The 55,677-nt window shown below is 59.1% G+C and carries 57 protein-coding genes (2 of these 57 only partly in view); 31 read left to right on the forward strand and 26 right to left on the reverse strand.

Features of this window, described 5'->3' with window-relative positions:
* From ACOYXH_RS16490 to ppnP, 3 genes are all read left to right on the forward strand, one after another.
* Positions 1-1,642, forward strand: partial view of an acetyl/propionyl/methylcrotonyl-CoA carboxylase subunit alpha gene (locus tag ACOYXH_RS16490; protein WP_460409816.1) — the 3' portion only. The gene continues 320 nt to the left of window position 1, outside the view; the window shows 1,642 of its 1,962 coding nt (coding positions 321-1,962); its start codon lies off the left edge, out of view; the stop codon is at positions 1,640-1,642.
* A gap of 70 nt (positions 1,643-1,712) precedes the next feature.
* Positions 1,713-2,255: a 3'-5' exonuclease gene (locus ACOYXH_RS16495; RefSeq protein ID WP_095048433.1), complete on the forward strand. Its 543-nt coding sequence runs from the start codon at positions 1,713-1,715 to the stop codon at positions 2,253-2,255.
* A gap of 105 nt (positions 2,256-2,360) precedes the next feature.
* Positions 2,361-2,645, forward strand: a complete 285-nt coding sequence (ppnP, locus tag ACOYXH_RS16500; protein ID WP_003226701.1) for a pyrimidine/purine nucleoside phosphorylase — start codon at positions 2,361-2,363, stop codon at positions 2,643-2,645.
* A 70-nt stretch (positions 2,646-2,715) separates the two neighbouring features.
* On the opposite strand, the gene ACOYXH_RS16505 is transcribed toward ppnP, so the two are convergent.
* Positions 2,716-3,522: an MOSC domain-containing protein gene (locus ACOYXH_RS16505; protein ID WP_460409817.1), complete on the reverse strand. Its 807-nt coding sequence runs from the start codon at positions 3,520-3,522 to the stop codon at positions 2,716-2,718.
* 167 nt (positions 3,523-3,689) lie between these two features.
* Positions 3,690-4,625 carry a chemotaxis protein CheV gene (locus ACOYXH_RS16510; RefSeq protein WP_064391361.1) on the reverse strand — a complete coding sequence of 312 codons (936 nt, stop codon included), beginning with the start codon at positions 4,623-4,625 and terminating at the stop codon, positions 3,690-3,692.
* 454 nt (positions 4,626-5,079) lie between these two features.
* Between ACOYXH_RS16510 and ACOYXH_RS16515 the strand changes: the two genes are divergently transcribed.
* From ACOYXH_RS16515 to ACOYXH_RS16525, 3 genes are all read left to right on the forward strand, one after another.
* Positions 5,080-5,547: a hypothetical protein gene (locus ACOYXH_RS16515; RefSeq protein ID WP_095048435.1), complete on the forward strand. Its 468-nt coding sequence runs from the start codon at positions 5,080-5,082 to the stop codon at positions 5,545-5,547.
* 485 nt (positions 5,548-6,032) lie between these two features.
* On the forward strand, positions 6,033-6,926 hold the full coding sequence (locus tag ACOYXH_RS16520; protein WP_093435091.1) for a sensor histidine kinase: 894 nt from the start codon (positions 6,033-6,035) through the stop codon (positions 6,924-6,926).
* Positions 6,923-7,582 (forward strand): response regulator, encoded by a 660-nt coding sequence (locus ACOYXH_RS16525; RefSeq protein WP_093435094.1) that lies wholly within the window; start codon positions 6,923-6,925, stop codon positions 7,580-7,582. The genes ACOYXH_RS16520 and ACOYXH_RS16525 overlap by 4 nt, the downstream gene beginning before the upstream one ends.
* On the opposite strand, the gene yegS is transcribed toward ACOYXH_RS16525, so the two are convergent.
* A complete protein-coding gene (yegS, locus tag ACOYXH_RS16530; RefSeq protein WP_093435097.1) occupies positions 7,566-8,483 on the reverse strand; it encodes a lipid kinase YegS in 918 nt (305 codons plus the stop codon). The two genes, ACOYXH_RS16525 and yegS, sit on opposite strands and share 17 nt — an antisense overlap.
* Before the next feature lie 312 nt (positions 8,484-8,795).
* Here yegS and ACOYXH_RS16535 point away from each other — a divergent pair, with 312 nt between their 5' ends.
* Positions 8,796-9,104 (forward strand): hypothetical protein, encoded by a 309-nt coding sequence (locus ACOYXH_RS16535; RefSeq protein ID WP_175559630.1) that lies wholly within the window; start codon positions 8,796-8,798, stop codon positions 9,102-9,104.
* 61 nt (positions 9,105-9,165) lie between these two features.
* On the opposite strand, the gene ACOYXH_RS16540 is transcribed toward ACOYXH_RS16535, so the two are convergent.
* Together ACOYXH_RS16540 and moaB are read right to left on the reverse strand one after the other, a co-directional pair.
* Positions 9,166-10,392, reverse strand: a complete 1,227-nt coding sequence (locus tag ACOYXH_RS16540; RefSeq protein ID WP_460409818.1) for a molybdopterin molybdotransferase MoeA — start codon at positions 10,390-10,392, stop codon at positions 9,166-9,168.
* Positions 10,376-10,915 carry a molybdenum cofactor biosynthesis protein B gene (moaB, locus tag ACOYXH_RS16545; protein WP_095048438.1) on the reverse strand — a complete coding sequence of 180 codons (540 nt, stop codon included), beginning with the start codon at positions 10,913-10,915 and terminating at the stop codon, positions 10,376-10,378. The genes ACOYXH_RS16540 and moaB overlap by 17 nt, the downstream gene beginning before the upstream one ends.
* An 81-nt stretch (positions 10,916-10,996) precedes the next feature.
* Here moaB and mobA point away from each other — a divergent pair, with 81 nt between their 5' ends.
* On the forward strand, positions 10,997-11,599 hold the full coding sequence (gene mobA / locus ACOYXH_RS16550; RefSeq protein ID WP_460065471.1) for a molybdenum cofactor guanylyltransferase MobA: 603 nt from the start codon (positions 10,997-10,999) through the stop codon (positions 11,597-11,599).
* A 78-nt stretch (positions 11,600-11,677) separates the two neighbouring features.
* On the forward strand, positions 11,678-11,899 hold the full coding sequence (locus ACOYXH_RS16555; RefSeq protein ID WP_007908660.1) for a YgdI/YgdR family lipoprotein: 222 nt from the start codon (positions 11,678-11,680) through the stop codon (positions 11,897-11,899).
* A gap of 81 nt (positions 11,900-11,980) precedes the next feature.
* Here the strand turns inward: ACOYXH_RS16555 and ACOYXH_RS16560 are convergent, their stop codons facing one another.
* From ACOYXH_RS16560 to ACOYXH_RS16570, 3 genes are all read right to left on the reverse strand, one after another.
* The gene (locus tag ACOYXH_RS16560) at positions 11,981-12,871 is read right to left on the reverse strand and encodes a pseudouridine synthase (protein WP_095125130.1); all 891 of its coding nucleotides are present in this window, start codon (positions 12,869-12,871) and stop codon (positions 11,981-11,983) included.
* A 70-nt stretch (positions 12,872-12,941) separates the two neighbouring features.
* Complete coding sequence (locus ACOYXH_RS16565) at positions 12,942-13,259, reverse strand: transcriptional regulator (protein ID WP_093435111.1); 318 nt, start codon at positions 13,257-13,259, stop codon at positions 12,942-12,944.
* Positions 13,260-13,371: 112 nt separating this feature from the next.
* Positions 13,372-13,608 (reverse strand): glutaredoxin family protein, encoded by a 237-nt coding sequence (locus tag ACOYXH_RS16570; protein ID WP_099756840.1) that lies wholly within the window; start codon positions 13,606-13,608, stop codon positions 13,372-13,374.
* Between the two features lie 207 nt (positions 13,609-13,815).
* Here ACOYXH_RS16570 and ACOYXH_RS16575 point away from each other — a divergent pair, with 207 nt between their 5' ends.
* The gene (locus ACOYXH_RS16575; RefSeq protein ID WP_095048441.1) at positions 13,816-15,528 is read left to right on the forward strand and encodes a cation:proton antiporter; all 1,713 of its coding nucleotides are present in this window, start codon (positions 13,816-13,818) and stop codon (positions 15,526-15,528) included.
* On the opposite strand, the gene ACOYXH_RS16580 is transcribed toward ACOYXH_RS16575, so the two are convergent.
* A complete protein-coding gene (locus ACOYXH_RS16580) occupies positions 15,525-16,733 on the reverse strand; it encodes an ammonium transporter (RefSeq protein ID WP_460409819.1) in 1,209 nt (402 codons plus the stop codon). The two genes, ACOYXH_RS16575 and ACOYXH_RS16580, sit on opposite strands and share 4 nt — an antisense overlap.
* A 305-nt stretch (positions 16,734-17,038) precedes the next feature.
* On the opposite strand from ACOYXH_RS16580, the gene ACOYXH_RS16585 reads away from it, so the two are divergent.
* From ACOYXH_RS16585 to ACOYXH_RS16620, 8 genes are all read left to right on the forward strand, one after another.
* Entirely contained in the window at positions 17,039-17,353 is a 315-nt protein-coding gene (locus ACOYXH_RS16585) for an ElaB/YgaM/YqjD family protein (RefSeq protein WP_007908653.1), read from the forward strand.
* Between the two features lie 2 nt (positions 17,354-17,355).
* The gene (locus tag ACOYXH_RS16590; RefSeq protein ID WP_007908652.1) at positions 17,356-17,742 is read left to right on the forward strand and encodes a phage holin family protein; all 387 of its coding nucleotides are present in this window, start codon (positions 17,356-17,358) and stop codon (positions 17,740-17,742) included.
* Positions 17,739-18,077: a hypothetical protein gene (locus ACOYXH_RS16595; protein ID WP_093435122.1), complete on the forward strand. Its 339-nt coding sequence runs from the start codon at positions 17,739-17,741 to the stop codon at positions 18,075-18,077. The genes ACOYXH_RS16590 and ACOYXH_RS16595 overlap by 4 nt, the downstream gene beginning before the upstream one ends.
* 123 nt (positions 18,078-18,200) lie before the next feature.
* On the forward strand, positions 18,201-19,364 hold the full coding sequence (locus ACOYXH_RS16600) for an EAL domain-containing protein (protein WP_099756841.1): 1,164 nt from the start codon (positions 18,201-18,203) through the stop codon (positions 19,362-19,364).
* Positions 19,365-19,440: 76 nt separating this feature from the next.
* Positions 19,441-20,769, forward strand: coding sequence for a deoxyguanosinetriphosphate triphosphohydrolase (locus ACOYXH_RS16605; RefSeq protein ID WP_258708611.1), 1,329 nt, complete (start codon positions 19,441-19,443; stop codon positions 20,767-20,769).
* A 367-nt stretch (positions 20,770-21,136) separates the two neighbouring features.
* Entirely contained in the window at positions 21,137-21,763 is a 627-nt protein-coding gene (locus ACOYXH_RS16610) for a response regulator transcription factor (RefSeq protein WP_007908640.1), read from the forward strand.
* A gap of 8 nt (positions 21,764-21,771) precedes the next feature.
* Positions 21,772-25,416, forward strand: coding sequence for a transporter substrate-binding domain-containing protein (locus tag ACOYXH_RS16615; RefSeq protein WP_095125131.1), 3,645 nt, complete (start codon positions 21,772-21,774; stop codon positions 25,414-25,416).
* Between the two features lie 47 nt (positions 25,417-25,463).
* The gene (locus ACOYXH_RS16620) at positions 25,464-28,409 is read left to right on the forward strand and encodes an HD domain-containing phosphohydrolase (protein WP_095125132.1); all 2,946 of its coding nucleotides are present in this window, start codon (positions 25,464-25,466) and stop codon (positions 28,407-28,409) included.
* Here ACOYXH_RS16620 and ACOYXH_RS16625 read toward each other — a convergent pair whose 3' ends face one another.
* A complete protein-coding gene (locus ACOYXH_RS16625; RefSeq protein WP_095048447.1) occupies positions 28,410-28,892 on the reverse strand; it encodes a GAF domain-containing protein in 483 nt (160 codons plus the stop codon).
* Positions 28,889-29,779: an ATP-binding protein gene (locus ACOYXH_RS16630; protein ID WP_095048448.1), complete on the reverse strand. Its 891-nt coding sequence runs from the start codon at positions 29,777-29,779 to the stop codon at positions 28,889-28,891. Before ACOYXH_RS16630 ends, ACOYXH_RS16625 begins: the two co-directional genes overlap by 4 nt.
* 167 nt (positions 29,780-29,946) lie before the next feature.
* On the opposite strand from ACOYXH_RS16630, the gene ACOYXH_RS16635 reads away from it, so the two are divergent.
* On the forward strand, positions 29,947-32,268 hold the full coding sequence (locus tag ACOYXH_RS16635; RefSeq protein WP_095048449.1) for a hybrid sensor histidine kinase/response regulator: 2,322 nt from the start codon (positions 29,947-29,949) through the stop codon (positions 32,266-32,268).
* Here ACOYXH_RS16635 and ACOYXH_RS16640 read toward each other — a convergent pair.
* The 3 genes from ACOYXH_RS16640 to msrB all read right to left on the reverse strand — a co-directional run bounded on the left by ACOYXH_RS16640 (position 32,252) and on the right by msrB (position 33,700).
* A complete protein-coding gene (locus tag ACOYXH_RS16640) occupies positions 32,252-32,713 on the reverse strand; it encodes a MarR family winged helix-turn-helix transcriptional regulator (protein WP_095048450.1) in 462 nt (153 codons plus the stop codon). The genes ACOYXH_RS16635 and ACOYXH_RS16640 overlap by 17 nt on opposite strands.
* A complete protein-coding gene (locus tag ACOYXH_RS16645) occupies positions 32,710-33,195 on the reverse strand; it encodes a glutathione peroxidase (protein ID WP_016985485.1) in 486 nt (161 codons plus the stop codon). The genes ACOYXH_RS16640 and ACOYXH_RS16645 overlap by 4 nt, the downstream gene beginning before the upstream one ends.
* Before the next feature lie 109 nt (positions 33,196-33,304).
* Positions 33,305-33,700 (reverse strand): peptide-methionine (R)-S-oxide reductase MsrB, encoded by a 396-nt coding sequence (gene msrB / locus ACOYXH_RS16650; protein ID WP_095048451.1) that lies wholly within the window; start codon positions 33,698-33,700, stop codon positions 33,305-33,307.
* 224 nt (positions 33,701-33,924) lie between these two features.
* Between msrB and ACOYXH_RS16655 the strand changes: the two genes are divergently transcribed.
* The gene (locus tag ACOYXH_RS16655) at positions 33,925-35,136 is read left to right on the forward strand and encodes a pyridoxal phosphate-dependent aminotransferase (protein WP_007908620.1); all 1,212 of its coding nucleotides are present in this window, start codon (positions 33,925-33,927) and stop codon (positions 35,134-35,136) included.
* Between the two features lie 303 nt (positions 35,137-35,439).
* Positions 35,440-36,327 carry a protease HtpX gene (htpX, locus tag ACOYXH_RS16660; protein WP_007908619.1) on the forward strand — a complete coding sequence of 296 codons (888 nt, stop codon included), beginning with the start codon at positions 35,440-35,442 and terminating at the stop codon, positions 36,325-36,327.
* Between the two features lie 115 nt (positions 36,328-36,442).
* On the opposite strand, the gene ACOYXH_RS16665 is transcribed toward htpX, so the two are convergent.
* Positions 36,443-37,090: a thiopurine S-methyltransferase gene (locus tag ACOYXH_RS16665; RefSeq protein ID WP_258708612.1), complete on the reverse strand. Its 648-nt coding sequence runs from the start codon at positions 37,088-37,090 to the stop codon at positions 36,443-36,445.
* A gap of 103 nt (positions 37,091-37,193) precedes the next feature.
* Between ACOYXH_RS16665 and ACOYXH_RS16670 the strand changes: the two genes are divergently transcribed.
* Positions 37,194-37,961 carry a DODA-type extradiol aromatic ring-opening family dioxygenase gene (locus ACOYXH_RS16670; RefSeq protein ID WP_220556652.1) on the forward strand — a complete coding sequence of 256 codons (768 nt, stop codon included), beginning with the start codon at positions 37,194-37,196 and terminating at the stop codon, positions 37,959-37,961.
* Between the two features lie 105 nt (positions 37,962-38,066).
* Here ACOYXH_RS16670 and ACOYXH_RS16675 read toward each other — a convergent pair whose 3' ends face one another.
* On the reverse strand, positions 38,067-39,740 hold the full coding sequence (locus tag ACOYXH_RS16675) for a DEAD/DEAH box helicase (RefSeq protein ID WP_008088238.1): 1,674 nt from the start codon (positions 39,738-39,740) through the stop codon (positions 38,067-38,069).
* 422 nt (positions 39,741-40,162) lie between these two features.
* On the opposite strand from ACOYXH_RS16675, the gene ACOYXH_RS16680 reads away from it, so the two are divergent.
* A complete protein-coding gene (locus tag ACOYXH_RS16680; protein ID WP_460409820.1) occupies positions 40,163-40,954 on the forward strand; it encodes a crotonase/enoyl-CoA hydratase family protein in 792 nt (263 codons plus the stop codon).
* A gap of 132 nt (positions 40,955-41,086) precedes the next feature.
* Here the strand turns inward: ACOYXH_RS16680 and ACOYXH_RS16685 are convergent, their stop codons facing one another.
* Positions 41,087-41,842, reverse strand: coding sequence for a spermidine synthase (locus ACOYXH_RS16685; protein ID WP_095125136.1), 756 nt, complete (start codon positions 41,840-41,842; stop codon positions 41,087-41,089).
* 153 nt (positions 41,843-41,995) lie between these two features.
* Between ACOYXH_RS16685 and ACOYXH_RS16690 the strand changes: the two genes are divergently transcribed.
* Positions 41,996-43,342 (forward strand): class II 3-deoxy-7-phosphoheptulonate synthase, encoded by a 1,347-nt coding sequence (locus tag ACOYXH_RS16690; protein ID WP_077573929.1) that lies wholly within the window; start codon positions 41,996-41,998, stop codon positions 43,340-43,342.
* A 132-nt stretch (positions 43,343-43,474) separates the two neighbouring features.
* On the opposite strand, the gene ACOYXH_RS16695 is transcribed toward ACOYXH_RS16690, so the two are convergent.
* The gene (locus ACOYXH_RS16695; protein ID WP_460409821.1) at positions 43,475-44,701 is read right to left on the reverse strand and encodes a winged helix-turn-helix domain-containing protein; all 1,227 of its coding nucleotides are present in this window, start codon (positions 44,699-44,701) and stop codon (positions 43,475-43,477) included.
* Positions 44,702-44,781: 80 nt separating this feature from the next.
* Complete coding sequence (locus ACOYXH_RS16700) at positions 44,782-45,003, reverse strand: DUF1127 domain-containing protein (protein ID WP_095048457.1); 222 nt, start codon at positions 45,001-45,003, stop codon at positions 44,782-44,784.
* Positions 45,004-45,099: 96 nt separating this feature from the next.
* Between ACOYXH_RS16700 and ACOYXH_RS16705 the strand changes: the two genes are divergently transcribed.
* The gene (locus tag ACOYXH_RS16705) at positions 45,100-45,954 is read left to right on the forward strand and encodes a LysR substrate-binding domain-containing protein (protein ID WP_007908606.1); all 855 of its coding nucleotides are present in this window, start codon (positions 45,100-45,102) and stop codon (positions 45,952-45,954) included.
* On the opposite strand, the gene ACOYXH_RS16710 is transcribed toward ACOYXH_RS16705, so the two are convergent.
* Complete coding sequence (locus tag ACOYXH_RS16710; RefSeq protein WP_220556655.1) at positions 45,944-46,693, reverse strand: sulfite exporter TauE/SafE family protein; 750 nt, start codon at positions 46,691-46,693, stop codon at positions 45,944-45,946. The genes ACOYXH_RS16705 and ACOYXH_RS16710 overlap by 11 nt on opposite strands.
* A 109-nt stretch (positions 46,694-46,802) precedes the next feature.
* Here ACOYXH_RS16710 and ACOYXH_RS16715 point away from each other — a divergent pair, with 109 nt between their 5' ends.
* The 4 genes from ACOYXH_RS16715 to ACOYXH_RS16730 all read left to right on the forward strand — a co-directional run bounded on the left by ACOYXH_RS16715 (position 46,803) and on the right by ACOYXH_RS16730 (position 50,064).
* Complete coding sequence (locus ACOYXH_RS16715) at positions 46,803-47,759, forward strand: LysR family transcriptional regulator (RefSeq protein ID WP_220556656.1); 957 nt, start codon at positions 46,803-46,805, stop codon at positions 47,757-47,759.
* 72 nt (positions 47,760-47,831) lie between these two features.
* Positions 47,832-48,287 carry a MarR family winged helix-turn-helix transcriptional regulator gene (locus ACOYXH_RS16720; RefSeq protein WP_176471266.1) on the forward strand — a complete coding sequence of 152 codons (456 nt, stop codon included), beginning with the start codon at positions 47,832-47,834 and terminating at the stop codon, positions 48,285-48,287.
* Positions 48,288-48,599: 312 nt separating this feature from the next.
* On the forward strand, positions 48,600-49,019 hold the full coding sequence (locus tag ACOYXH_RS16725; protein WP_007908600.1) for an organic hydroperoxide resistance protein: 420 nt from the start codon (positions 48,600-48,602) through the stop codon (positions 49,017-49,019).
* A 34-nt stretch (positions 49,020-49,053) separates the two neighbouring features.
* The gene (locus ACOYXH_RS16730; protein ID WP_460409822.1) at positions 49,054-50,064 is read left to right on the forward strand and encodes an alpha/beta hydrolase; all 1,011 of its coding nucleotides are present in this window, start codon (positions 49,054-49,056) and stop codon (positions 50,062-50,064) included.
* A 122-nt stretch (positions 50,065-50,186) separates the two neighbouring features.
* Here the strand turns inward: ACOYXH_RS16730 and ACOYXH_RS16735 are convergent, their stop codons facing one another.
* Positions 50,187-50,756 carry an elongation factor P gene (locus tag ACOYXH_RS16735; protein WP_007908599.1) on the reverse strand — a complete coding sequence of 190 codons (570 nt, stop codon included), beginning with the start codon at positions 50,754-50,756 and terminating at the stop codon, positions 50,187-50,189.
* Positions 50,757-50,804: 48 nt separating this feature from the next.
* Positions 50,805-51,947, reverse strand: a complete 1,143-nt coding sequence (gene earP / locus ACOYXH_RS16740) for an elongation factor P maturation arginine rhamnosyltransferase EarP (RefSeq protein ID WP_320413326.1) — start codon at positions 51,945-51,947, stop codon at positions 50,805-50,807.
* Positions 51,948-52,071: 124 nt separating this feature from the next.
* Between earP and ACOYXH_RS16745 the strand changes: the two genes are divergently transcribed.
* Together ACOYXH_RS16745 and ACOYXH_RS16750 are read left to right on the forward strand one after the other, a co-directional pair.
* Positions 52,072-52,479, forward strand: a complete 408-nt coding sequence (locus ACOYXH_RS16745) for a hypothetical protein (protein ID WP_460409823.1) — start codon at positions 52,072-52,074, stop codon at positions 52,477-52,479.
* Between the two features lie 2 nt (positions 52,480-52,481).
* On the forward strand, positions 52,482-52,964 hold the full coding sequence (locus ACOYXH_RS16750) for a GreA/GreB family elongation factor (protein ID WP_095048463.1): 483 nt from the start codon (positions 52,482-52,484) through the stop codon (positions 52,962-52,964).
* 9 nt (positions 52,965-52,973) lie between these two features.
* On the opposite strand, the gene cysB is transcribed toward ACOYXH_RS16750, so the two are convergent.
* From cysB to ACOYXH_RS16770, 4 genes are all read right to left on the reverse strand, one after another.
* The gene (cysB, locus tag ACOYXH_RS16755; RefSeq protein WP_003183769.1) at positions 52,974-53,948 is read right to left on the reverse strand and encodes an HTH-type transcriptional regulator CysB; all 975 of its coding nucleotides are present in this window, start codon (positions 53,946-53,948) and stop codon (positions 52,974-52,976) included.
* A gap of 113 nt (positions 53,949-54,061) precedes the next feature.
* Positions 54,062-54,565: a universal stress protein gene (locus ACOYXH_RS16760; RefSeq protein ID WP_095048464.1), complete on the reverse strand. Its 504-nt coding sequence runs from the start codon at positions 54,563-54,565 to the stop codon at positions 54,062-54,064.
* Between the two features lie 97 nt (positions 54,566-54,662).
* Complete coding sequence (locus tag ACOYXH_RS16765; RefSeq protein WP_034155247.1) at positions 54,663-55,568, reverse strand: 5'-nucleotidase; 906 nt, start codon at positions 55,566-55,568, stop codon at positions 54,663-54,665.
* 22 nt (positions 55,569-55,590) lie between these two features.
* Positions 55,591-55,677 carry the 3' end of a putative 2-dehydropantoate 2-reductase gene (locus ACOYXH_RS16770; RefSeq protein ID WP_095048465.1) on the reverse strand. The gene runs 870 nt beyond the window's last position, so 87 of the gene's 957 nt are visible here — the last part of the coding sequence; the start codon falls outside the window, past its right edge — the gene reads right to left on this strand; its stop codon occupies positions 55,591-55,593.

A 55,677-nucleotide genomic window follows, 5' to 3' on the forward strand; every position in this document is an offset into this window, starting at 1 on the left:
CAGCGTCGAAGCCATCGAATTGATGGGCAGCAAACGCCAGTCAAAAATCGCCATGCTCGAAGCGGGTGTGCCGTGCATCGCCGGTTATCAAGGTACCGAACAGGACGACGCCACTCTGCTGCGCGAAGCCGAGCGAATCGGCTACCCACTGATGATCAAGGCCAGTGCCGGCGGTGGTGGGCGCGGCATGCGTCTGCTGCAAAATGTGGCTGATCTGCCGGCGCAACTGCGCACCGCGCGCTCCGAAGCATTGAACGCGTTCGGCAGCGACGAATTGATCCTTGAACAGGCGCTGATCGAACCGCGGCATGTCGAAGTGCAGTTGTTCGGCGATCAGCACGGCAATCTGATCTACCTGGGCGAACGTGACTGCTCAATCCAGCGCCGCCACCAGAAAGTCATCGAAGAAGCGCCCTGCCCGGTGATGACCGCCGAGTTGCGTCAGGCCATGGGTGAAGCGGCATTGAAAGCCGGGCGCGCAGTGAACTATGTTGGCGCTGGCACCGTTGAGTTTCTGCTCGACACACGCGGCCAGTTCTACTTTCTGGAAATGAATACGCGTCTGCAAGTCGAGCACCCGGTAACTGAACTGATTACCGGGCTGGATCTGGTCGCATGGCAATTGCTCGTTGCCGAAGGGCAGCCGTTGCCGCTGACCCAGGATCAGGTTCAGCTCAACGGACATGCCATGGAGGTGCGGCTTTACGCCGAAGATCCCGCGCAAGACTTCCTGCCACAAACCGGCCGAGTGCAAGCCTGGGAACCGGCGCTGCAGCACGGTACGCGAATCGACCATGGTTTGCTTGAAGGGCAATCGGTTAGCCCGTTCTACGACCCGATGCTCGGTAAGCTGATCGCCTGGGGTGCCACTCGCGAGGAAGCCCGACGCAAACTGTTGCGCGCGGTACAGGACACGGTGCTATTGGGTGTACAGAGTAATCAGCGCCTGCTCGCCAGTCTGTTGCAACACCCGCAGTTCATCAGCGGCGACTTCAGTACTGCCTTCATCGCCCGGCACTTCAGTGATCACCCTTGCCTGCACCGCTACATTCCGGATGCCGAGCAGTTGGCGATCGCAACGGTACTTTTCTATCAAACCAGCGCCCGCAGCCACCGCGCACCACTTAACGGCTGGCGCAATAACGCGAATGTGCCGCTGCATTATCGCCTCGGCCTCGACGATCAGACCTGGACCGTGCAACTGCTTGCTGAGGCACAAGGCGTGTTCAAAGTGCAGATAGCCGAACGCACACTTGAATTGAAACTTATCGACCACGATGCCCAGTCGGTCACGCTGGAAGTTGACGGCCTTCGTCAGCGCCACACCTACCGCCAGAATGACGAGCAACTCTGGTTGTTCTGCCATCCCGGCAGTCTGCGCCTTGAGGATCGAACTCACGCCGTGATCGACAGTCAGACCAGCGTCAGCTCCGGCACCCTGAAAGCCCCCATGGACGGTGCCATCGTCGACGTACTGGTCAGCGAAGGCAGTCCGGTCAGCAAAGGTCAATTGCTGGTGGTGCTGGAGGCAATGAAAATGGAGCACCCGCTCAAGGCCGGCATCGACGGCGTGCTCAAGCGGGTGCAGGTCAAGGTCGGCGATCAGGTAAAAAATCGTCAGGTTCTGTTACAGGTCGAGTAGTCGCCCACACGCCCGTGCGGGTTTTGACTACGCTCTGAGTTATCAGAACGCGGAAATCAGGAACCCTGCGATGCCTCACTGGCTGGTCATAGATCTGGAAGCCACCACCGATGAGGGTGGCTGGCCAGTCACCGAAATGGAAATTATCGAGATCGGCGCCACCCTGGTCGATCGCGCCGGGCGCGAGCAGGATCACTTCCAGCGTTTCGTCAAACCGACGCGACGGCCGTTGCTTACGCCTTTCTGTCGTGAACTGACACACATCACCCAAGCCAATATCGACTCGGCACAGCCGTTGACTGAGGTCTGGCCGGCGTTCGAACGCTGGCTCGCGCAACATCAGACACGCCTTGAAGGCTGGGCCAGTTGGGGCGATTACGACCGCAAGCAGTTGTTGCAGGAATGGCAGCGTCTGCAAATCGACAGTGGCTTGAGCAAGGTGCCGCACATGAACCTCAAACAACGCTTTGCCAAGGCCCGGCGCCTGGAACGGCCACTGGGGCTCAACGGTGCACTGCAACTGGCTGGCATGCAGTTCAGCGGTCAGCAGCACCGGGCACTGGAGGATGCGCGCAACACTGCGCGGCTGTTGCCACTGGTCTTGCCACTCTAGGGTCAATTCGAGAACTCAGCGGACAGACGCCGGGCAGGTGACGGCGCCAAACGCCTTGTGCATACTGGCCGCCTCCAATTTCTAACCCTTTTCGAGGAATCGCCCATGTTTAAAGTCAACGAGTACTTCGACGGCACCGTCAAGTCGATCGCCTTTGGCACCGCTGAAGGTCCGGCGACCATCGGCGTAATGGCCCCGGGCGAATACGAATTCGGCACCGCTCAGCGTGAAATCATGCATGTGGTTTCCGGCGCACTGACCGTCAAACTGCCCGACAGCAGCGACTGGGAAACCTTCGCCGCCGGCAGCCAGTTCAACGTCCCGGCCAACAGCAAGTTCCAGCTGAAGGTTGCGGTCGACACCGCTTACCTGTGCGAGTACCGCGGCTAAACCCACGGCTTTCACTGCGATAAAAAATGCCCGTGTCCAAGGACACGGGCATTTTCGTTTCAGAGACGGATTACTCGAGAATCTCCACCGGCATGCCGACTTCGAGTCGGCCATTGTTGTCGTTGACCAGATTCTGGCCGAACATCGCACCATCGGCTTCGGCGCGGTACTTCTGCAAGGTTGCCAGCGGCTCGCGATCGGCACTGCGCTCACCGGTTTGCGGGTCGATGGTGGTGAGAATGCAGCGCGAGCACGACTTGACCACGCGGAACTCGACATCGCCAATGCGAATGCGCTTCCAGCCATCTTCGGAATACGCCTCACTGCCTTCGATCACCAGATTCGGCCGAAAGCGCAGCATTTCCAGCGGACGACCGACTCTGTCCGAGAGATCCTGCAGGGACGCCTCGCCGATCAACAACAGTGGAAATCCGTCAGCGAACGCAACCTGATCGTCATCCTTGCCGAAGCCTGCCTGGGTGGTCCGGGCGCGATCCAGCGGCACCTGCACCAGCCGGGTCGGCTTGCCGATGAAATCGCTGACCCAGCGCGCCGCCTCATCACCGGCATCCGGCACGCGCAAGGTGTCACGCCAGATCGTCACGCCGCGCAGTTCGGCATCGTTGCCCGGCAAGGCGATTTCGATGGGAGGCTGTTGCGGCGCACTAAGGGTCAGACCGCCCTGCGCATTCCATAGCGCCGACAACTGACTCATCTTCGCTTCAGCGCGCTGGGTCAGAAAGCGGCCGCTGGCCTCGTCCACGAGCATCCAGCGTCGATCGCCATCAAGCCCCAGCTTGTCGAGATCAACACTTTGCAGCACATCGACTTTGCCGGATTTCAACGGGTAACGATAAAGCGCGCTCAGACGCAGCATGGCCAGCTCCCTGAAGGGTAAAAACGCCACCCTATACGAGCTTGATCAGGAATCAAAGAGCAATAACTGTAGGAGTGAGCCTGCTCGCGATAGCGGTGTGTCAGGTAATGATTCGGGGCTGACACACCGCGATCGCGAGCAGGCTCACTCCTACAATGGGTGTGTGATCAGGCCGGAACTTCGTCGAGCATCAGACGCTGGCGAACGACGTCGACCAGTTTGTCCGGCTGGAATTTGGAGAGGAAGTTGTCGCAGCCGACCTTCTTCACCATCGAGTCGTTGAAGCTACCGGACAGCGAGGTATGCAGCACCACGTACAAGCCACGCAGACGCGGATCGTTACGAATTTCGGTGGTCAGGCGATAGCCGTCCATTTCCGGCATTTCCGCATCGGTGAAGATCATCAGCAGCTTGTCGGTCATGTTCACGCCGGTATCCGCCCAGGCCTTGAGCATGTTCAACGCCTTCAGGCCATCGCTGGCAATGTGCATTTTTACCCCGAGCTGGCCGAGGGTGTCGCGCAATTGCGAAAGTGCCACGTTGGAGTCGTCCACCAACAGCACTTCACGGCCACGGGCGCGCTCGAGCACCGGATCATCGAGTTTTTCACGCGAGACCTTGGCGTTGTACGGGACGATTTCGGCGAGGACTTTCTCGACGTCGATGATTTCCACCAGTTGATCGTCGACCTTGCTGATCGCGGTCAGATAGTGCTGACGCCCGGCGCTGGTCGGCGGCGGCAGAATGGCTTCCCAGTTCATGTTGACGATGCGATCCACACCGCCCACCAGGAAGGCCTGCACCGAGCGGTTGTATTCGGTGACGATGATCGTGCTGTTGGGCCCCGGCACCAACGGACGCATACCGATCGCCTGCGACAGATCGATCACCGGCAAGGTCTGACCGCGCAGATTGACCACTCCGCATACAAACGGGTGACGCTGCGGCATCAAAGTCAGTTTCGGCAGTTGCAGCACTTCCTGAACCTTGAACACGTTGATCGCGAACAACTGACGCCCGGCCAGTCGAAACATGAGAATTTCCAGGCGATTCTCACCCACCAGTTGCGTGCGTTGGTCTACCGTGTCGAGAATGCCGGCCATCAATGACTCCTGGGCTTGTTCTGATGAATTCACTATGTGAGGTTATCGGCGGCAAATCGCAGTTCTTGATTGCCATACCCGACCCCATCAAAAATGCCATGAACAGGCATTGATGTCACATTAACATCATGGTTTACTGGCCCGGTGATTTTCATCTGCTACATTCTCTGCGGCGCGACCTCGGTTTGCACGGTAGGTTCCCGCGCCTAAGGGATTCCCCTAGTAACAATCAGGCCCAACCTGATATTCGCAATATCCAATAGCCATTAATGTGACGCCATTCTCATTGCATGAACGGAGTCAGGCTATTGTGTGCGATCGCAGTTCAGTGGAAACAAGCCCTCTGGAACCTCTCAGTCTGTGCACTTGCACGTCTGGGCGCGATCTCCCGACGATTCACGATCGTCGCCACACACGGCATTCCCTCATCAGACATGACGTTGTGGAGATAAGCATGCCAATGGACCGCAAAGAGTGGGTACAACGCTTCCCCGAATTCCTTGTCGAGGCCGAGCAACTCCTGGCCAAGTCCGAAGAATGCCTCAGCCACCTGCAATTGATCAGCAATGACAAGGACGCCATCGAGTGCATGCTCAGTACTCTGCTGAAACTCGCACGCAGGGCTGAAGCCCTCGCGCTGGAGGCGATTTCCGAGTTTTCCCTGCACATTTACAGCCTGCTCAACCTCAATCAGGAACACGTCGACCTTCACGAACAGGCCCTGCAAGCCTTGCAGGATTGCTTCACATTGATGGCCTGGCAGCTTGAACTGGTCGATCAGCAGACCGGGCAACTGAGTCTGGATGAAAGTGAGCAGGCTTTGCTGCTCGAAGCATTCGCCTTCCAGGTCAGCCAAAGCCGCCATCAGCCGCCCCGCACGGGCAAACGTTTGCCCCAACTGCCCTACTCGGGACAAGCCTGACCCGCACTCGGTACCCGCGCAAGCACTTGGAACACAAGCGTTGAACGTCGCAATTGAATAGTTCATACCTGCCAGCGACAAGTCGAACTAAATAATCACTGAAAGCCGACGCCGATATTTTTGCCGGCCTCAGGGTTTACCTGTGTGCAAACAAGCACAACTTCAGGCAACACTGACATCTATCGAACACAACAAATCGACTTTTCCATTATGGAACTTGCGTCCAATATCACGTATTTCCTGACTCAATGGACATATATAGCAAACGCGACCAACGGTATCTTAAGTGGTATTATGCCGCCCATTAGTTGCTTTCAAATTAGTGGCACAGTGACTTCAGAGATCGCTGTCCACTGATAGTTGGCGGCCAATACGTTTACTGAACCGCGTTGAAATCAATAATATAATTGACAGCATTTTCAGACAGAGACCCGTCAGCCTCCGGCCGGTCTGCCCGCAGCGAACATCCATTGGCTCCATCCGTTATGTACGCCAGCCTCAAGTCAATCACTACATGGCCACCCTCCCGCGAAAATGCTCGCCGGTTCACACTCATACTGTGTGTCGCGGCCACGCTCGGCAGTCTGCTGACCTACGCTCTTTCAACACCACTTTGCCTGGGATTGCTGCTGCTCGATATCGCTGCTACTGCGTGCGTCTGGGTGCAATATCGACTGTCACGCAAATCAATCAAGTTTCAGCCGCAGGAACTCGCTGACCGCTTGCTGGAAGTCCAGGAAAACGAGCGCCATCGCCTCAGCCGCGAACTGCATGACGATATCGGCCAACTGCTGACGGCCGCCAAACTGCAAAGCGAATGGCTCAAGCGGCGCATGCCCGACGACTTGCAGGAACAATGCACCGCGTTGTGCGACACCCTGGAAGAAACCCTCAACAAGGTGCGCGACGTTTCAGCCATTCTCAACCCACGCCAGTTGACCAGCCTGGGACTTGAAGCCAGCCTGCGTGCGCACCTGCTCAAGACATTGGCCAACACTAACGTGCACTGGAGCCTCGATTGCCAGCAGCGGCTCAATGGCATTCCGGAAGAAATGGCAGTCGCCGCCTTTCGTATTACCCAAGAGGCTGTTACCAATATCCTGCGTCATGCCCAGGCAAAAAATCTGGTGATACGCGTGCAACGTCTGCCCAAAGGTCTGACGTTGCTGATCAGCGATGACGGCCTGGGATTCGCCCCGGCGGCCAACCCCGGTCGTGAAGGACAACGAGGCATGGCCGGGATGGCCGAACGAATCGAGCAACTGGGTGGCACCCTGAACGTCATCAGCGAACCGGGCAAAGGCACTCAAATCGAAGCACTCTTCCCGTGGGCGCCACGCGCACTCGAGCGGGCCAGTACGAATAAGGTTATGCGTTGACTTGCAACTTACTTCTGGTGGATGACCACTCGCTGATCAGGGCCGGCGTGCGCGCTCTGGTGCTGGATATTCCCGGTTACGCGGTGATTGGCGAGGCCAATGACGGTTCGCAGCTGCTCGAAATGGTCGAGCAACTGAATCCGGATATCGTGTTGCTGGATATCTCCATGAAAGAAACCGGTGGCCTGGAAGCCCTGCAACGGCTCAAGCGGGTACGCCCGCAGAGCAAGGTGCTGATCCTGTCGATGCACACCGATCCGGCGCTGATCATGCAGGCGCTGGAATCCGGCGCCCACGGCTACCTGCTCAAGGACACCACAGCGACAGAACTTGAGCATGCACTGGAAGCCTTGCGCAACAACGAGCGCTACCTGAGCCCGGCCATCGCCCATACCGTGATCAATCAAGCCCTGACCCGTAATCAGAAGCAGCAGCCGGAGGCAGCCGACTCGCACAATCTGACCGCGCGCCAACTGGAAATCCTGCGCTTGATCGTGCGCGGAAAATCCACCCGGGAAATCGCCAATGGCCTGGGCCTGAGCATCAAGACTGTCGAGACCCACCGTTCACAGATCATGAAGCGACTGCAAATCTACGACGTGGCGGGTCTGGTGCTGTTCGCCGTGCGTGAGCAGATCATCAGCCTGGACGACTGACCAGCCCGGCGCTGCTCAACAAGGGAGAATGTTCCGGCAAATGCACGCGCAACGCCGCCGGACGCGCCTCGAATCGCATGCTGTCACCTTCGAGCGGTTCGCCATCAAGATTGATGCACAGCCCCTCGGCCACCTTGATTTCGACCCATGGCAAACGGGTGCGAACAAACATGTTGTCGATCCCGAAGCCATCGCTGAGCAGCGTCTTCAAGGTGCCCACCAACTCCTGTGGCGCCGGCAGAATACTGATATCCAGCAAGCCATCATCGGCCAGCGCCTCCGGGCACAACACGTGTCCACCGCCGGCCTGTCGGCCATTGCCGATACCCAGTGCCAACAGCTCGCCACGCCAGTGAAAATCCGGCCCCTGAAGTTCGCCGTAAGCGGCATGCAGCTCGCTGAATCGTGACAAGCCAGTGAACAGATAGGCAGCACCGCCAAGTACTTTTTTCAAGTCCTCGGAGGTATTGGCCGTGACCTGGCTGCCGAAACCACCGGTGGCCATGTTGAGAAAAATCTGCCCGCCCACTTCACCCAGATCGATGGCGCGCGGTGGCACATCGAGCAGCTCAAGGGCTTCGGCAGGCTCCAGTGGTACGCCGGCGGCACGGGAAAAATCGTTGGCAGTGCCCAAAGGCAGGAGTACGAGACTGGCTTTGCCAGGATGCGCGGCGAGCGCTTCGGCGATATCGCGCAAGGTGCCATCGCCGCCCCCGGCAATGATTTTCGTGTAGCCGTCAGCCAAGGCTTGTTCTACCCAGCGCTGTGCGTCCCCTGCCTCCCAGGTCAGACGCACGGCCAGCTCCCAGCCTTGCTTGCGCTTGTCCTCGACGGCGGTGCGTACCGCCTCGTTGAGTGCCTGCTTGCCATGCAGAATCAACAGCGCCCGGCGTTCACTCATAACATCACTCCCAAATTGATCGGTTAAGACATCTTGACCACTGGCGCACGCAAAAAAGCCGTCATACCCGTAATTAATTCAGCCTCCTGGCGCCGGACGTCCTACACAGCGGTACTTTTTCTTACAAAACATGCGGAATCGGCTTAATTGACCCGGTTCGAGCATTGAGTCACCGTGTGTTGGCGGTATCGATTTTCAATCCAACACACAGGGACGTGCATGTAATGAGTGGATACACCCCATGGGCTCTTGCCGGTTCGAGAGCTGGAAAAGGTTGCAAGCAAACAGTTGAAACAATCGGTGGATGCTTCCATGCCTGGTCATGAAGCGAGAATACCCATGAGCCCGGTTGGCCCCATTGTCGAAAGTCGCGCGAATCACAAGTCCGATTTCAAAAACAGCGCCAGAACCACTGGAGAAGTTGATATGGAACCCCGTGTTACCGAGCTGGAAACCCATCTCAAATACCTTCGACGGGACATGGACGAAATTCGCGGTGATGTCCGAACGATCAAACACCGGCTTGCCTACTCGGCGGGTGCAACAGCGGTAGTGCTGGGTTTGCTGGGCTGGGTGGCCAATAGCCGATTCGATCAGCTTGTGACATTGATCAGCAATTAATTGAATCAGTCATTGCAGGCGCCGCCTGAGTCAGCCGACGCCTGCATTTACGAGATAGCGATCAGTCGAGCAAGTCACTCAGCGGGATGAAGACCACTTCGTCTCCGACGCTCAGCGTGCGACCTTCCAGCACTTCGACCAATCCATCTGCCCACGCGGCGCTACGCAGTACACCTGAGCTCTGGTTGCGGTAGACAGTCGCCCGTCCTTGCTCAAGACGGCCTCGCAGGTACTCACGCCGATTGCCTGCCACCGGCCAGTCAAACCCCGCTGGCACGGTGAACTTCAGCGGCTCGACGACCCGAACGCCCTGACGGCGTAACAGATAAGGCCGAGTGAGCAGCGCAAAGGTCACCAGTGTCGACGCAGGGTTGCCTGGCAAGCCAATGACCGGCACGTTGCGGAAATGGCCAAAAGTTAGCGGTTTTCCGGGTTTGATCGCCAGCTTCCAAAGGGCAAGCTCGCCCTCTTCACGCAATGCGACACCCAAAAAATCCGCCTCACCCACCGACACGCCACCGGTGGAAAGAATCAGATCAACATCCTGCAACTCACCCAGACGCGCTCGGGTTGTGGCCAGATCGTCCGGAAGAATACCGGCATCAACTACCTCACAGCCCAGGCGTCGCAGCCAACTGCACAGCAACACTCGATTGCTGTTGTATATCTGTCCCGGCCCCAGGGCCTGGCCCGGCTCGACCAATTCATCGCCAGTGGAAATCACCGCGACACGAACCTTGCGCACGACCTTCAACCCGGCACAGCCCAACGATGCGGCTAATCCCTGCTCTATCGGACCCAGCCGAGTTCCGGCGGGCAGGATCAGTTCACCGACTGTGGTTTCCTGACCTTGCGGGCGAATGTTCTGCCCGGCCTTCATCGGTTCAAGGAAACGCACCCTTTCATCGGTTTGAACCTCAGCGTTTTCCTGCATTTCCACGCAATCAGCGCCCGCGGGCACCGGCGCCCCGGTGAAGATCCGTGCACAGGTGCCCGGCTTCAGCGGTTCGGGGGATTGCCCGGCAAACACCTTCTGACTGACCGGCATCGGTTCGCCCGTCCAGTCGGTCAGATTCAGCGCATAACCGTCCATGGCACTGTTTGGCCAGGGTGGCAGATCCAGCGTCGAAATCAGGTCTTCGCTCAGCACACGCCCCTGAACCTGAGCCAGCGGCAAATACTCATGCTCGACAATCGGCGAGGCCTCGGCCATGTCGAGCAGGCGCTCCAGCGCCAGCTCGACCGGCATCAGCGCTCCGGTCTTGCCCGGCTTACCCACGGGATTCACAAGGCGCTGCCTGCTTCAAATGAGTCACGAAGTTGCACGGACGATGACGCGCGTCCAACTGCTCGCCCAGGATGCCATCCCAACCGGTACGTACGGCATTGGTCGAACCTGGCAAACAGCACACCAGCGTGCCGTTGGCCAGACCGGCCAGCGCCCGGGACTGAACTGTCGAGGTACCGATATCGGCTACCGAAATCTGCCGGAACAACTCCCCAAACCCGTCGACCTGTTTATCCAGCAGGCAGGCAACCGCTTCCGGCGTGCTGTCACGACCGGTAAATCCGGTACCGCCGGTGATCAGCACGACCTGCACGACATCGTCGGCAATCCAGCTGGCGACTTGCGCGCGAATTTTGTAGAGGTCATCTTTGAGCAAAACCCGCTCCGCCAAACGGTGGCCCGCCGCCGTCAAGCGATCGACGAAGACCTGGCCTGAGGTGTCGGTTTCCAGAGTTCGGGTGTCACTGACTGTCAGCACCGCAATATTGAGCGGCACGAAAGGTACATCAGCCTTGGCTTTCATAGGCTCGTCCAGTTGTAGGAGAAACAGCCCGGTGTTATATCACAGCGCCCTATTTTTTCGCCGCCCCTCTGGAGAGCTGCCATGACCCGCGATTCGCAATTGCCCCCCTGCTCCATTCTGCTCCTGGCAGGCGGGCGCGGCCAACGCATGGGCGGTCAGGACAAAGGCCTGGTCGAGTGGCTGGGCGAACCGTTGATTGCACATTTGCAGCGTAAGGTACGCGGGCTGACTGACGACCTGATCATCTCCTGCAACCGCAACCGCGAGCGTTACGCACCGTTTGCCGATCAATTGGTGGTCGATGACGAGGGCGATTTTCCGGGGCCATTGGCGGGTATTCGTGCCGGTCTGAAAGCGGCGCGCCATAGCCACCTGCTGGTTTTGCCGTGCGACGTTCCGCGAATTGACGCCGCGCTGCTGCAAAGCATGCGCGAGACTGCGAATCAGCATCCTGAAAAACCTTTAATGTTGCGCCATGACGAGCATTGGGAACCCTTGCTGTGTGTGATTCCGGTGGCCCTTCTAACGGCCTTCGAAGATGCCTGGAATGCCGGTGAACGCAGCCCCGGCCAGGTCATGCGCAATCTAGGCGCCACTGCCCTGGAGTGCCCTGAAAACGACCCGCGGCTGGCCAACCTGAACACCCCCGAACTGTTAAATTCCCATAACACTGTGTCAGACTGACACCATTCAAGGAACTCTCAAGCCTTGTATACGTCTCAAGCTCAGTAACCAAAAGAATTCCCATTCGGAGACACACCCATGACTCAACGGACCCTCGCCACTTTCATGCTCGCACTGGGCCTTGCCACCCTCGCCGGTTGCTCGTCGCCTACAGTGATCACCTTGAATGACGGTCGCGAAATCCAGGCCGTCGACACCCCGAAATACGATGACGATTCGGGCTTCTACGAGTTCAAACAGCTGGACGGCAAAGAAACCCGCATCAACAAGGATCAGGTTCGTACCGTTAAAGAGCTGTAAGCTCTGGTTCGATACCGGATACAGAAAAGCCCGCATTGATTGCGGGCTTTTTCATGGGCGCTCTAAAAAGTGAAGTCAGTATCACCACTGCAAGGTGATCCGGCTCTCGAATTCGCGCTCCTCACCGGTCACCGGGTCGATAAACCGCAAGCCTTGCGCCAGCAGCTTCAACGGATTGGCATAGTCATCCTCGACGTCTTTCAGCACCTGGGGATAAAACGGATCGTTGCAGATGCTCGCCCCCAGCGCAGTCATGTGGACGCGCAGTTGATGTTTCTTGCCGGTCACCGGAAACAATCCATAACGCCACAGATCGCCATGCTTTTCCCGAACCTCCACCGCCGTTTCGGTATTGCTGGCTCCGGCGCCTTCCTGCATGCGGAAAAACGGTTCTCCGTCGACCAGACGGCTCTTGTGCACCAGGGGGAAATTCAGATCGGGCAGTGCCGGAGCGATGGCCTCATAACGCTTGTCGATCTGCCGCGTGGGGAACAGCGACTGATAAGCCGATCGGGTTTGCGGATTGGCCGAGAAAATGACCAGCCCCGCCGTATGCCGGTCGATGCGGTGCAGCGGCACCAAGTGAGGATTGTCCAGGCGATGAATCAGCCTGCGTAACAGGGTTTGCTCAACGTATTCGCCGGCGGGCGTCACCGGCAGAAAATGCGGTTTGTCAGCCACCACCAGATGTTCGTCCGCATACAGGATCGACTCGACTACCGGGATCGGCTTCTCGTCCGGCACTTCGCGAAAATAATGAATCCGCAGACCTTCCTTGTAAGGCAAGTCCACCGGGATCGGCTGGCCATGGCCGTCCAGCACACGTCCCCGAGCGATGCGGTCCAGCCATTGAACGCGGTCAATGGCGCTGAAATGCTCGCACAGACAATCGAGTACGGTCAGCCATTTACCGGGCGGCAGATAAAGCGTGCTCGCCTGATTCTGAGCAGCAGAAAATGTAGATGTGGACATACGAAAATCGAACCCTCAATGCAGGGCGGCATTATCCAGCACTGAGGGAAACGAACCTAGCGCAGAATGTTCAGGCCGGAATTGTTTTCAGCGCTGCGGCGTCAGTGAATTCCTTGAGCCAGCGCAATACATCAACTGCCTCCCAGCGGCCCGGATCGTACAAGGCGTAGAGCAGCCCCTGATAACCGACCACATCCAGTTGCTTGTGGTAACCGGCACGCTGAAACAAGGCCTCGATTTCGGCAAAGCAAGTGTTGAAATGCAGCTTGTTGAACGGCGTCTTGCCTTCCGTGACCAGCCCGTCCAGGCGCAATTCGAGAACGGCCTCGCGCACCACGTCAACCGACATCCGGTTCACGCTGTTTTTCAACTGTTCGACATTGACCACGGTTCATCCCTCTGACGCATTTACTGTATGAACATACAGTAACCGATGAAACCGCAAAATGCCAAGGAATGCATGGCAGTAGCGACCGGCGGGATAAACCAGAAAATGCGGATTAACCCAGAAACGCGACGACCTCATCAGCGCTGAATGGCCAGTCCAGCTCAGCCCCGGTGTCGACACGACGCAGTACCGGAATTCGCAGGCTGTAAGCCGCATACCAAGCCTCATCCTCAGCAATATCGACCAGTTCAACCAACAAACCATGCTCGACAAGAGGCATCAGCTCGGCTTCGGCGACTTCACACAAGTGGCATCCAAGGGTGCCGAACAGCTGACATTCAGGAGGCATAATTGCTCAACCAAAAAATGAGTGGGCCTATTCTAGGCCGCACCTGAAAACCCGTCGAGCCAGCGCCGCCCAAAGGCTCCAGCTCCCCAACGAAGGTTCACAGGCAAAACCCTGACGCAAATCAGTCCACAGAAAAATCATTTGCGCGATCCTCCCGGTCTTTTTGCCTCTACGCTTGAAAAGCCTGATCTGCCATCGGAGTGTCCAGTGTTTGCCAATCTGTTGATCATCCTCGCCTCGTCCCTCGTGGTCATTGCCCTGTTCCGTCGCCTGCGTTTGCCGCCGGTTCTGGGTTATCTGTGCGTGGGTCTGCTGGTCGGGCCGAGCGCATTCGACTGGGTCAACGAAAGCGAACACTTGCCTGACGTAGCCGAGCTGGGCGTGGTGTTTCTGTTGTTCTCACTTGGCCTGGAGTTCTCCCTGTCGAAGATGATCGCCCTGCGCCAGGTGGTGTTTCGTCTCGGCAGCCAGCAGGTGCTGATCAGCACCGCGCTGCTCGGTTTGCTGCTGATGCTGTTGGGCATGCCGATGACGCCGGCGCTGTTGCTCGGTGCCGGACTTTCGCTGTCATCAACGGCGATTGTGACCAAAGAATTGGGCAGCCTCGGCGAGGTGTTCAGCAGTCATGGCCAGAATGCTGTCGGCGTTTTGCTGTTTCAGGACGTTATCGCGGTATTGCTGCTGACGTTGGTGCCGGTGTTCGCCGGTAGCAGCGAGCAAGTCTGGTACTGGGCGCTGCCACTGACGTTGGCAAAAACCGTGGTGCTGTTTGTCGGTCTGCTGCTGGCCAGTCGCTGGTTACTGCCGCGGCTGTTCCATGAAGTGGCCGCGTCACGCTCGGCAGAGTTGTTCGTGCTGCTGGCGCTGGTGATTGTGCTTTTGACCGCCTGGCTGACGCACCTGCTGGGGCTGTCCCCTGCCCTTGGTGCATTTCTGGCCGGCATGTTGCTCGGTGAAAGCCACTATCGACACCAGATCGAGGCGGATATCCGGCCGTTCCGCGACATTCTGCTCGGGGTGTTTTTCGTCAGCATCGGCATGCTCATCGACCTGCAACTGTTCGTCAGTCACAGCCTGCTGATCCTCGGGCTCACCGTCGGCTTGATGGTGATCAAGGGTATCGTCGTCGCCTTGCTGGTGAAGTGGCGCGGCAGTGACAGCGAAACAGCATGGCGCAGCGGTCTGGCGCTGGCCCAGGGGGGCGAGTTCTGCTTCGCCCTGATGGCACAGATGCAACAACACAGCATGATGCCCGAAGCACTGAGCGACCTGCTGCTCGCAGCGACGTTCTGCTCGATGTTGTTGACGCCCCTGTTGCTGCGCGCAGCGCCACGCATCGCAGCAGTGCTGCACCGCAAACCCAATCAGGAGGCGCAGATCGAAGAGATCAGCGCACTCAATGCCGACCTCAACCAGCATGTGGTGATTTGCGGCTACGGCCGCGTCGGCCAATCCATCGGTCGTTTCATGCGCAACGCCAAGCAGCCTTTTATTGCGCTGGACAATGACCCGGTGCGGGTACAGGAAGCCGCCAGTGGAGAAAGCGACGTGCATTACGGTGACTCGTCGCGCGGCGATCTGCTGACTGCTGTTGGCCTGTTGCGCGCCAGACTGCTGGTGGTTGCCGTGGATCAGAGCGACATTGCCCTGCGTATCCTCAAGGAAGCACGTCGGCTCAACGCCCACGTACCGATACTGGTGCGTACCCGCGACGACAGCCAGTGGGCCGAACTGAAAGCCGCCGGCGCCACCGAAGTGGTGCCGGAACTATTGGAATCGAGCCTGATGCTCGCCTCCCACGCCTTGATCATGCTTGGCTTGCCGGCACATCAGGTGCAGGAAAAAGTCGATCAGGTGCGCATCGACCGCTATCGGCTGCTTCACGGTTTTTATCCCGGTAGCGACGATGCCGAGACTTAATCCTGACTTACCGCGCCGATCTTGTGCAGCGACAGGTCGGCGCCGTAATACTCTTGTTCCTGACTCAGGCGCAGCCCATGCAACGCCTTGATCACGCCGTATACAGCGAAGCCACCGATCAGCGCCACCGCGACACCCAGCGCGGTGCCGATCAACTGGCTGATCAAGCTGACGCCGCCAATACCGCCGAGCGCAGTCTGGCCGAAGATCCCGCAGGCAATCCCGCCCCACACGCCGCACAAGCCGTGCAATGGCCACACACCCAAGACATCGTCGATGCGCCATTTCACCTGGGCGGCGGTAAAGCACCAGACAAACAGTGCACCGGCGATCGCGCCCGTCACCAGGGCACCAACCGGATGCATCAAATCCGACCCGGCACAGATCGCCACCAACCCGGCCAACGGGCCGTTATGCAGGAAGCCCGGGTCATTACGTCCGACAAGCAGCGCCGCCATGGTGCCGCCGACCATCGCCATCAACGAGTTGACCGCCACCATACCGCTGACGCCTTGCAGCGTCTGCGCACTCATCACGTTGAAGCCGAACCAGCCGACAATCAGAATCCACGAACCCAACGCCAGAAAGGGAATGCTCGACGGTGCGAACGCCACCAGACGACCGTCGCGATAACGGCCATTACGCGGCCCCAGCAGCAATACCGCCGCCAGCGCCAGCCAACCACCCATGGCGTGCACCACTACGGAACCGGCAAAGTCATGAAAAGCGGCACCAAACTGCGCCGTCAGCCACGCTTGCAAACCGTAGTTGCCGTTCCAGATCATGCCCTCGAAAAAGGGGTAGATGAACGCGACAATCAAGGCCGTAGCGCACAACTGCGGCACGAAACGCGCGCGCTCGGCGATACCGCCGGAAATGATCGCCGGGATCGCTGCGGCAAAGGTCAGCAGGAAGAAAAACTTCACCAGTCCATAACCGTGATCGGCACTCAGTACCGCCGCCGGCTGCATAAACGTCACGCCATAGGAAATCCAATAGCCTATAAAGAAATAGGCCAGGGTCGAGACGGCGAAATCACTGAGAATTTTCGACAGCGCATTGACCTGGTTTTTCTGGCGCACCGTACCGACTTCCAGAAAGGCGAAACCGGCATGCATCGCCAGCACCATCACCGCACCGATCAGAATGAACAAGGTATTGGAGCTGTGAACCAGGGTGTCCACAGCGCTTTGCAGATTTTCCATAAGCAGGCAGACCTAAAGGCGAAAAAGGCACCAAAGCGGTTCATACGCACATTTCATGCACCAAGTTGCGACCGCGCAGTCGCAGATCCGAAGGTCCGGCGAACCGCTTTGGCGCACGAGGTCGATGTCCTGACACGAACCGGGCTTGTTTGGGATAAGGTTTCTCGAGGCGCACGCCCGACAACAGCGCACAACCGCCGGGGAACGCACCACGACACAGCAAAAGTTGTACCAGTCATTTGTACTGAACCTTCGCGCAAGGCTCATACTCGAACGCTTCAGACGTCACTTACGGAGATCCACCCATGGCCAGCATCAAGGCAAAGACCGCTCAAGAAATCCTGATGAACGACTTCCAGACTTTGGTCGCCGACACCGAACGCTTGCTCGAGCACACCGCCACCCTGGCCGGCGATCAGGCCGATGAGCTGCGCGAGCAGATTCACGACAGCCTGCTGCGCGCCCGCGAAACCTTGAAACTGACCGAAGAAACCTTGCGTGATCGCGGTCAGGCGGCAGTCACTGCTACCGAAGATTACGTCTCGGCCAACCCTTGGCAGTCCGTCGGTATTGCCGCCGGTGTCGGCTTCCTGATCGGCCTGTTGGCTACCCGGCGCTGATTATGTCGATCGGTGAATCCGGCCCGACTGCGGGCACCGCCTCTTCCACGCGACGCCTGGGCGCCGCCGTTCTCGGTCTGCTGCACAGTCATGTCGAATTGTTCGGCATTGAATTGCAGGAGCAGAAATCACGTACCGTCAGCCTGTTGCTTTTCGCAGGCCTGGCGTTAGTCTTTGCCCTGTTATTACTGGTGGGCTTATCGACACTGGTGATGATTGTGTTCTGGGACACTTATCGCCTTGCTGCGATTATCGGCCTGTGCGTGTTCTATACCCTGGCCTCGATCTTCTGCGCGCTGCGCCTCAAGGCTGCGATCTTCGATGAGTCCTCGCCTTTCCACGGCACGCTCGAAGAGCTGGCCAACGACCGGGAGCGCCTGCTGCCATGAGCCTGCCTGAACTGCCACACAACAGCTCGCGTCGGGAAATGCGCAAGGCGTTGATCCGCCTGCGCATGGAAATGCATCGTCAGGAAATCCGCCATGAAGCCGGGCAAGTGTTGCAGCCTCTGCAGCGCATGCGCGGCATGTCGCAAAACCTGCAAGGTGGTTTCGGCATCAAACACGCGCCTTTGTGGGGCGTGGCCGCCGTTACGCTATTGGGTTTCATCACCGGCAAAGGCGCGAAAAGCGGCGGTGTCGGTGGCCTGACCCGCTTGATCCGGCTCGGCACCAGCCTGGGGCCGCTGATCAAACTGGTGATGCAGAGCTCGGCGAAACGCTAAACAGATACATCTGGCTACATTCTTGCACTGTCGGCGGGATGAATCTCTTTATCCGGAGATTCGATCCCGTGCGCCTACCCGGTCGGCGGGGTTCACCAGAACAAGAACCACTAAGGAGGCCCCGTGATCGACGGGCAACCGCTCGCCTGCTTTCAGCCTTTCATCGATACCGCCACCGGACGCATTGCCGGCGTCGAAGCGCTGGGGCGCCTGCGCCAGGCCGACGGTCAACTGAACTCGGTTGGGCCTCTATTCGCCGACCCGCGCACGCCCGCCATTGCCCTGCGCCGTCTCGACCGGCAGATCCGCGATAACGCCTTGAGCCGCTTGCATGAAGCGCCGGCAGACTGGTTTCTCAGCCTGAACATGTCGCCACGCTGGATCAGTCGCCTGCGCGCCGATCAGGCCTTGCCCAGTCTCAAGCAATTGGCACGCTACGACATCGATCCGCAACGCATCGTCTTCGAGATCACCGAACTGGGTGGCAATGGCCAACGCCTAGCCGAAGTCGTCGCGCGCTATCGCGAGGCGGGAGCAAGAATCGCCATCGACGACTTTGGCGCCGGCTACTCGCAACTGGATCGGGTGCTGGCGCTGCAACCGGACATTCTCAAACTCGATATGCGCCTGTTCCAGGCCGCGGCACTGGGCGGGCCGAGCAGCGACGTGGTCAAGGCCCTCGCGCAGATGGCCGAGAAGACCGGCTGCTGGATCATCGCCGAAGGCGTCGAGACCGAAGCGCAGTTGAATTTCGCCCTGGAATGCGGATCGCGCTATGTGCAGGGATTCCTGTTCGCACGGGCACAGGAGGCGTTTTTCCCCAGTGACGCGTTCGTCCAACGCTTCGCCGAGCTGCGCCAGCGCTATGTCCGGCAGAAACTCGTGGAGCGCGGACGACTGATGCAAATGCGCCAGCAACTCGCTGAACTGATGTCGATCCTGCAAGCCTGGGCTCAGGCCCATGCCCCTTTGAGCGCTTTGCCACAACTGGACGCCTTCCCCTGGCTGCTGCGGTTTTATCAATGCGATCGCCACGGCACGCAACTGACGCCCAATCTGGAATGGCGGCAGCATGGCTGGGTCGCCGACAATCGCTATCTGGGGCACAACTGGTCGTGGCGCCCGTACTTCTATCATTTGCTCGCCGAAGGTTGGGAGGAGCGGCGCTTGACGCTCTCCAATACCTACCGCGATGCCACCAGCAATCAGTACTGCCTGACAGCCGGGCAGTTTTTCGACAACGGTGAACGTTTGCTGCTGATCGACATTGACGCCGCCGGACTGTAGTTCCGCTTGCAGGGGCGGACGTGAACCGGGAAGCTAGGGGCCAACGCCCCCAGTCACCTGACGGAGAGAATCAGCCTTGGATTGGCACACCCTGCTCAACCGCGAACGCCTCGGCAAGCCGCTGCACAGCCCGCAAGAACTTGGCCGCAGCCCTTTCCACAAAGACCATGACCGCATCATCTTCTCCGGCGCCTTCCGCCGTCTCGGGCGCAAGACCCAGGTCCACCCGGTCACCAGCAACGATCATATTCACACGCGCCTGACCCACTCGCTGGAAGTCAGTTGCGTCGGCCGTTCGCTGGGCATGCGGGTGGGTGAAACCCTGCGCACTGTCTTGCCCGAATGGTGCGACCCGGCCGATCTCGGCATGGTGGTGCAATCGGCGTGTCTGGCCCACGATATCGGCAATCCGCCGTTCGGCCATTCTGGTGAAGACGCCATCCGCCACTGGTTCCAGCAGGCCGCCGGACGCGGCTGGCTCGACGGCATGAGCGAAGCCGAACGCGCTGACTTCCTCAATTTCGAAGGCAATGCCCAGGGTTTCCGGGTCCTGACTCAGCTGGAGTATCACCAGTTCGACGGCGGCACCCGACTGACCTACGCCACCCTCGGCACTTACCTGAAGTACCCGTGGACCGCGCGCCACGCCGACTCCCTGGGCTACAAGAAACACAAATTCGGCTGCTATCAGAGCGAGTTGCCGCTGCTCGAGCAGATCGCCCACAAACTGGGCCTGCCGCAAATCGAAGACCAGCGCTGGGCGCGTCACCCGCTGGTGTACCTGATGGAAGCCGCCGACGACATCTGCTACGCGCTGATTGATCTCGAAGACGGTCTCGAAATGGAGCTGCTGGACTACGCCGAAGTCGAATCGCTGCTGCTCGGGCTGGTGGGTGATGATCTGCCGGAAACCTATCGCCAACTCGGCCCGCAGGATTCGCGCCGACGCAAACTGGCGATCCTGCGCGGCAAGGCCATCGAGCATTTGACCAACGCCGCCGCACGGGCCTTTGTCGAACAACAGGACGCCCTCCTCGCCGGCACGCTGCACGGCGATCTGGTCGAGCACATGCACGGCCCGGCCAAGCGTTGCGTGCTGAATGCCAAGGACATCGCCCGCAAGAAAATCTTTCAGGACAAACGCAAAACCCTGCATGAAATCGGCGCCTATACCACGCTCGAGATTCTGCTCAACTCGTTCTGCGGCGCGGCGCTTGAACAACACAACGGTCGTACACCGTCGTTCAAAAGCCGGCGCATTCTCGATCTGCTGGGCAGTAACGCACCGGATCCGCAGGGTTCGTTACACACGTCGTTTCTGCGCATGATCGATTTCATCGCCGGCATGACCGACAGCTACGCCAGCGACATGGCGCTGGAAATGACCGGGCGCTCCAGTCACTGACCCGCTCGCCTACGGGCGGCCATAACGATGGCCGTCCGTATCCACACAGCCTGTGATTATCGACCCACAAGTGTCGACGGGCGTCTGATATGGCTGGAATAGCGGCAATTATTGCGCCGATGACTCAGCAACTTTAAACATCTTTAAAAAGCCATTTACGGCCAGTACTTGCAAATCATTCAAGTCAAACTATAAGCCCGTTCAAATCCAGCACTTCCTTACGTCAAACCTAGTTTGGTTGTAGTCCGTTTCCTCATTAATTGTAGGATTAATCCGATATCGTGACTGAAGCCATGTCACTTCATGCGAGTGCTCATTCAACTGAGCTAAGGTGCGCGCTTTATTCGTGCTTGCATGGGATTTGATTATGAACTCCGTTTTTATTGTCGACGATCACCCGGTCATCCGTCTCGCCGTTCGAATGCTGCTGGAGCATGAAGGTTACAAGGTCGTCGGTGAAACCGATAACGGAGTCGATGCCATGCAAATGGTGCGCGAGTGCATGCCCGATCTGGTCATTCTCGATGTGAGCATCCCCAAGCTGGATGGCCTCGAAGTACTGGCTCGCTTCAATGCCATGGGTTCCCCGTTAAAGATCCTGATCCTGACGGCACAGTGTCCGACGCTGTTCGGCATTCGCTGCATGCAATCCGGCGCATCGGGTTATGTCTGTAAACAGGAAGACTTGAGTGAACTGGTCAGTGCGATCAAAGCGGTACTGTCCGGTTACAACTATTTTCCCAGCCAGGCATTGAATCCGGTGCGCAGCGACGATATCCGTTTTGCCGAACTTGAATTATTCAAATCTGTTAATGATCGCGAGTTGATGGTCTTGCAACTTTTCGCCCAGGGTCGCACTAACAAGGAAATAGCCAAGGGCATGTTTCTAAGTAATAAGACCGTCAGCACCTACAAAAAACGTCTGATGCAAAAACTCAAGGCCAAATCCCTTGTAGAACTTATCGAGATGGCCAAACGAAACGCACTCGTGTGAGAGCCCGCATGCCCAGCCGTTTAAAGGACTATTTAATTGCGTTGAGCGCAGGTTTTTACCTGAGCGCCAATGTGTTCGCCATGCCCGGCACCTCACCTGACTATGCCTTGCTCAGCCGGTCGGCGGACGAGCCAGTTCCGGTCACGCTCGAACACTCCCAACGGCAGTGGCTGCTGACACGTAACGAACTGGTCGTGGGCACCTCCGCGCCCGACTACCCGCCTTTTGACATGACGACCAGTGGCAAGGATTACGAAGGTCTGACGGCCGATTACGCCGGGCTCCTCGGCCAGGCCACCGGTCTACCGATCCGGGTGCAGCGCTTTCCCTCTCGGGACGCGGCGATTAGCGCACTGGTCGATGGCCGGATCGACCTGCTCGGTACCGCGAACGGCTTCGAAGCGGGCAATGCCAACCTGGCGCTGTCGATACCCTACGCCGTTGACATGCCGGTGCTGGTTACCCGCGAGGACGAAACCCGCTCACTCACCGAAGGCCTGGCCGGGCTGCGATTGAGCATGGTCTATCATTATCTGCCGTTGCCCGAAGTCAAAGCGCTGTACCCCAAAGCGCTCATCACCTGCTACCCCTCCTACCAGAATGCAATCAACGCCGTAGCGTTCGATCAGGCCGATGTGTTTCTCGGCGACACGCTTTCAACTCACTACATGATCAACAAGGGTTATCTGAACAACGTGCGCATGGCCAATTTCGGCAAGCAGGAGGCCCAGGGATTCAGCTTCGCCGTGCGCCGCAACAACCCACAACTGCTGGCCATCATCGACACAGTACTAAAAGCTGTGCCGGCCAGTGAGCGTGACAATATTGCCAAGCGCTGGAGCGCTGGCAGTGATCTGCTGCTCACCGACCGGAAACTGCAACTGACCCAGCGCGAAGAAGCGTGGCTCAAACAACATCCGGTGGTCAGTGTGGTGGTCAATGAAGCGTTCGCGCCGCTGACATTCTTTGACAACGACGGTAATTTTCGCGGCATCAGTGCCGACCTGCTCGAGCTGATCCGCCTGCGCACCGGCCTGCGTTTCGAGATCCGTCGCAGCCGCAACGACGCGGAAATGATCCAGCAGATCGACCATCATCAAGCCGATCTGATCGCCGCATTACTGCCGACGGCGGAGCGCGAGAAAACCCTCAACTTCAGTCGTCCCTATCTGGAAAACTCCTACGTTCTACTGACCCGCAAAAGCGCGGATGGTCCGACCAATCTGGGCAAGCTCAAGGGCAAGCGACTGGCGATTGCCCAAGGCAATCCGATGGTCGAGTACCTGCGTCGGGAATATCCGCGCATCCAGTTGATCGAAACGGCAGATACGTTCAGCGCGGTGTCCCAGCTCGCTGAAGGCCATGTCGACGGTGCGGTGAACTCGCTGGTGATTGCCAACTATTTCATTTCTTCGCGAATCTTCAATCAGGCGCTGCAGATCACCACCACGATCGGCACGGGCCAGGCGGCGTTTTCACTGGCGACCGCGCGGGACAACACGGAACTGACGTCGATCATCAACAAGGCGTTGTTGAGCATCGCGCCCGACGAACTGGGGGTGATCAATGGGCGCTGGCGCGGTTACTCCACTGTCTCGCAGAACATCTGGCACAACTACCAACGCCTGTTCTATCAAGTGATCATCGGCGCTTTCCTGTTACTGCTGTTGCTGTTGGTCTGGAACGCTTACATGCGCCACCAGATCAAAAAACGCCAGGCTGCCGAACGAGCGCTGAACGACCAGTTCGAATTCATGCGTTCGCTGGTCGACGGCACACCGCATCCAATTTACGTGCGCGACCGCCAGGGCAGGTTGCAAAGTTGCAATGAGAGCTATCTCGAAGCATTCAATGCCCGCCGCGAGGAAGTCATCGGCAAAAACGTCATCGAGGGCTCCCTGAGCAATGCCTTTGAGGCCCAAGCGTTTCAGGCCGATTACCAGCGTGTCATCGCCGAAGGCACGCCGATGGTCGTCGACCGGCCCCTGCACATCGGCAACCGGCGTCTGACGATCTATCACTGGATACTGCCGTACCGCGACTCCAGCGGTGAGGTGAAAGGCATCATTGGCGGCTGGATCGACATCAGCGAGCGCCGCCAGCTGTTCGACGAGTTGCGTACGGCCAAAGAACGGGCGGATGAGGCCAACCGGGCGAAAAGCACCTTTCTGGCGACCATGAGCCACGAGATCCGCACGCCGATGAACGCGGTGATCGGCATGCTCGAACTGACGCTCAAACGCATGGATCCGCAGCACCCGGATCGCTCATCCATCGACACCGCGTACCACTCGGCCAAGGACTTGCTGGGTTTGATCGGCGACATTCTCGACATCGCACGGATCGAATCCGGGCGTCTGAGTCTTTGTCCGGAACGGGTCAATCTGGTCGATACGGTGACGTCAGTGGCCAGGATCTTCGACGGTCTCGCCCGGCAGAAAAACCTCTCCCTGCAAGTCATCTTCAACCCACCAGATCTGGCCGTCGATGTGCATCTGGACCCACTGCGTTTCAAGCAGGTGCTGTCGAATCTGGTCAGCAATGCGATCAAATTCACCGAACAGGGGCATGTGCGGATCACCCTCGACCTCATGAACACCGATGTACCTGCCCGCGCCCTGATGCAGCTGACCGTACAGGACAGCGGCGTCGGTATCAGTGCCGAGGATCAGCAGCGCTTGTTCGAACCGTTTGCCCAAGCGGAAAACAGCAGCCAGCAAGGCAGAGGTGGTGCCGGCCTGGGGCTGGTGATCAGCCGCAACCTGTGCGAAATGATGGGCGGGCAATTGCAATTGAGCAGCCAGCCTGGCATCGGCACCCAGGTCTGCGTCTCGCTGGCACTGGAAACGCTGCCGATACAGCTGAGCACGGTCAAAAGTGAATCCCCAATCAAGGCATCGCAGACCCCCTTACGCGTTTTGGTGGTGGATGACCATCCCGCCAATCGCCTGCTGATGTGTCAACAACTGGAGTTTCTCGGCCATCACTTCAGCATTGCCGAGAACGGTTGCAGCGGCCTGGAACTGTGGAAGACCGGTCACTTCGATCTGGTGATTGTCGACTGCAACATGCCGTTGATGAATGGCTATGATCTGACCCGCGCCATTCGTCAGCAGGAACTGCAAGCGCGCTGTCCGCCATGCACCGTGCTGGGTTTCACGGCCAATGCGCAGCCCGAAGAAATCCAGCGCTGCAAGCAGGCCGGCATGAACGACTGCCTGTTCAAACCCCTGAGCCTGAGCCTGCTCAGCCAGTGGGTCGATGGCATCACACCGACATCAGCGCCGCCGGCTTTCAACCTGCAAAACCTGAACATGCTGACCGGTGGCAATCCGGCCCAGGCTCGCCGTCTGCTGGCGGAATTGCTCAAAAGCAGCCGTCTCGACCGAGAGGAACTGCTCGCGCTGTCGCCGGAACAGGATCGCGGGGCGCTGGCGGTGGTCGCTCACAAAATCAAGGGCGCGGCACGTATCGCGCAGGCATCGCGCGTAATCGAGTGTTGCGATGCCCTTGAGCAGGCCTGCGCCGAGGCCATGGCGACAGACGAAGTTGCTCGCCGTTGCGAGGCGAGCAACCGCGCCATGCTCGAACTGGAGCAGGCATTACAGCAACAATTGGCGGTGTCGGATCGAAGCACAATGAGCTTGCCTTAACTATGCTTGGCGCTGAGCAGTGAGTTAACCATCATGGAGAGTCCGAAATGCCCAGCCCACTGCGCCCGGAGCAACGCCGGTTTCCGCTGCATGTACACATCAGCGTCATGTTCACATTCCTGTTGCTGCTCACCGGGGTCGTACTGGGCCTGTTCAATTACCACCAGACGACGCAGATCATCCTGTCGAGCAGCGAAAAGCTGTTCGAAAGGATCGAACAAGACGTACGTCTGGACATGTCCGCAACCTATCAGCCGATTCGTCACCTGCTGAGTTTGCTGGCGGATGACCCCGCCACTCAGGCCGCGCGCCTTGAACAACGCTTGCCCTTGCTCCGACCGTTTAGCCAGTCGCTCAACGACAATCCCAATCTGGCATCGCTATATCTGGGTTATGCCAATGGCGATTTCTTCATGGTGCGTCCGCTGCGCAGCGCCGCCATCAAGACATTGCTCAAGGCCCCTGAAGCGGCGGCGTATCAGGTCTGGAGTATCGAACATGACCCGCAGGGCGCGGTGCACTCGCAATCGCTGTTTCTTGACCAGACATTGTCGCTGATCAGCCGTCAGGACAACCCCGACGACAGCTACGATCCGCGTAGCCGCGCGTGGTTCAACCATGCTCGCCAGCAAAACGAACAAATCACCACCGAGCCCTACGTGTTTTTCTCCACGCGCAATGTCGGCACGACGCTGGCCCGACGCAGCGGCGAGAACGCCGTCATCGGTGCTGACCTGACGCTGGTCGCCCTGTCGGCGGCGCTGAGCAAACATGTCGTCACACCCTCCACCGAAATTGCCCTGTTCGATGCCGACGGCAACGCCGTGGCCTATCCCGACAGCGAACGCCTGATCGTCGACAGTAGCGGCGCGCATCTGGCCAAAGCGGCGGATCTGAGTCCGGGCTTGCATGCGCTGTTGTCCGGCGCAGCCGCGGGCAATCGCCTGGAAGCCGATGGTCGCCAGTGGATCGTCGCCCGCAGCAGCATTCAGGAGGGCGGCCCGAAAGGTTTGCAGTTGGCGCTGCTGGTGCCCGAGGACGAGTTATTGATCGATGCCTACCGCCTGCGCTGGCAAGGCGCGCTGATCACCCTCGCGACCCTGCTGCTGTGCTTGCCGCTGGGCTGGGTGATTTCGCGGATATTGGTCAAGCCGTTGCATGCGCTGGTCAAGGAAGCCGACGCGATTCGCAGTTTCGATTTCAACTTTCCTCTGGCCCGCCGCTCGCCGGTGCTTGAAGTCGACCAGTTGAGTGTGTCGATGGCGCGGATGAAAGACACTCTGGCGAGTTTCTTCCGGATTACCGACACCCTCGGCGCCGAAACCCGCTTCGCCCCGCTGCTGCAACGGGTGCTGTTTGAAACGGTGCAGATTGCTCAGGCGCAGGCAGGGCTGATCTATCTGCGTGAAAGCGACAGCAGCCGCATGGAGCCATACGGGCTGGTGATCGATGGTACGTCTCAGGCGTTGGAAGCATTCGACATTCAGGGACACGACCTGCAACAGAACAAAGGGCCGGCGTGGTTTGAACAATTGGTCGGCGCCAACAACGTGGTGAGCAACTTCGGCGTCGATCAGGCCGGCGACTTGCAGAAGGTCTTGCTGGCAATGCAATCGCCCCGCATCCATCTGATCGGCATCCGCCTGCACAACCGCCACGACGAAACCATCGGCCTGCTGATTCTGCTGGTGAGCGACAGCGGCACGGCAGCCGATCTGGAAAAACTGCGCCCTGATCGCATCGCGTTCCTCCAGGCTGTCTCGGGCGCGGCGGCGGTCAGTATCGAGAGCCAACGCCTGCAAGCCCGCCAGAAGCAATTGCTCGACGCCTTCATTCAACTGCTCGCTGGCGCTATCGACGCCAAGAGTCCGTACACCGGCGGCCATTGTCAGCGCGTGCCAGAGTTGACGCTGATGCTCGCCCAAGCGGCAGCGGCAAGCGAGGCGCCGGCGTTCAGTGCCTACCAACCGAGCGAGGATGAATGGGAAGCCTTGCACATTGCCGCGTGGCTGCACGACTGCGGCAAAGTGACGACGCCGGAATATGTGGTCGACAAGGCCACCAAACTGGAAACCATCAACGACCGTATTCATGAAATTCGCACGCGTTTCGAAGTGCTCAAGCGTGATGCCTGGATCAGCTATTGGCAGGCGTGTGCTCTGGGCGGCGATGAGACTGCACTGGCCGAATTGCGCGATGCCACGCTGACGGCGCTGGACGACGATTTTACGTTTGTCGCGCGCTGTAATCTGGGCAGTGAAGCGATGGCAGAGGCGGATCTGCAGCGCCTTGACCATCTGGCGCAACGCACCTGGCTGCGCACCCTTGATGACCGCTTGGGCGTGTCATGGGAAGAGAACCGGCGTCAGGCGCGCACGCCGGCACCGAATCTGCCGGTCAGTGAAAAGCTTTTGGCAGACAAGCCGGAGCACTTGCTTGAACGCGACCCGAACGAGTTGATCCCCGAAGACAATCCATGGGGCTTCAAACTGGATGTACCGCAACACAAATACAATCGCGGCGAGCTGTACAACCTGAGCATCAACCGTGGCACCCTGACCCGCGAAGAGCGTTACATGATCAATCACCACATGGTGCAGACGATCATGATGCTCAGCCACCTGCCCTTCCCCGGCCACCTCGACAGCATTGCCGAAATCGCCGGCGGCCATCATGAAAAAATGGACGGCTCCGGTTACCCGAAACGCCTGAAGCGTGAGGACATGAGCCTGCCCGCGCGGATGATGGCGATTGCCGATATCTTTGAGGCGCTGACCGCAGCCGATCGCCCGTACAAAAAGGCCAAAACGCTGAGCGAGGCCTTGGCGATCATGGCCACCATGTGCCGTGAGGCGCACATCGATGCCCAGCTGTTTGGATTGTTCATCAACGAAGGCGTTTACATGCAGTACGCCGTGCGTTTTCTCGATCCCGGTCAAATCGATAACGTCGATCCGGCCAGCCTGTTGCACAAGGCTGGCCTCACCGCGTGATCAGCAGTCGGTCAGACGCAGGAAAATTGCCGCCAGTTGCTCGATGCCGGCCTGATCCTGCGCGGTAAAACGCGACAGTTTCGGGCTGTCGAGGTCGAGTACACCGATCAGGCGCCCGTCCTTGACCAACGGTACGACCAGTTCGCTGTTCGAGGCGCTGTCGCAGGCGATATGCCCCGGGAACGCGTGTACGTCTTCAACGCGCTGGGTTTGCCGAGTGGCCGCCGCCGCGCCACACACACCACGACCAAACGGAATGCGCACGCAGGCGATCTGCCCCTGGAACGGACCAAGCACCAGTTCTTCGTTGCGGTTGAGGTAAAAACCCGCCCAGTTCAGGTCATCGAGCTGGTTGAACAGAAACGCCGAAAACTGCGCGGCGTTGGCGATAAAATCACGCTCGTCCGCCAGCAGCGATTCCAGTTGTGCGGCCAACATGCCATAGCCTTCGAGGCCCTGGCCGCTTTGTTGCAAATCAATCATGCCTTGTGCTCCAACAATTTCAGTCCCACCCAGTAACGGGCGAATTGGTACGCGCAACGTCCGTTGCGATTACCGCGGCCGGTGGCCCAACGCACCGCAAGGATGTCCAGTGCTTCGTCGCGCTGCCAGCTCAGGCCGGCCTTGGCGGCCAACTGGCCGATCCAGTGTTCGACGACGTTAAGGAAGTGTTCTTGGGTAAACGGATAGAACGACAGCCACAGACCGAAACGGTCCGACAGCGCGATCTTGTCTTCAACGGCTTCGCTGGGATGCAGTTCGCCGTCGACGCGTTTCCAGTTTTCGTTATCGCTCTCCTTTTCCGGCACCAGGTGGCGGCGGTTGGAGGTGGCGTACAGCAATACATTGTCCGGGGCCTGCTCAAGCGAACCGTCGAGGACGCTTTTGAGCACGCGATAATCGCCTTCACCGGATTCGAACGACAAGTCATCGCAAAACAGCACGAAGCGTTGTGGCAGCTTGCCGATCTGCTCGACCACCCGCGGCAGATCCGCCAGATGATCACGCTCGATCTCGATCAGGCGCAGGCCGGCGGCAGCGTGCTCCGCCAGCAAGGCCCGCACCAGCGACGACTTGCCGGTACCGCGCGAACCCCAGAGCAACGCATGGTTGGCCGGCATACCATCGAGAAACTGCTGGGTGTTGCGCCCCAGTTGTTCGAGCTGACGGTCAACGCCGATCAGGTCGGACAGGCGCATGTCGAGGCTGACTTCCAGCGGCATCAGATAGCCGCTGCGCCCGTCGCGTTGCCAGCGCGCCGCCAGACAAGTGCCCCAGTCGATCACCGGCCGTGGTGCCGGCAACAACGGTTCGATACGCGCCAGAACCGACTCGGCGCGTTCAAGAAAAGCATTTAATCGGGAATCCACGTCTTCTCCTCGGGCACGTTCACAGTGATGATGGTGAATCCTGCGACGACACACAGATAAAAATCACCCTACCAAGCCTTGTTACAAGGCGATTCGGGAACCTCGGTATCCATACATGATCGACTATGCTTGAGCAGCGAAGGGAAACGGAAGTGGTTCAACACCCCATGGATATCAAATTCACCCACCGGCTGTCTTACAAGCAAGCCAGGCTTACCGTGCTGGTCGGGTTCATTCTGGGCACGCTGCTCAGCCTGCTGCAAATCGGCATCGATTATGCCAGTGAAGACGCCTCCATCAACCGTGAAATCCTGTCTTTGCTGGAAATCAGCCATAACCCGGCCTCACGGATCGCCTACAACATCGACGCCGAACTGGCGCAGGAACTGACCCTGGGCCTGTTGCGCTCGCCGGCAATCATTTCTGCGCAACTGATCGACAACAACAATACGGTGCTGGCCAGCGTCAAACGCCCGGAACTGCAAAGCGGCTATCGGGTCATCAGCGACTTCCTGTTTGGCGCCAAACGCCAGTTCGAAGACCGTCTGTATCTGGATCATCTGCCCAATGAATCGCTGGGCGTGTTAAGCCTTGAGGTCGACACCTATGCGTTCGGCAGCCGCTTCCTGCGCCGCGCCGAGGTGACCCTGCTCAATGGCTTCGCCCGCAGCCTGATTCTCACCGGCATCCTGTTGGCGCTGTTCTATGTGATGTTGACCAAACCACTGGTGCGGGTCATCCGCGAACTCAGCGGGCGCGACCCGCGCAGCGCCGAGCCGACCACGCTGGAGTGCCCGTCCGGGCACGGCAACGATGAAATCGGCGTGCTGGTCAAAGTCGCCAATCAGCAATTCGAGAACATTGCCACCGAGATCCAGCAGCGACGCAACGCCGAAAACCGTCTGACCGACTACCTCGGACAACTGGAAAACATCGTCTCGGCGCGCACCGCTGAACTCAAGGCGATCAACGCACGGCTGAGCCAGTCCAATCAGGAACTCGAAGTCGCCCGCAGCACCGCCCTGGAAATGGCCGAGGCCCGCTCGGCGTTCCTCGCCAACATGAGCCATGAGATCCGCACGCCGCTCAACGGCCTGCTGGGAATGATCGCGCTGTCACTCGACGGTCCGTTGAATGCCGAACAGCAGCAACAACTGTCGATCGCCCACGACTCGGGCAAAGTGCTGGTCGAATTGCTCAACGATATTCTCGACCTGTCGAAGTTCGATGCCGGGCAACTGGAGCTTGAGCACATCCCGTTCGATCTTGGCTCATTGATCGAAGACACCGCCAACCTGCTGTCGCAGAATGCCGCGCCGAGCGTCGAACTGACCTGCCTGATCGACCCGCACTTCCCGGCACTGGTACTGGGCGATCCGACCCGCGTGCGGCAGATCGTCAGCAATCTGCTGTCCAACGCGCTGAAATTCACCCGCTTCGGCCGGGTGGATGTGCGCTTGTCGACCTACAAGGATGGCGTGCGCATCGAGGTCTGCGACACCGGCATCGGTATCGCCCAGGACGCGCAGCTGAAAATCTTCCAGCCGTTCACTCAAGCGGGCGCCGGCATCACTCGACAATACGGCGGCACCGGGCTGGGTCTGGCGCTGACTTACAACCTCTGCGAAGCCATGCAGGGGCGCCTGACCATCAGCTCCGAGACCGGGTTCGGCAGTCAGTTCTGTGCCGAGCTGCCACTGCCGTGTCATACCCGCGCACTGGTTCCGGCGCCGCTGCACGGGAAAATCCTCGCCATCACCGCTGCCAGCAGTGGACTGGCGGAACTGTTGCAGAGCCTGCTGCCGGTGTGGGGACTTACATATGAGCAGCGCACCATCGATGACTCACTGCTGGGCCTGACGCCGGACGTGGTGATCACCGATTGTCCGGAGTGTCTGTTCGGCTTGCGCCCGACGCTTGGGGCGCCGATTTTGCTGGTAACCGCCTACGGCAGTTTCCTGCCGAGCGAAGAAGCCGCCGCACTCGCGCCTCTGCAGCAACAGGCCCGACCATTGGCGCGAAATGCTCTGTACCAGAACCTGCGACGCACCCTGCAACCGGACGTGGTCGCCGTTAACGATGCGCAACTCGAAACGTCTCCCTCGGTGCGGCGCGGGCGGGTGTTGCTGGTCGAGGACAACCCGGTCAATCAACTGGTGGCCAAAGGCATGCTCGGCAAACTGGGCTGCGAGGTCATCGTCGCCGCCCACGGTGCCGAAGCGCTGGATCAGTTGGAGTATCACGAATTCGATCTGGTGCTGATGGACTGCAACATGCCCGTGATGGATGGCTACGAAGCCAGCCGGCAGATCCGTCAGAGCGGGCGCTGGCCGAGCCTGCCCATCGTCGCTCTGACCGCCAACGCCATGTCCGAGGAACGCGAACGCTGCCGCGCAGCCGGCATGAGCGACTATCTGGCCAAGCCGTTCCGCCGTGAAGAGCTGGCGGCACTGCTCGATCAGTGGATCCCGACTACGCCAGCGCTTTGATCTGTCCCAACAAGTGATCAAGTCCGCTGCGCAGGTCATTGAGACGGTCCAGATCCACCCCGCTGTCGCACAACAATCGGGCCTTGAGCGGCCCGACCTGCTCGCGCAAGGCTTGGCCTGCCGGTGTCAGACTCAAGTGCACTTCGCGCTCGTCACGCGTTGAACGCTGGCGCTGTACCCATTGCAACTGTTCCAGACGCTTGAGCAATGGCGTCAGCGTGCCCGAGTCCAGTGCCAGACGCTCGCCCAACGCCTTAACCGTCGGTTGCTCCGGCGCAGCGTCCTGCCATTCCCACAACACCAGCATCGCCAGGTATTGCGGGTACGTCAGGCCGAGCTGATCGAGCATCGGTTTGTAGGCACGAATCACCGCCCGAGAGGCGGCGTACAGCTTGAAGCACAACTGGTTGTCGAGCTTCAGCGAATCGACCGGCAAGCTGTTCATTTGAGCAGGGCTTCGATCTCGCCGCTCAGCTCCTGCGGCTTGGTGGTCGGGGCAAAACGCTTGACCAGTTTTCCGTCCTTGCCAATCAGGAACTTGGTGAAGTTCCACTTGATGCCCTGGGAGCCAAGCAGGCCCGGCGCGCGTTTTTTCAGCTGCACGAACAGCGGATGCGCGTCTCCACCGTTCACGTCAATCTTCTTGAACAGCGGGAAGCTGACGCCGAAGTTCAGCTCGCAGAACTCACTGATCGCCCCTTCGTTACCCGGCTCCTGCTTGCCGAACTGATTGCACGGAAAGCCCAGGACCACCAGACCCTGATCCTTGTAGGTCTGCCACAGTTCTTCGAGGCCTTTGTACTGTGGGGTGAAACCGCATTTGCTCGCGGTGTTGACTACCAGAACCGCTTTGCCGGCGAAATCGGCCAGGGTCTTTTGCTCACCCTTGATGGTGGTGCACGGAATGTTCAACAGGTTGTCGCTCATGGCGTCGGGCTCCGCAGACAGTCAAGAAAGATCAAACATAGCGAGCAATTAAATTGTGTGCAATTTAATTATCGAATAATAAGGCGACCCGAAGGTCGCCTTCATTCGTTTATGCGCGTGGAACCAGATCCAGGCAAACCGAATTGATGCAATAACGCAAACCAGTCGGCGGCGGGCCGTCCGGGAATACATGACCCAAATGCGCATCGCAGCGCGCGCACTTCACTTCCGTGCGGATCATGCCGTGGCTGATGTCACGGATTTCGGTCATCGCGCTTTCGCCAATCGGCGCGTAGAAGCTCGGCCAGCCGCAGCCGGAATCGAATTTGGTCTTGGAATCGAACAGCGCTTCGTTGCAGCAAACGCAGTGGTAGACACCGTCGGTTTTGGTGTCGTTGTATTTGCCGGAGAACGGGCGCTCGGTCGCACTCAGACGACAAACGTTGTATTGCTCAGGGTCGAGCATCGCACGCCATTCTTCCAGGGTTTTTTCCAACTTTTCCATCATCACACCTCAGCGGCTGAAAAAGCCCGATCTGTACCTTTTCCACGGATCGGGCGGCACGTATGATTGCGCCTCGTCACGCACCAGTCTGGCAGCCAGACCGGGCGCATTCAAACGGATTATGGGAGCCACGGCTCAAGACGTCCGCCTGTGTGAAGACGCAGGAATCCCAGTACGGTTGTCCACCCGCCGCCTGGATCGTTCATTTTCGGGATCACATCGCCATGCAGTTCAGCAAATCGAACAAGCTCGCCAACGTCTGCTACGACATTCGCGGCCCAGTGCTCAAGCACGCCAAACGACTGGAAGAGGAAGGCCAGCGCATCCTCAAGCTGAACATCGGCAACCCGGCGCCGTTTGGTTTCGAAGCGCCGGACGAAATTCTTCAGGATGTGATCCGCAACCTGCCGACCGCGCAAGGCTACAGCGACTCCAAAGGTCTGTTCAGCGCGCGTAAAGCGGTGATGCAGTACTACCAGCAGAAGAATGTTGAAGGTGTCGGCATTGAAGACATCTATCTGGGCAACGGCGTATCCGAACTGATCGTGATGTCGCTGCAAGCGCTGCTCAACAACGGCGACGAAGTGCTGGTGCCCGCCCCGGACTATCCGCTGTGGACTGCCGCCGTCAGCCTCGCCGGCGGTAACGCCGTACATTACCTGTGCGACGAAGGCGCCGACTGGTTCCCGGATCTGGCCGACATCAAAGCCAAGATCACCCCGAACACCAAAGCGATGGTGATCATCAACCCGAACAACCCGACCGGCGCGGTGTATTCGAAGGAAGTGTTGCTGGGCATGCTGGAAATCGCCCGCGCGCATAACCTGGTGGTCTTCTCCGACGAGATCTACGACAAAATTCTGTACGACGATGCCGTGCACATCTGCACCGCGTCGCTAGCCCCGGACTTGCTGTGCCTGACCTTCAACGGTCTGTCGAAGTCCTACCGTGTGGCGGGTTTCCGCTCCGGATGGATCGCCATTTCCGGACCGAAGCACAACGCGCAGAGCTACATCGAAGGCATCGACATGCTGGCCAACATGCGCCTGTGCGCCAACGTGCCAAGCCAGCATGCGATCCAGACCGCATTGGGCGGCTATCAGAGCATCAACGACCTGGTGCTGCCGCAGGGTCGCCTGTTGGAACAGCGTAACCGCACCTGGGAATTGCTTAACGACATTCCAGGCGTGAGCTGCGTCAAGCCGATGGGCGCGCTGTATGCGTTCCCGAAGATCGACCCGAAGGTCTGCCCGATCCATAACGACGAGAAATTCGTCCTCGACCTGCTGCTCTCCGAGAAGCTGCTGGTGGTACAGGGCACGGCGTTCAACTGGCCGTGGCCGGATCACTTCCGCGTGGTCACCCTGCCCCGCGTCGACGATCTGGAAATGGCCATCGGCCGTATCGGCAACTTCCTCAAGTCCTACCGCCAGTAACTGGCCAGCAGTGCGCAACGGCCAAACGTTGCGCACTGTCTGATTCAGCAACACTTCTGCGTTCCGCGTCCGCGCACGCCTTCTACACTTGCGATTCGTACCGTTTACCTGCGTCCAGCTTAATGGCGACGGGTCGCGGCTGGCCGTCATCCCTATCGTTATCTGTCGTGGGAAATGTGCCAGGCACCGAAGAATCCGCTGTAGGACACAGTTTGAAATAGTCACTCAGTTGAATAGCCCGGTGCAGCACCTTATATACCCCGCAGTACGCTACATCTTTAGCTTGAGGAGATTTCTACAACCATGATGCGCATCCTGCTGTTTTTGGCCACTAACCTGGCGGTCGTGCTGATAGCCAGCATCACCCTGAGCCTTTTCGGCTTCAACGGGTTCATGGCGGCCAACGGGGTTGATCTCGACCTTAGTCAGCTGCTGGTTTTCTGTGCAGTCTTTGGTTTCGCCGGCTCGCTGTTCTCGCTGTTCATCTCCAAGTGGATGGCGAAGATGAGCACTGGCACCCAGATCATCAGCCAGCCACGTACCCGGCATGAGCAATGGCTGCTGCAAACTGTCGAGCAACTGTCCCGCGAAGCCGGGATCAAGATGCCCGAAGTCGGTATTTTCCCGGCCTACGAAGCAAACGCCTTCGCCACCGGCTGGAACAAGAACGACGCACTGGTCGCGGTCAGCCAGGGCTTGCTCGAGCGCTTCTCACCCGATGAAGTGAAAGCCGTGCTGGCCCACGAAATCGGCCACGTCGCCAACGGCGACATGGTCACCCTGGCGCTGATCCAGGGCGTGGTGAATACCTTCGTGATGTTCTTTGCACGGATCATCGGCAACTTCGTCGACAAGGTGATCTTCAAGAACGAAGAAGGCCAGGGCATCGCCTACTACGTGGCGACCATTTTCGCCGAACTGGTACTGGGCATTCTCGCCAGTGCGATCGTCATGTGGTTCTCGCGCAAGCGCGAATTCCGTGCCGACGAAGCCGGCGCCCGCCTGGCCGGCACCAGCGCAATGATCGGCGCACTGCAACGCCTGCGCGCCGAACAAGGTCTGCCGGTGCACATGCCAGACACCCTTAACGCCTTTGGCATCAACGGTGGTATCAAACAGGGCTTTGCCCGCATGTTCATGAGCCACCCGCCGCTGGAAGAGCGTATCGACGCCCTGCGTCGTCGCGGTTGATCCGACCGGTGTAACAATGAAAAAGGCCCGCAGTGATGCGGGCCTTTTTTGTTTCTGTGCAAATAATGGATTGTTGCTGATGACCTCTTCGCGAGCAGGCACTGTCAGCCAAAAACTATCGAGAAGAAACCCGATAAACCCGCTCCTCCAGCCGCGTCACGCCAGCCTGAAGGAACTTCCCGCTCTCCCCCAGCACATCCTGCTCTTCCAGCACCGGCACCTGCCAGGCACCACTCAGCAACCGCTGCACCTCATCATCCCCCACCGCAAACGGCGGCCCCGGCATCTGCGCCTGATCGTAATCCAGGGTAATCAGCAACCCGTGCACGCCCTTTGGGAGGATCTGCTGAAGATGCGCCGCATAACGCTCACGCATCGGCGCCGGCAAGGCAATCAGCGCGGCGCGGTCGTACAACGCGGCGCAATCGGCAACATCGGCGGCCGTCAGCGCAAAAAAGTCACCGCACCACAGTTCGATGGCATCACCGCGATAGACCTTGAACGCGCCCTTCTGGCTAATCTGCGGCTGCACCTGATATTCACTGAAAAAGTCCTCGATAGCCTTTTCCGACAGTTCGACCCCGAGCACCTGATGACCACGTCCGGCCAGCCACGCCAGATCCAGACTTTTCCCACACAGAGGCACGAGCACTCGCGCCGCAGCCGATACCGCCCAGTGCCGCTGCAAATACGGGTTTACCTCGGGCAGATGGAAACCAATCTGCCCCGAAGCCCACTTCTTGTGCCAAAACTCAGGCTGCATGCATCACTCCCAATAATTCGATCAAAAAGCGTTAAAACTTATATTAGATTTAGATCAATGATCTGACTGAAGATGAAGCCATCTTAACGCTCAGGAACCCGCCATGTTGCCCAGCCTGTTCATTTCCCATGGTTCACCCATGCTGGCCCTGGAGCCCGGCGCCAGTGGCCCGGCTCTGGCTCGTCTGGCCGCCGAATTGCCGAAACCCAAAGCCATCGTCATCGTCTCCGCGCACTGGGAAAGCCAGGAACTGCAGGTCAGCAGCCATGCACAACCGGAAACCTGGCATGACTTTGGCGGCTTTCCCCGGGCGCTGTTTGAAGTGCAGTATCCGGCGCCAGGTAATCCGCAACTGGCTGCTGAGGTGGCTGATCTACTGACTGCCAACAACCTGCCTGCCCGTCTCGATCCGCAACGCCCGTTCGATCACGGTGTTTGGGTGCCACTGTCGCTGATGTACCCGCTGGCGGATATTCCAGTGGTGCAGGTTTCGCTACCTAGCCGCGCGGGCCCGGCGCTGCAAACCCGGGTCGGCCGCGCGCTGGCGAGTCTGCGTGATCAGGGCATTTTGCTGATCGGTTCCGGCAGCATCACGCACAACCTGCGCGAACTGGACTGGCACGCCGGCCCGGAAAGTGTCGAGCCGTGGGCGCGGGATTTCCGTGACTGGGTGATCGAGAAGTTGGCGGCCGACGATGAGGCAGCGCTGCATGATTATCGCCAGCAGGCACCAAATGCGGTGCGCAGCCATCCGAGCGATGAGCATTTGTTGCCGTTGTATTTTGCCCGGGGCGCGGGGGGAGAGTTCAGCGTTGCTCATCAGGGTTTCACGATGGGCGCGCTGGGCATGGATATTTATCGTTTCGGTTGACGCCTTCGCGAGCAGGCTCGCTCCCACAAAGGCAAAAAACAGGCAAAAAAAATCCCCGAACCAGTCGGGGATTTTTTATGTGCGATCAATCAGCCCAAGGGCGGATCAATCTTCGCGATAGCGACGCAGCTTCAACTGCTTGCCAGCAACGCGAGTGTCCTTCAGTTTGGTCAGGAGTTTGTCCAGACCATCTTCCGGCAGCTCGACGAGGCTGAAGCTGTCACGCACCTGGATGCGACCGATCGCTTCACGGGCCAGACCGCCTTCGTTGAGGATGGCGCCCAGCAGGTTTTTCGCAGCGATACCGTCACGCGCACCCAGCGCGGTACGGCAACGAGCACGGCCTTCGCCCAAAGGCATTGGCGCGCGACGCTCACGGTCACCACGATCAGGACGATCACCGGTGCGCTCAGGACGGTCGCCACGCGGTGCGTTGTTCGGCACCAGTGGACGTTCCTTCTCGATGGCAGCCAGGTTCAGCGCTTGACCGTTGGTGGCTTTGCGCAGCAGCGCAGCAGCCAGAGCACGCGGGGTGCAGCCGATGTCTGCAGTCAGACGATCGAGCAGCTCACCGTGGGTCGATTCGGCATCAGCGACCAGTGGCGACAGGCTGTTGGTCAGTTTCTTGATGCGTGCATCGAGAACGGCTTGAGCGTCCGGCAGGCGAACTTCAGCGACTTTCTGACCGGTTACACGCTCGATCACTTGCAGCATGCGGCGCTCACGTGGAGTCACCAGCAGCAGTGCACGACCTTCGCGACCGGCACGGCCAGTACGGCCGATACGGTGAACGTAGGACTCTGGGTCGTACGGCATGTCAACGTTGAACACGTGAGTGATGCGCGGAACGTCCAGACCACGAGCAGCTACGTCGGTCGCGACAACGATGTCCAGACGGCCATCTTTCAGCGAGTCGATGACGCGCTCACGCTGGTTCTGGGCGATGTCACCGTTCAGCGCCGCGGCTTTGTAGCCTTTGGCGTCGAGGGCGCTGGCCAGATCCAGGGTCGCTTGCTTGGTGCGTACGAACATGATCAGAGCGTCGAAATCTTCCACTTCCAGCAAGCTGAGAACGGCCGAAGTCTTCTGGTCAGCGTGAACCAACAGGTGAGCCTGTTCGATCGCGGTAACGGTCTGGGTCTTGGTCTGGATCTTCACGTGTTGCGGATCGCGCAGGTGGCGTTCGGCAATGGCGCGGATCGACTGCGGCAGGGTCGCCGAGAACAAAACGGTCTGACGGGTCGCTGGCAGAGCCTTGAAGATGACTTCCAGGTCATCCATGAAGCCCAGTTTCAACATTTCGTCAGCTTCGTCGAGAACCAGGTGGTTCACGGTCGACAGAACTTTTTCGTCGCGACGCAGGTGGTCGCACAGACGGCCCGGAGTGGCGACAACGATCTGTGCGCCATTACGGATTGCTTTCAGTTGTGGGCCCATAGGCGCGCCGCCGTAAACGGCCACAACGGTAACGCCCGGCATTTGCTTGGCGTAGGTTTCAAAAGCGGTTGCTACTTGCAGCGCCAACTCACGAGTTGGCGCCAGGATCAGGGCTTGCGGTTCGCGCTTGGCAGGATCGATGCGGTGCAGAATAGGCAGTGCGAACGCGGCGGTTTTACCGGTACCGGTTTGCGCCTGACCAATCATGTCCTGGCCGGCCATGATGATCGGGATCGATTGCTGCTGAATCGCCGAAGGCTCTTCGTAGCCAGTCGCTGCGACGGCTGCAAGAATATTCGGGTTAAGATTAAAAGCGGCGAATCCGCCGGTTTCCTGGGTCATGGGTCTGCCTCTAAGTGCATCCGCAAAGACCCATGCTCCAAAGCTGCGCATGCCGTGTTGAGACTCAAGAGTCGCCCTGGCAGCTTTGTCGGCGGGGATTTGCGAAAACGAATGAATGAAAAAAAGAATCGTCCGGGAAGAGCCCGCAATGCGGACGTGCAGCCGAAGCTGACTTCGGGAAATGCGCTACCTAAACGCGGCCCGGTTAAAGGCCGGCGCGCACTATACCGGATTTTGCCCAAAAAGGGAGCTTTTTTTATTGCCTGAATGAGCGTGTCACCGCTGTGTAACGGGGTTTTGCGGATAATCGCGCGAAGGTCTATTTTTCAAAGGCCCGGCCCTGCGGGCGATGACGCTTAAACGATTCACTGATGTGCGGCATACCGTCGCTGCACCCGCCCTTCCCGCCCGAGGATTTCGCCATGAATCAGCCCTGCCCCGGCCGCGTCAGCCGTGAACGTCGTGGTCACGTCCATCTGATTGGCCTGGATCGAGCGGCCAAGCGCAATGCTTTCGACCTCGACCTGCTCAACGAGCTGAGCCTGGCCTACGGCGAGTTCGAGGCCGACAGCGAAGCGCGGGTGGCGGTAGTGTTCGGGCATGGCGAGCACTTTACCGCTGGCCTGGATCTGGTCAACGCCAGTTCCGCCCTCGCCCAGGGCTGGCAGGTTCCGACCGGCGGTTGCGATCCATGGGGTGTTTTCGTCGGGCCACGGGTGAGCAAACCAGTGATTGTCGCCGCGCAGGGTTACTGCCTGACCATCGGCATCGAGCTGATGCTGGCAGCCGATATAAACCTGTGTGCGAGCAATACCCGCTTCGCGCAGATGGAAGTGCAGCGTGGGATCTTTCCTTTTGGTGGTGCGACTTTACGTTTTCAGCAGATTGCCGGTTGGGGCAACGCGATGCGCTGGCTGCTGACCGGCGATGAGTTTGATGCGCACGAGGCGTTGCACCTGGGGTTGGTGCAGGAAGTCATGGCCAGCGAAGACCTGTTGCCGCGGGCGATTGAATTGGCTGAGCGGATTGCCCGGCAGGCGCCGTTGGGGGTGCAGGCAACGTTGATGTCGGCGCGGCAGGCGCGGTATGAAGGTGAAACAGCGGCCGCGCAAGGGTTACCGGCGTTGGTGAAGAAATTGTTGGCGAGTGAGGATGCCAAGGAAGGGGGGCGGTCGCTGGTGGAGCGGCGGCCTGGCATATTCAAGGGGATCTGAGAATTATGGCGCCTGTCAGGGCGCCATCGCTGGCAAGCCAGCTCCCACAGTGACCGAGTCGTTCACACATTTTGCGTACGGCGCGAACCCTGTGGGAGCTGGCTTGCCAGCGAAGGGGACAGCACTGACGCCTCAGGTGGCTGGGCGAATACTGTTGATCAACGACTGCAACGAATACCCCAACCGCGGCGCCAGCGCTTCAGCCCGGGCCGTCAGTGCCTGCATGTCCAACTCCTGATCGAGGTCCGCCGGCACAATCAGAATCACGTTGCCCTCCTTCACCGGCAATTCCCAGTAATGCCGGTGATAGAGCCCGCGCAACAACGCCGCGCCCAGAGGCTTGCCGTCATCGGTGGCCCACTGATTGATCACCAGCCAGCCACCCGGATTCAGACGCTTCTGGCAGTCGCCGAGAAAACTCCAGGCCAGATGCCCGACGCCCGGGCCGACATCGGTATACAGGTCGACAAAAATCAGATCCGCCGGCTCAGCCGTCGGCAGTAACTCCAGCGCATCGCCAACACGGATGTACAGCCGCGGATCATCGTCCAGGCCAAGGTATTCGATGGCTAGGCGCGGCACATCCGGACGCAGTTCAATGGCTTCGACATCTTCCAGCGGCAGGAACTTGAGGCAGGCCTGGGTCAATGTACCGGCGCCGAGTCCTAGAAACAGCGCGCTCTCCGGCTGCTCGTGGCACAACGCGCCGATCAGCATCGCCCGGGTGTAATCGTATTCGAGCCAGCTCGGATCTGCGGTGAACACGCAGCTCTGCTCGATCGCATCGCCGAACTCGAGAAAGCGGTAATCGGCCACTTCCAGCACGCGAATCACGCCGAACTCATCCTGTACTTCGGCGAGCAGATGCTCGACGCGCTCCTCAGTCATTTCGTCTCCTGATGGTCACCGGGCGCGGTGACGCGATGGCACCGCTGTGGCGCCGTGGCAAAGCGGCGATTGTCGGCGATGGGGCGGGAGCAGGTCACGCACTAATTGCTGCTACCATGGGCTTCCCGTGCGTAGAACCAATTAGAGACCGTGATGAGCCAACCGTGGAGTCCTGATAGCTGGCGCGCCCTGCCGATCCAGCAACAACCTCAATATCCTGACGCGGCGCATCTGCGCCAGGTCGAGCAGACGCTAGCCAGTTATCCGCCACTGGTGTTTGCCGGCGAAGCGCGCGAACTGCGCCGCCAGTTTGCCGAAGTCACCCAGGGCCGGGCATTCCTGCTGCAGGGCGGCGATTGCGCGGAAAGCTTTGCCGAATTCTCCGCCGCGAAGATTCGCGACACGTTCAAAGTGTTGCTGCAAATGGCGATCGTCATGACCTTCGCCGCCGGCTGCCCGGTGGTCAAAGTCGGGCGCATGGCCGGTCAGTTTGCCAAACCACGTTCGGCCAACGACGAGACCATCGACGGCGTGACGCTGCCGGCTTACCGGGGCGACATCGTCAACGGCATCGGCTTCGACGAAAAGAGCCGCGTGCCGGATCCAGAGCGCCTGCTGCAGTCCTATCACCAGTCCACCGCGACCCTGAACCTGCTGCGCGCGTTTGCTCAGGGCGGTTTTGCCGACCTGCACCAAGTGCACAAGTGGAACCTCGATTTCATCGCCAACTCGGCGCTGGCAGAAAAATACAGTCACCTCGCCGACCGCATCGATGAAACCCTGGCGTTCATGCGCGCCTGCGGCATGGACAGCTCGCCGCAACTGCGCGAAACCAGCTTCTTCACCGCCCACGAAGCACTGCTGCTGAACTACGAAGAAGCCTTCGTGCGCCGCGACAGCCTGACCAACGATTACTACGATTGCTCGGCGCACATGCTGTGGATCGGTGACCGTACTCGTCAGCTCGACGGCGCGCATGTCGAATTCCTGCGCGGGGTGAACAACCCGATCGGCGTCAAAGTTGGCCCAAGCATGGATCCCGATGACCTGATCCGCCTGATCGACGTGCTCAACCCGGACAACGATCCGGGGCGCCTCAACCTGATTGCGCGGATGGGCGCGAACAAGGTGGGCGATCACCTGCCGGCGCTGATCCGCGCAGTGCAGCGTGAAGGCAAGCAGGTGTTGTGGAGTTCCGACCCGATGCACGGCAACACCATCAAGGCCAGCAGCGGCTACAAGACCCGCGACTTCGCGCAGATCCTTGGCGAGGTTAAACAGTTCTTCCAGGTGCACGAGGCGGAAGGCAGTTATGCCGGCGGCATTCACATCGAGATGACCGGGCAGAATGTCACCGAGTGCATCGGTGGTGCGCGGCCGATTACTGAAGATGGCTTGTCGGATCGTTATCACACGCACTGTGATCCACGGATGAATGCTGATCAGTCGCTGGAGTTGGCGTTTTTGATCGCCGAGACGCTGAAACAAGTCCGCCGCTAAGGTTCGACATCTTTAGCGCCATGACTGGCCCCATCGCTGGCAAGCCAGGCTCCCACAGTGATCGCGTCGATCACAAAATATATGTACGACGCGGACACTGTGGGAGCCTGGCTTGCCAGCGATGGCGTCAGATCAGTCGCACCCAATCTCTGCCAATGCCACCCGCAACCGCGCCGCACTCTCGCGCTGACAATTCAACTGCACCCGCGCCAGCCCCAACCAATCCGCCATCCGCCGCAGATTCTCCGCCAGCGCCAGCATCCCCTGCTCATCCAGCCCCGGCTCTTCCTCGTGCACCGCATGCACCGCCAACTGCCCCGCCGCCCGCTCAGCCCGCAAATCCACCCGCGCAGCAATCCGCTCGTTGTGCAAAAACGGCAACACGTAATAGCCGTAAACCCGTTTGTCCTGTGGCGTATAAATCTCCAGCCGATAACGGAAATCGAACAAGCGCTCAGTCCGGCTGCGTTCCCAGATCAACGAATCAAAGGGCGACAGCAGCGCACTGGCCATGACCTTGCGCGGGACGCTCGGCTCCGGCAGGCAATAGGCGATTTGCCACCAACCGGCAACCTCGCACATCTGCAACTGCCCGGCTTCAATCAGTTCCGCGAGACGTGGCCGCGCATCCGCCGGATTCAGGCGAAAGTAATCACGCAGGTCTTTTTCAGTACCGACACCCAAGGCCTGTGCCGCGTGCAACAGCAACCCGCGTTGCGCTTCGGCCTCATCAGGCAACCCCTGTTGCAGGATCGATGAAGGGATCACCCGCTCCGGCAAATCATACAAACGCTCAAAACCACGCCGCCCCGCCACCGTCACTTCACCCGCCGCGAACAGCCACTCCAGCGCATGTTTTTCCGCGCTCCAGTCCCACCACGGCCCGGCCTTGTCTGCACGGGTTGAAAGGCTGCCGGCGCCCAACGCGCCCTGCTCTTCCACCGAACTCAAGACCCGACGCACCACGTCCTGCTGCTCGCGACCGAATCTGGCCAGTTGCTGATAAATATCCTCGCCACGCCTGGCCCGCTGCATGCGCCAGCCCAGCAACGGATACATCGACATCGGCAGCAACGAGGCTTCGTGCCCCCAGTATTCGAACAACGTGCGACGTCGCCCCGAACTCCAGGCAGCCTGGTCGAGCAAGTCGGAAGAATAGGAACCGAGACGGGAAAACAGCGGCAGGTAGTGCGAGCGCACCACGGCGTTGACGGAGTCGATTTGCAGCAAACCCAGCCTTTCGATCAGCCGGTTGACGTGTGGCGCCTTGACGGTCGGCGGCTGGCGCCCGTTGAACCCTTGGGCAGCCAGCGCCAGTCGTCGCGCCTGTTTGAGGGAAAAGGCCAGAGTCGCGGGCATGAGCATCTCCTTGTCTGCTCGCAACCTACCTCACTGGAAGAGGGTTTGTGTAGCGTTCTGCTGATCATTTATGCAGCGGGTCATTTATGCATCGGATCATCCCAGAACGGCCGCACGGACTCGTGTTCAACATCGGCACGACTGACGCCGATGTCTTTCAACGCTTCGTCGCTCAGACTGGCAAGCAACTCGCGTTCACGGTGCAATTCGTACCAGCGGCTAAACTTGTGCAGCAAGTCGGAAACGATATGGCCGTGGCCGGAAAATTTTGCGTCGTCTACATACTCTCTTTGACCTTTCATCGTGTTGCCTCCTTTGTGGATGGCTCAAGTCTCGCGCCGGCGCTAAGATCAATCCAACGAATGTTTCTGATGGCATGCATCACGGAGATTCATCAATTGTCGGCCTACCCCAGTATCGATACCGATGTCCTGCGCACCTTTGTCGCGATTGCCGATCAGGGCGGTTTCACCCGCGCCGGCGAAATGGTCAACCGCACGCAATCGGCGGTGAGCATGCAGATGAAGCGTCTGGAAGAAGACGTGTTGCAGCGGCAGTTGTTTGAGCGCGACGGACGCCAGGTGCGCCTGACCGCTGAAGGCCAGGTGCTGCTCGGATACGCGCGGCGCATCCTCAAGCTGCACAGCGAAGTGTTCAACACCTTGCGCGAGCCGCACATGGTCGGCACCGTGCGCATCGGCACGCCGGATGACTACGTGATGCGTTTTCTGCCGGGGATCCTGTCGCGGTTTGCGCAGTTCTATCCACTGATCCAGATCGAAGTGCATTGCGAATCGACCAAACAACTGTTGCAGCGTACTGACCTGGATTTGTCGATCGTCACCCGTGAACCGGGCAACGAAATCGGTCAGTTGCTGCGCAAGGAGCGTTTTGTCTGGGCCGAGGCGCAGAATTTCAGCGCCCACGAACAAACGCCACTACCTCTGGCGATGTTCAACAGTGATTGTTTCTGCCGCTTGTGGGCGTGTAACGCACTGGATGCGATGGGCCGCGAATACCGCATCGCTTATAACAGCACCAGCCTCTCGGCGTTGATGGCGGTGGTGAGCGCGGGTCTGGCGATCACCGCGCAACTGGAAAGCCTGATCACCCCGGACATGCGCATTCTCGGCGCCGCCGAAGATCTGCCGCTGTTGCCCGAGGCCAGCATCATGCTGATCCGCAACCTGAACAATCCGTCGCCGATCACCGAGTGCCTGGCCGAGCATATCGTCGAAGGTTTTAAACTTTAAACGCGAGCATCACCGCACACAGCACCAGGAAACCGCAGAACAGCCCGCGCAGAAGTTTTTCCGGCATGGCGTGGGCAACTTTCACCCCCCAACTGATGCTCGCCAGACCGCCGATGGCCAGCGGCAGGCCGATCATCCAGTCCACTTCGTTATGCACCGCGTAGGTCACCAGGGTCACGCCGGTGCTTGGCAACGCCAGCGCCAGCGACAAGCCCTGAGCGACCACTTGCGTGGTGCCGAAGAGGCTGGTCAGCACCGGCGTTGCCACCACGGCACCACCGACACCGAACAAGCCGCCCATGGTTCCGGACGCCGCACCGAGGACGCCGAGCCAAGGCCAGGAATAGCGCATCTCGGAAGTCGCAGCGGGTTGCTTGCCGAACATCTTCAGCAGGTTGTACGCCGAGAGCACCACCAGGAAAGCGACAAAACCGATGCGCATGGTTTGCGCATCGATACCCACCGCCCAGATCGAACCGATCCACGCAAAGCAAAAACCCATCACCGCCAAGGGCAACGCATGCCGCAGTTCGATGCGATTGCGCTGGTGATAGCGCCACAGCGCCAGCATCACGTTCGGCACCACCATGACCAGCGCCGTGCCTTGGGCAATCTGCTGATCGAGGCCGAACCACACACCGAGCAACGGAATGGCGATCAAACCGCCACCGATACCGAAAATGCCACCAAGGGTGCCAAGCGCGGCGCCGAACAGCAGGTACAACAAAAACTCCATCACAGCTCAATTCCTCTTACGTCAGGCGATTCATCCTACGCAGTCGTGGCTGGCGGGGAAACGCACAGCAACGCACAATGGCTATGCTGATTTCGCACAAGCGTGAATTCTTATGAACCCCAACCAACTGACTGAACAATTAGGGTTGTTTCTCGATGTGCTGGAGAGTGGCAGTTTTTCCGCCGCCTCGCGCCGTCATCCGCTGACACCTTCGGCCGTTGCGCGACGCATCGACAGCCTGGAAAGCGCCGTCGGCAGCCAGTTATTTATACGCAGCACCCACGCCGTCAGAGCCACACCCGCCGGTCTGGCGTTTGCTGAACGTGCCCGGCGCATTGTCGCCGAGTTGCAACTGGCGCGGGCCGAAGCCGTGTCCTTGAGCAGCGCGCCGGAAGGTTTGATTCGCATCGACGCCCCCGCTGCGTTCGGGCGACGGCATCTGGCACCGGTGATTGCCGACTTTCTCGTCCTCTACCCGGGGCTGGATGTGCAGTTGCACTTGATCGACAGTTTCGTCGACATGGGCGGCTCGAACCTGGGCAAGGTCGATCTGGTACTGCGTGCCGGGCAAATGGCTGACACGCGATTGGTGGCCACGCCTTTGGCGAGCATGGTGCGCATAGCCTGTGCCAGTCCTGACTATCTCAAACGCCGGGGCGTGCCCGGCAGTCCGGCACAACTTGGTGAACATGACGGTCTGGACTGGGAAGGCCTCGCCCCGCCCTTCGCCTGGCGGTTCGAGCAGGACGGCCAGATGCATTTGCACCGCCCGGCGCGCATCCGCATGAGCGCCAACAATGCCGAAGCGCTGGTGTGTGGGGCTTTGGCGGGATTAGGGATTGCGCATTTGCCGACCTGGCTGGCGAGCGAATACCTGCTGCGCGGTGAACTGGTCCCGCTGTTCTGCGAGAACGGTCTGCCGGCCCCGGAATCCACCGGCATCTACGCACTGCGCATGGAACAGCAAACCAACTCGCGCAGCCGCTTGTTGCTTGAATACCTCAAGACTCGTTTCAGTCCAGTGCCGCCGTGGGATCTGGCGCTGCAACGGGATCTCGGCCGCCATTAGATCCGGAGAATTATCTGGCGCATTAAAGATTCGAGCGCTAGATTCATGACCATCACCGAACAAGGCTTTGACATGACTTCCCAACGCGACACCTGCGACGACCTGCTGCTGGATAACCAGGCCTGCTTCGCCCTGCATTCCACTTCGCTGATGATGACCAAGGTCTACAAGCCGCTGCTGCAAGCCTTGAACCTGACCTATCCGCAGTACCTGGCGATGATGGTGTTGTGGGAGAAGGATGGATTGACGGTCGGAGAAATCAGCTCGCGGTTGCTGACCGATCCCGGCTCGCTGACTCCGCTGCTCAAACGCCTGGAGGGCGAAGGGTTGCTCAGCCGCACGCGCAGTCGTGAGGATGAGCGGGTAGTGATTGTCGAGCTGACCGAGCAAGGCCGAGCGCTGAAAGAAAAAGCCCAGACCGTTCCGCAATGCATCCTCGGCGCCAGCGGCTTCTCTCTGGAACGCCTGCAGAAGCTGCAATCAGAGTTGCAGGCGCTACGCGGTCACTTGCAAGAAAGCCTGATCTGACCTCCACACAGTCCCTGCTCGCGAATGCGTAGTGTCAGTCGGTATGAATGGTGACTGATACACCGCATTCGCGAGCAGGCTCGCTCCCACATTGGGTTCATCGACAGCAAAACATTTTTTCCACCTGATCTACCGCGCAATCCGCTCTAACTCAAGCCTTACAGCCACCCTCTCATACCCGCCCCTTCGTGGAAGTGCAGCTTTTTCAAAAATTTATCTTGCGCACTAAATATTCGCGCGATACATTCACCTCGCACTTACTTAGCGCACAAACAATTAGCGCACAAAACCACACCCAATGAGGCTCACACCATGCAAACTCTCTACACCGCAATCGCAACCTCCACTGGCGGCCGTGATGGTCGTGCGATCTCCAGCGACAACATCCTCGACGTCAAACTCGCCACTCCGAAAGAACTCGGCGGTGCCGGCGGCGCGGCAACCAACCCTGAGCAACTGTTCGCTGCCGGCTACTCGGCCTGCTTCATCGGCGCTCTGAAATTCGTCGCCAGCCAGACCAAACGCAAAATCCCTGACGACGCCTCGATCACCGCTCATGTCGGTATCGGCCAGATCCCCGGTGGCTTCGGTCTCGACATCGATTTGCACATCAGCCTGCCTGGCCTGGAACAAGCCGACGCACAAGCGCTGGTCGACGCGGCCCATCAGGTCTGCCCGTACTCCAACGCCACCCGTGGCAACGTCGATGTGCGTCTGCACGTCACCGTTTAACTGCTGATACCCCAGGCCCGAACAGGAAATGAACATGCACACTTTCAGCAAAGTCTTGACCGGTACCCTTCTCGCCCTGTCCATCCACAGTGCATTTGCCGGTGATGTCGAACACAACACTCAGGCATTTCTCGATGTGCTGAATGCCGGCACCGGCAAACCGATGGAACAGCTGACACCCAAAGATGCCCGCGCCGTGCTGGTCGGCGCGCAGTCCGGGGTCAAGTTGACGCTGCCCAAAGCGGACATAAGCGAGAAAACCATCGAGGTCGATGGCCAACCGTTGAGCCTGACCATCGTCCGGCCGGCCGGGGTCAAGGGCGAGCTGCCAGTGTTCATGTTCTTCCACGGTGGTGGCTGGGTGCTGGGCGATTTCCCGACGCACGAGCGGCTGGTGCGGGATCTGGTGGTCGGTTCAGGAGCGGCGGCGGTGTTCGTCAATTACACGCCTTCACCGGAAGCGCATTACCCGGTGGCGATCAACCAGGCCTACGCGGCAACGAAGTGGGTCGCCGAGCACGGCAAAGAAATCAATGTCGATGGGAAACGTCTGGCCGTCGCAGGCAACAGCGTCGGCGGCAACATGGCGGCCGTGGTTGCACTGATGGCCAAAGACAAAGGCACGCCGGCGATCAAGTTCCAGGTGCTGTTGTGGCCTGTGACGGACGCCAATTTCGACACCGGCTCCTACAACCAGTACGCCGAAGGGCACTTCCTCACGCGCAACATGATGAAGTGGTTCTGGGACAACTACACCACCGACGCCAAGCAGCGAAACGAGATTTACGCGTCGCCGCTGCGGGCCACCACTGCACAACTGAAGGGCCTGCCGCCAGCACTGGTGCAGACCGCAGGCGCCGATGTGCTGCGTGATGAAGGTGAAGCCTACGCACGCAAACTCGACGAGGCCGGTGTAGCGGTGACGTCGGTGCGTTACAACGGCATGATCCACGATTACGGTTTGCTTAACGTGGTCAGCCAGGTGCCGGCAGTACGTTCGGCGATGTTGCAGGCATCTGAAGAACTCAAGCAACACTTGAAGTAACCACAATCCCATTGTGGGAGTGAGCCTGCTCGCTCCCACAGGGGATTGTGTGAAGCTCAAATCGCAGGCACAAAAAAGCCCGGCTCAATGGCCGGGCTTTTTCTTTCCGTAAAAAGCAGTGCTTATTTGGCACGGCCTTTGTAGGAACCGCCTTCGCGGGTGTCGATTTCGATCTTGTCACCGATTTCGATGAAGTCAGCAACTTGCAGCTCGGTACCGTTGGCCAGCTTGGCTGGCTTCATGACTTTGCCGGAAGTGTCGCCACGAGCCGAACCTTCGGTGTAGTCAACTACGCGCACGATGGTGGTCGGCAGCTCTACGGAAACCAGACGCTCTTCGAAGAAGATCGCTTCGCAAACATCGGTCATGCCTTCTTCAACGAAAGGCAGAACAGCTTCGATGTCTTCAGCGTTCAGCTCGTACATGGTGTAGTCAGTGGTGTCCATGAACGTGTAGGTGTCGCCGCTGATGAAGGACAGGGTCGCTTCTTTGCGGTCGAGGATTACGTCGTCCAGTTTGTCGTCAGCGCTGTAAACGATCTCGGTCTTGTAACCGGTCAGCAGGTTTTTCAGCTTGGTCTTCATGATCGCGCTGTTACGGCCCGACTTGGTGAATTCAGCTTTCTGAACCAGCCAAGGATCGTTCTCGAGACGGATCACGGTACCGGGTTTCAGTTCTTTACCAGTTTTCATTGCGAATATCCGAATTTGGATGGGATTTACAAAAATCTAGGCCGCGTATCATATCCAATTTAGGTAAAACTGTACCAGCGCTGCGGCAAGATCGGCCTGCAAGCCTTGTTCCAGACACCACGCTTCGGCATTTTCCTGCAGTTCTGGCCAATGATTGCGGACTTCGAGCCACTGTTCACCGATGGGCTGACCGGCGCTCCAGGCTCGCCACAGACCGTTCATCGCCTCGGCAGCGGCCGGTGATAGACCTTTTGTGTAAAGCGCGAGGAAGGCATCAAGCTTGTCCAGATGGATGTCTTCGTCCTGCTGATAGATGTGCCAGAGCATCGGCCGCCCCGCCCACTGCGCCCGCACGAACGAGTCCTCACCACGCACCGCGTTGAAATCACAGCACCAGAGCAACTGATCGTATTGATCCTGACGGACGAACGGCAACACCTGCACAGTCAAAGACTGCCGCACATTAATCTCGCCCACCCTCAGGGTCTCCACCCCGAGCCAGCGCGCCACGTCGCCAAGAATCCGCCCCTCCGGCACCAACAGGTGAGTCGGCGCAGCGTCCGCCGCCAAAACGTCCAGCCAACTGGCCAGCCCGGCATTCTCGTAGGCAAACAACGAAATCAGCTCGGCGTCAGACGCAGGATCGATCCCGAGACCTTGCAGGAATTGCCGTTGAGCTTCGGCATCCTGTTGAAACTGCCGACGCTGCTCGAGCAAGCCGCGCTCACGCAACAGCCCGCCAGTGCCTGGCTGGAATCCGGGAAAGAAAAAGAACTTCTGCACCGATTTGTATTTGACCGACGGCAAGCCGTGACAACCAATCACCCAGTCTTCGGCGCTGAGATAGTCGAGGTTCATCCACAAGGGCGGCGGCTCTCGCGTGGCCATCGCGTCCATGTAATCACTGGGCAACTGACAGGCGAACGCAGCGATCACCACATCCGCCGCCTCTATGTGCACCCACTCGGCTGGCCAGTGCCGCACTTCGACACCTTGTTGCCATTGCTGTGAGGCGTTGATATCAATCGCCGGACAAATGCGTTCGAAGGCGCGCAGATCATCGACCCACAATCGCACCGTCAAACCGTGCTCAGCGGCCAATTGCCGGGCCAGGCGCCAGGTCACGCCGATGTCGCCAAAGTTGTCGACCACGGTGCAAAAAATATCCCAGCGGGGTTTCAATTGCGGCATTCAAGACTCCCGTTGGCAAAAGCTGCGATTGTCCGCATAAATCACCTCGCGCAGAAGAGCCGACGGCGATTAATCTTCGTGCGACAATCGCCACTTGCCCGCAATCATCCGCCAGGAGGCAGCCATGCCGTATCGCCCCAATCCGCGTCGCCCGTTGCCTGTTCAGCTTAGCGCGCTGCATTTGACCGGCAGCATTGCCCTGGGCATGTGGCTGGGCTTTGTCGCCATTGCGCTGACTTGCTGGCTGCTGTCGCAGTTTGTCTTCAAAGAACAACTGGCACCGGTTGCACAAGCGGTGCAGCAACTGGCCAATCCGCCGGCCGTGCAGGTACAACCGGATATTGCGCCGCCGAGCCCGCAGTTCCAGCAGTACGAAGAAAACCTGCGCAAGAACGAACAACAGGCACGTCTGGATCAGGCACGCGGCAGCACGCGTAAACTGTCCAATCCGAAGTGCCAGTTCTGGCTGCAACAGGATCAGACGGCCCCGAGCGAAAAAAGCCGCGCCAACGTTTTGCAATTTTGCGATTGATCATGAACAAGCACATCGTCCACCAACTGATTCTCGACAAACTGCGCATCGACCTCGACATCGCCGAACGCGCCGCGCAAACCGCTTACGAAACCGCGACGCACGAAGAAAACATCGCCGAAAACAAGTACGACACGCTGGGTCTGGAAGCGTCGTATCTGGCAGCCGGGCAAGCAAAACGGGTCGAGGAAATCCGTAAGTCACTGGCGTTGTGCCAGAACCTGACGCTGCGAGCCTACGATGAAAATCGTGGTATCGAAGTCGGTGCCCTGCTCGGCCTGGAGGACGAAAAGGGTCGCGAGCAATGGCTGTTTCTGGCGCCGGATGCAGCAGGCCTGAAAGTCGATGTGGTCGGTCAGCCGATTACCGTCATCACTCCGCGCTCGCCGCTGGGCAAAGGTCTGCTGGGCAAGTGCGAAGGTGATGAGGTGGAGATTCTGGTGGCGGGCACCCGGCAACAGTTTGCTGTCACCGAGGTGCTTTGATTCAACGAATCAGTGAACCGGCAGTTCGACGCCGTCGAACAGTTCTTCCAGTTCCTGCTTGTTGTGGCACTGAATGGCTTTGGCCATGACTTCGCGAGTCAGGTGCGGCGCGAACTTCTCGATGAAGTCGCACATGAAGCCGCGCAGGAAAGTGCCGCGACGGAAACCGATCTTGGTCACGCTCGATTCGAACAGTTCGCTGGCGTCCAGCACCACCAGATCGTTGTCGAGTTTGGTGTCGACTGCCATTTTAGCGACGATGCCCACGCCCAGCCCCAGACGCACGTAAGTCTTGATCACGTCGGCGTCGGCTGCGGTGAACACCACTTTCGGTGTCAGACCACGATGGCTGAAAGCTTCGTCGAGTTTCGAACGACCGGTAAAACCGAACACGTAAGTCACGATCGGGTATTCGGCCAGCGCTTCCAGGGTCAGCTTTGGCAACTTGGTCAGCGGATGGCCCTGCGGTACGACCACGCAACGATTCCAGCGGTAGCACGGCATCATCACCAGATCGCCGAACAGCTCCAGCGCTTCAGTGGCGATGGCAAAATCCACAGTGCCATCAGCGGCCATTTCGGCGATCTGCATCGGCGAACCCTGGTGCATGTGCAGCGCCACGTCCGGGTATTGCTTGATGAAATTGCTGATCACCGGCGGCAGTGCATAACGTGCTTGGGTGTGGGTGGTGGCGATCGACAGGGTGCCTTTCTTCTCGTTGGAGAATTCCTGGGCGATCTGCTTGATGCTTTCGACCTTGCGCAGAATCTCACCGGCGGTGGTGATGATGCGCTCGCCGGCCGGGGTCACGCGGGTCAGGTGTTTGCCGCTGCGGGCAAACACTTCGACGCCGAGTTCGTCTTCCAGCAGGCGGATTTGTTTACTGATGCCCGGTTGCGAGGTGTAAAGGCTTTGGGCTGTAGCGGAAACGTTGAGGTCGTGGTGCGCCACTTCCCAGATGTAGCGCAATTGTTGAAGCTTCATATGAATCCCTCAAAGCAGGTAGACGCCACGGGCATCAGCGACGGTATATAACTATATTAATGGTTTGAATAATAAATCTAGAACTTTTTTATCAAAGCGCCATTATTCCTGCCTTAGCGATCCTCCCGCCGCCGCCGCTCCACTAACGGCACCAGATAAACCGGCACCTTGGCCAATTGCAGGACCCGCGCCGCCGTGCGCCCCAACGGCGTTTCCGCGCCCACCCCATGGCTATGACTGCCTACGATCAGCAGATCGACGGAGAGTTTCTGCACCTGGTCGAGAATCACCTGCGACGGATCGCCCTGCAGCACGCGCACGGCGCGAATGCGCTGCAGATCCAGCTCGCCTTCATCTCCCAATTCTTCGCGAAAACTGTCCAGCACCCGCTGCTCGATATTGGCAATGACAGTTTTCAGACCCTGGCTGTGAAATTCGTTCAATGCCTGCTCGTCGAGATAACTCTGCAATACCGATTCGGCAAACAACCCCATCGGCTCCACCGCGTGCACCACGTACAGATCGGCATTGAACGTTCGCGCCAATGCCAGGGCATGCTGCATGACTAACGGTGCGTACAGACCGAGGTCAGTGGCATACAGCATCGAACGAATCATATGACCTCCTCGCGTGCCAACATGGCGGAGATTTGATTCAGCTTAGCAGTGCCTTGGCGACTACGACGGGCGACGCAACGTCTTGAAGCACAGGGCTTTAGATGGACGGCTCATTGCTGATGCCGTGAGGCACGTGACCGGTGGCGACCACTTCGCGGGCGAGCTCGCAGTGGCCGGCCTGATCGTCGAAAAACACGTCGGCAGCAAACGCTTCGAGAAACGCCGACTTGGTCAGGCCACCGAGAAACAGTGACTCGTCGAGACGAATGTCCCACTCGCGCAAGGTGCGGATCACCCGCTCATGGGCCGGCGCCGAACGTGCAGTGACCAGCGCCGTGCGGATCGGGCAATCGTCATCGGGAAACTCGCGCTGCAACAGATTGAGCGCCGCCAGAAAGCCCTTGAACGGCCCACCGCGCAACGGCTCGCGAGCCGACTCACGCTCCTTGGCCTGAAACGCTTCGAGCCCGCCGGACTGATAGACGCGTTCCGACTCGTCGGAAAAAATCACTGCGTCGCCGTCGAAGGCGATGCGCAATTCGTCGCTGGCCGCACGGCTCGCTCCGCCGGAAAGAATCGTCGCAGCGGCGAAACCGGCATCCAGCGCCGCGCGCACATCTTCGGCATGGGTCGACAAAAACAGGTCACAACCAAAGGCTTTGAGATACGGATACGGACTGCGCCCACCGACAAACGCCGCACGGGAAATCGCCAGACCGTAATGGTGAATCGAGTTGAACACGCGCAGGCCGGTGTCGGCGCTGTTGCGCGAGACCAGAATCACCTCGACCCGCGCGCGGCCGAGGCGACTGTTGAGTGCCAACAGTTTTTCCACCAGCGGGAAGGCATCGCCGGGCGCAAGAATTTCGTCTTCGTGCTCGATCTGATATTGCCGATAGGCTTCAACGCCGCTCGACAGATAGACCTTGTGGCTCTCGCTCAGGTCGAACAAGGCGCGCGACGAAATCGCCAGCACCAGTTTGTCATCGATGTTTTTGGCCATGCTTTCCCCCAGAGCGACCGGCTTAAATGTTGCGCCGGTCGATAAAACTCAAATTGCGATACAACGCTTCGATGCGCGGCAACTCACAACCCGCTGCTTTCGCTGCCGC

Source organism: Pseudomonas sp. Mb7, assembly GCF_054790525.1.

What these genes read in the sequence shown, in the direction of transcription:
- ACOYXH_RS16495 (WP_095048433.1), top strand. Translation starts at nt 1,713, where the DNA reads ATGCCTCACTGGCTGGTCATAGATCTGGAAGCCACCACCGATGAGGGT.
- ppnP (WP_003226701.1), top strand. Translation starts at nt 2,361, where the DNA reads ATGTTTAAAGTCAACGAGTACTTCGACGGCACCGTCAAGTCGATCGCC.
- ACOYXH_RS16505 (WP_460409817.1), bottom strand. Translation starts at nt 3,522, where the DNA reads ATGCTGCGTCTGAGCGCGCTTTATCGTTACCCGTTGAAATCCGGCAAA.
- ACOYXH_RS16510 (WP_064391361.1), bottom strand. Translation starts at nt 4,625, where the DNA reads ATGGCCGGCATTCTCGACACGGTAGACCAACGCACGCAACTGGTGGGT.
- ACOYXH_RS16515 (WP_095048435.1), top strand. Translation starts at nt 5,080, where the DNA reads ATGCCAATGGACCGCAAAGAGTGGGTACAACGCTTCCCCGAATTCCTT.
- ACOYXH_RS16520 (WP_093435091.1), top strand. Translation starts at nt 6,033, where the DNA reads ATGTACGCCAGCCTCAAGTCAATCACTACATGGCCACCCTCCCGCGAA.
- yegS (WP_093435097.1), bottom strand. Translation starts at nt 8,483, where the DNA reads ATGAGTGAACGCCGGGCGCTGTTGATTCTGCATGGCAAGCAGGCACTC.
- ACOYXH_RS16535 (WP_175559630.1), top strand. Translation starts at nt 8,796, where the DNA reads ATGCCTGGTCATGAAGCGAGAATACCCATGAGCCCGGTTGGCCCCATT.
- moaB (WP_095048438.1), bottom strand. Translation starts at nt 10,915, where the DNA reads ATGAAAGCCAAGGCTGATGTACCTTTCGTGCCGCTCAATATTGCGGTG.
- mobA (WP_460065471.1), top strand. Translation starts at nt 10,997, where the DNA reads ATGACCCGCGATTCGCAATTGCCCCCCTGCTCCATTCTGCTCCTGGCA.
- ACOYXH_RS16555 (WP_007908660.1), top strand. Translation starts at nt 11,678, where the DNA reads ATGACTCAACGGACCCTCGCCACTTTCATGCTCGCACTGGGCCTTGCC.
- ACOYXH_RS16560 (WP_095125130.1), bottom strand. Translation starts at nt 12,871, where the DNA reads ATGTCCACATCTACATTTTCTGCTGCTCAGAATCAGGCGAGCACGCTT.
- ACOYXH_RS16570 (WP_099756840.1), bottom strand. Translation starts at nt 13,608, where the DNA reads ATGCCTCCTGAATGTCAGCTGTTCGGCACCCTTGGATGCCACTTGTGT.
- ACOYXH_RS16580 (WP_460409819.1), bottom strand. Translation starts at nt 16,733, where the DNA reads ATGGAAAATCTGCAAAGCGCTGTGGACACCCTGGTTCACAGCTCCAAT.
- ACOYXH_RS16585 (WP_007908653.1), top strand. Translation starts at nt 17,039, where the DNA reads ATGGCCAGCATCAAGGCAAAGACCGCTCAAGAAATCCTGATGAACGAC.
- ACOYXH_RS16590 (WP_007908652.1), top strand. Translation starts at nt 17,356, where the DNA reads ATGTCGATCGGTGAATCCGGCCCGACTGCGGGCACCGCCTCTTCCACG.
- ACOYXH_RS16595 (WP_093435122.1), top strand. Translation starts at nt 17,739, where the DNA reads ATGAGCCTGCCTGAACTGCCACACAACAGCTCGCGTCGGGAAATGCGC.
- ACOYXH_RS16610 (WP_007908640.1), top strand. Translation starts at nt 21,137, where the DNA reads ATGAACTCCGTTTTTATTGTCGACGATCACCCGGTCATCCGTCTCGCC.
- ACOYXH_RS16615 (WP_095125131.1), top strand. Translation starts at nt 21,772, where the DNA reads ATGCCCAGCCGTTTAAAGGACTATTTAATTGCGTTGAGCGCAGGTTTT.
- ACOYXH_RS16620 (WP_095125132.1), top strand. Translation starts at nt 25,464, where the DNA reads ATGCCCAGCCCACTGCGCCCGGAGCAACGCCGGTTTCCGCTGCATGTA.
- ACOYXH_RS16625 (WP_095048447.1), bottom strand. Translation starts at nt 28,892, where the DNA reads ATGATTGATTTGCAACAAAGCGGCCAGGGCCTCGAAGGCTATGGCATG.
- ACOYXH_RS16635 (WP_095048449.1), top strand. Translation starts at nt 29,947, where the DNA reads ATGGATATCAAATTCACCCACCGGCTGTCTTACAAGCAAGCCAGGCTT.
- ACOYXH_RS16640 (WP_095048450.1), bottom strand. Translation starts at nt 32,713, where the DNA reads ATGAACAGCTTGCCGGTCGATTCGCTGAAGCTCGACAACCAGTTGTGC.
- ACOYXH_RS16645 (WP_016985485.1), bottom strand. Translation starts at nt 33,195, where the DNA reads ATGAGCGACAACCTGTTGAACATTCCGTGCACCACCATCAAGGGTGAG.
- msrB (WP_095048451.1), bottom strand. Translation starts at nt 33,700, where the DNA reads ATGGAAAAGTTGGAAAAAACCCTGGAAGAATGGCGTGCGATGCTCGAC.
- ACOYXH_RS16655 (WP_007908620.1), top strand. Translation starts at nt 33,925, where the DNA reads ATGCAGTTCAGCAAATCGAACAAGCTCGCCAACGTCTGCTACGACATT.
- htpX (WP_007908619.1), top strand. Translation starts at nt 35,440, where the DNA reads ATGATGCGCATCCTGCTGTTTTTGGCCACTAACCTGGCGGTCGTGCTG.
- ACOYXH_RS16665 (WP_258708612.1), bottom strand. Translation starts at nt 37,090, where the DNA reads ATGCAGCCTGAGTTTTGGCACAAGAAGTGGGCTTCGGGGCAGATTGGT.
- ACOYXH_RS16670 (WP_220556652.1), top strand. Translation starts at nt 37,194, where the DNA reads ATGTTGCCCAGCCTGTTCATTTCCCATGGTTCACCCATGCTGGCCCTG.
- ACOYXH_RS16675 (WP_008088238.1), bottom strand. Translation starts at nt 39,740, where the DNA reads ATGACCCAGGAAACCGGCGGATTCGCCGCTTTTAATCTTAACCCGAAT.
- ACOYXH_RS16680 (WP_460409820.1), top strand. Translation starts at nt 40,163, where the DNA reads ATGAATCAGCCCTGCCCCGGCCGCGTCAGCCGTGAACGTCGTGGTCAC.
- ACOYXH_RS16685 (WP_095125136.1), bottom strand. Translation starts at nt 41,842, where the DNA reads ATGACTGAGGAGCGCGTCGAGCATCTGCTCGCCGAAGTACAGGATGAG.
- ACOYXH_RS16690 (WP_077573929.1), top strand. Translation starts at nt 41,996, where the DNA reads ATGAGCCAACCGTGGAGTCCTGATAGCTGGCGCGCCCTGCCGATCCAG.
- ACOYXH_RS16695 (WP_460409821.1), bottom strand. Translation starts at nt 44,701, where the DNA reads ATGCCCGCGACTCTGGCCTTTTCCCTCAAACAGGCGCGACGACTGGCG.
- ACOYXH_RS16700 (WP_095048457.1), bottom strand. Translation starts at nt 45,003, where the DNA reads ATGAAAGGTCAAAGAGAGTATGTAGACGACGCAAAATTTTCCGGCCAC.
- ACOYXH_RS16715 (WP_220556656.1), top strand. Translation starts at nt 46,803, where the DNA reads ATGAACCCCAACCAACTGACTGAACAATTAGGGTTGTTTCTCGATGTG.
- ACOYXH_RS16720 (WP_176471266.1), top strand. Translation starts at nt 47,832, where the DNA reads ATGACTTCCCAACGCGACACCTGCGACGACCTGCTGCTGGATAACCAG.
- ACOYXH_RS16725 (WP_007908600.1), top strand. Translation starts at nt 48,600, where the DNA reads ATGCAAACTCTCTACACCGCAATCGCAACCTCCACTGGCGGCCGTGAT.
- ACOYXH_RS16730 (WP_460409822.1), top strand. Translation starts at nt 49,054, where the DNA reads ATGCACACTTTCAGCAAAGTCTTGACCGGTACCCTTCTCGCCCTGTCC.
- ACOYXH_RS16735 (WP_007908599.1), bottom strand. Translation starts at nt 50,756, where the DNA reads ATGAAAACTGGTAAAGAACTGAAACCCGGTACCGTGATCCGTCTCGAG.
- earP (WP_320413326.1), bottom strand. Translation starts at nt 51,947, where the DNA reads ATGCCGCAATTGAAACCCCGCTGGGATATTTTTTGCACCGTGGTCGAC.
- ACOYXH_RS16745 (WP_460409823.1), top strand. Translation starts at nt 52,072, where the DNA reads ATGCCGTATCGCCCCAATCCGCGTCGCCCGTTGCCTGTTCAGCTTAGC.
- ACOYXH_RS16750 (WP_095048463.1), top strand. Translation starts at nt 52,482, where the DNA reads ATGAACAAGCACATCGTCCACCAACTGATTCTCGACAAACTGCGCATC.
- cysB (WP_003183769.1), bottom strand. Translation starts at nt 53,948, where the DNA reads ATGAAGCTTCAACAATTGCGCTACATCTGGGAAGTGGCGCACCACGAC.
- ACOYXH_RS16760 (WP_095048464.1), bottom strand. Translation starts at nt 54,565, where the DNA reads ATGATTCGTTCGATGCTGTATGCCACTGACCTCGGTCTGTACGCACCG.
- ACOYXH_RS16765 (WP_034155247.1), bottom strand. Translation starts at nt 55,568, where the DNA reads ATGGCCAAAAACATCGATGACAAACTGGTGCTGGCGATTTCGTCGCGC.